Below are 56,342 nucleotides of genomic sequence, written 5' to 3'. Positions count from 1 at the left end.
CGCGCCTCGGCCGCGAGGTCGTCGACCGACTCGTCGAACCCCTCCTCGGCGGCGTGTACGCGGGCGACGCCTACCGCATCTCGCTGCGTCTCGCCGTCCCCCAGCTCTACGCCGCCGCCCGCACGCACACCTCCCTCACCGAGGCCGTCCGCGAGATCCAGGCCAAGGCGGCCGCCGCCGGGCAGACCGGCCCGGTGTTCATGGGAATCGACGGCGGAGTGGGCCGGCTGCCGCTCGCCGTCGCCGAGTCGGTGACGGCACGCGGGGGCGAGATCCTCACCGGAACACCGGTGACCGAGCTGCGCAGGACCGCGGCGGCCGGGCCCGGCAGCGGCGAGTCCGCGGGCGCGGCCTGGCGCGTCGTCGCGGGAGGCCGGGTCCTGCACGCCGACGCGGTCGTCCTCGCGCTGCCCGCCCCGGCCGCCGCCCCGCTGCTGCGGGCCGAGGCCCCCGCCGCGGCGGCCGAGCTGGCCGCCGTGGAGTACGCGTCGATGGCCCTGGTGACCCTCGCCTACCGCGGCGACGGCATCACCCTCCCCGAAGGAAGCGGGTTTCTGGTGCCGCCGGTCGACGGACACACCATCAAGGCGTCCACCTTCGCCTCCCGCAAATGGGGCTGGATCGCCGACCAGGATCCCGGTCTGCTGGTGCTGCGCACCTCCGTCGGGCGGTACGGCGAGACGGAGGTGCTCGGCCGGTCCGACGCCGACCTCGTCCAGGTGTCCCGGCACGACCTGCGGGAAGCGACCGGGCTCGACGCCGAGCCGGTGGAGACCCGGGTGACGCGCTGGGACGACGGACTGCCCCAGTACCCCGTCGGCCACCACGCGCGCGTGGCCCGTGTCCGCGAGCACGTCGCCAAGCTGCCGGGCCTCGCGGTCTGCGGCGCGGCGTACGACGGGGTCGGCATCCCGGCCTGCATCGCGTCCGCGTACGCCGCCGTCGACCGGATCGAGGGCGACGCCCGCGCCCTGGAGGCGCTGCGGGCCAACCCGGTGCAGAGCCTGCACCGCGGCGCGGGAGAATAGCCCCATGAGTGACGACGCCCCCACCACCGAGTCCGGCAGGGTCCCGAACAAGGGCAAGCTGGCCAAGGACCTCAACGAGGTCATCCGCTACACCCTGTGGTCCGTCTTCCGGCTGAAGGACGTGCTGCCCGAGGACCGCACCGGCTACGCCGACGAGGTCCAGGAGCTGTTCGACCAGCTCGCCGCGAAGGATGTCACCGTCCGCGGCACCTACGACGTGTCGGGGCTGCGGGCCGACGCCGACCTCATGATCTGGTGGCACGCCGAGACCAGCGACCAGCTCCAGGAGGCGTACAACCTCTTCCGGCGCACCCGGCTGGGCCGCGCCCTGGAGCCGGTCTGGTCGAACATGGCGCTGCACCGGCCCGCCGAGTTCAACCGCTCGCACGTCCCGGCGTTCCTCGCCGACGAGACGCCCCGCGACTACGTCAGCGTCTACCCCTTCGTGCGCTCCTACGACTGGTACCTGCTGGCCGACGAGGACCGCCGCCGGATGCTCGCCGACCACGGCAAGATGGCCCGCGGCTACCCCGACGTGCGCGCGAACACGGTCGCCTCGTTCTCGCTCGGCGACTACGAGTGGATCCTCGCCTTCGAGGCCGACGAGCTCTACCGCATCGTCGACCTCATGCGCCACCTGCGCGCCTCCGAGGCCCGGATGCACGTCCGCGAAGAGGTGCCGTTCTACACCGGCCGCCGCAAGGACGTCGCCGAACTGGTCGCGGGCCTCGCCTGACCGTCCCGGCAAAAAGAGGCGGGCGCCCCCTCCGGGGGACGCCCGCCTTCAGGTTTCGGGATCCCTGTCAGTGCGCCTCCCGCACGGTCTTCGCGGTCCCGGAGCGCGCGCCGCCCTTCGACGACGTCGTGCCCTTCGCCGGCTTCGCGCCCTGGGTGCCCCCGGCACGGCTGACCGGTGCCTGCGGCGTCGGCTCCTTGTGCGGTGCGCACGCCGCGCTCCGCTCGGGGAGCCGGCCCGCCAGCAGGTAGGCGTCCAGATAACCGTTGACGCACTTGTTGGGGCCACCGGCGATCCCATGGGTACCGGCGCCGTTCTCGGTCACCAGCACCGACCCCCACAGCCGCCGCTGCAACTCCTTGGCACCGTCGTACGGCGTCGCCGCGTCCCTCTCGGCGGCCAGGATCAGCGTCGGGGGCAGCTCCCCGGGCAGCGTCCGTACATCGAGCGGCTTCTGCCGCGGCGCGGACCAGTACGCGCACGGCAGATTCATCCACACGTTGTCCCAGGTCTCGAACGGCGCGACCCGCGCGAGACGGGTGTTGTCGCGGTCCCAGGTGCGCCAGTCGGTCGGCCACGGCGCGTCGTTGCACTCCACGGCCGTGTAGACCGCGTTGCCGTTCTCCTGCTCGGCGGCCGCCTCCGGATGCGGTCCGGCCACCTGGATCAGCGGCTTCGGGTCACCCAACAGATAGGCGGACAGCGCCAGCGCGCGCTGCGGCCAGTAGTCGTCGTAGTACCCGGCCTGCAGGAACGCTCCCTGCAACTGGGCGGGCCCCACCTTGCCGCCCGCGGGCGAGGCGGCCAGCCGCGCCCGCGCCTTCTCGTAGGAGCGCTGTACCTCCTCGGGCGTGCGGCCGAGTTTGTACACCTTGTCGTGCCGGGCCATCCACGCGCGGAAGTCCGCCCAGCGGACCTCGAACGCGGCCGACTGGTCGAGGTTGTTCTGGTACCAGACCTTCTCGGGAGCGGGGTTCACCGCCGAGTCGAAGACCATCCGGCGTACGTGCGAGGGGAACAGCGTCGCGTACAGGGAGCCGAAGTACGTTCCGTACGAGGCACCCATGAAGGTCAGCTTCCGCTCGCCGAGCGCGGCGCGCAGCACGTCCAGGTCACGGGCGTTGTTGAGCGAGGTGTAGTGGCGCAGGGCGGGACCGGAGCGCTGGGCGCAGCCGCGGGCGTACGCCTTCGCCTCCGCGATCCGTGCCTTCTTGTACGACTCCGAGGGGACCGTCGGGGACTGCGAGGGTGCCTTCGGCGGGCGCTTCGGGTCCCGGCAGGACAGCGGCGCGGAGCGGTCGACGCCGCGCGGGGCGTAGCCGACGAGGTCGTACGCGGCCCCGATCCGCTTCCACTCGGGGAGGAAGCCGATCAGCGGGAAGTACATGCCGGAGGCGCCGGGACCGCCGGGGTTGTAGACGAGGGCGCCCTGACGAGGCACCTTGTGCTTCGCGTTGTGCGGGTCCTTGCCGGTGGCCCTGACGCGGCTGACGGTCAGTCTGATCCGCTTGCCGTCGGGGAGGGCGTAGTCGAGGGGCACCGTGACCGTGCCGCACTTGAGGTTGGCCGGCAGATGCTCCTCCTTCGCGCATGTGCCGAAGCGGATGCCGGCGGCCGCGGCGCGCTGGGCGGCGACGGCGGTGCCGCGCGCCTCCGCGGAGCCGGCCGCGCCGGGCCAGGCCGGTGCGCCGCCCGCCGGAGCGGCGAGGAGGCCGGTCAGCAGCAAGGACCCTGCGGTTCCGTGGAGGACAGCAGCTCTCATCGCGAATCCCTTCAGCGCGCGGCAGCGACAAAAGGGATGCTTCGTTCGACGGTTGGGGAAGTAAAGCACCGGCCGCCGGTGTCGGCGCCAATGACCCCGATGCGCCCCCCTGGGGCGCCCTTCAGCCCCCTGGGGTCCAGCCGGCCCCCTGCCGCCAGGAGTCGTGGCCGGTGCCGCGGTCCCGGTGCGACAGGGCCGCCCGCAGTTGCGAATCGCCGATCGCGTGAATGCCGCGTACGGCGACGGACGTGAGGTACGTGCGGTCGTCGCCGGATGCGTCGGAGTGCCGGGCCAGGGTGCCGAGCAGCCGCTGCCCGGCCGGGGAGGCCCAGCGGGTGTAGGGGTGCACCTCGATCCGGGCGATGGCGAGACAGCTCACCGTCAGAATGAGCGGGAGCATGAACCAGACGGCCACCGGAACCTCGCTTCCGGGGGTCTGGGCCGGCAACAGCAGGGCCGCGGCGGCCAGCGCGAGGACCGCGGCCGCGGCGGCCCGGACCTGGCGGACGGCCTCCGCGACGGTGGTGCGGGCGCCGTCGGGGACGGCGAGGCCGGCCGCGACCAGATGGTCCGCGAGACGGCGTACCGAGTCGGCACCGGCGGTGGTCGCCCGCACCGGCGCTATCCGGGACTGGCCCTCCGGGCCGATGGCTCCGATGACCGAGCGCTCCATGTCGTCGCGCCCGCGCGGATCCACCACCGTCGCCCAGCCGGTGTGCGCGAGCAGCAGCCGATGCTGCCGGGCCATCGACACCAGGGTCAGATCGGCCACCCGGGCCGGGCCGCCGGACAGGAACGCCGCCTCGTACAGCGTGAGGTCGTGCCGGCGCGGGGCGTCCGCGTCGAGCGCCGCGGCGTGGACGGCGGCCAGGCACAGCCGGGTGCAGGAGATACCCGCAGCCGCCCAGGCCAGGAGCAGAAGAAGGACCCAGAACATGGCGTTTTTCTATGCGAAGGGCCGGGCGGGCGCCATGCCTTATTCACTATGTGGGACGGAGCCGTTGTGGGTATGTGACGTTCCGTTTGCCGGGCGGCACGGGACGTCCGAGGCTGTGCGGACCCGCGCCCTAGGAAGTCGACGTCGGGTTGGGGCGTGCGGCGGCCGGCGGGAGCGGGTAGCCCGACGACGGCGTCACCGGGACAGGCGACGACGGGGACCGGACCGGGCCGGGCGGCGCGGGGGAGTTGGTGAGCGGCGGCGGGCTCGCGGTCGCCGCGTCCTCGGCGAGCGCGTCGAAGTCGACGTAACCGGTCGCTTCCAGGACCTTGATGTGGTCGAGCACGGTGGTGTTCGCGTCGTCGGCGAGATCCCGTACGAGCGAGTTGCGGGTGTTCGCGCGGACCTGGGCCACCAGGGCGAAGACCTTGCCGTGCGCCTTGCGCAGGATGTTCGCGAAGTCCTGGTCGTACTCCGTGCCGTGCGCCGCGCTCAGCGTGGTCAGCCACTGACGCTGCTGCGGATTGGGCTGGTTGGGCAGCTCCAGGCTGAGCCGCGCGGCGACGTTGCGGACGCGGGCGTCGAGGAACGTGTGCCCCTCGATGAGGTGCTCGCCGGCCGTCCGTACGGCCTGGGTGGTGCCGCGCTCCTGCGCCTGCCGGCCCGCGGGCAGCTCCCAGAGCCCGGCCAGCCGGACCCTGGTGACGAAGTCCCGGTCCAGGGCCGAGAGCGGACCGAACGGGGTCGGCACGGTCTGCGCGTTCAGGGTGTCCAGGCCGGTGCCGGCGCGGTCCGCGTACGACCAGATCGGAAAGGCCAGCGCGATCAGGGTCGCCAGCAGACCGGCGATGATGAGCCCTGTTCCACTGACCGATCCGGTGCGGTTGTTGGGTCGCATGGTGCCTCCTGTTGCGGCACCGCACGCTATTGCGCTTCGGGTGCGGGTTGGCATGCTACTGCGGGCGCTACGCCAACTGCCGTACGCGAAGAATGGATTGAGCGGAGGGCGGAAGGCGCCGGTTGTGGTAGTTCGCGTGTAGGCCAAACCAGCCTGAAGACGCAGTAAACGGACGCACGCATCACCTTCACAGGGAGCGGTGTTACTCCGGGCACACTCCGCGGATGAGGTGTGTCGGCGTGCCGGGTCAAGGCGGCGCGCCGCCGACGACCGGTGGAGATCGGCCGGCGCGCGTGCTCAGCGGCCCAGCAGCGCCCTGCGGGTGGCGCGGGCCAGCCGGGCCACGGAACGCCCCGACAGCGGGGCCGGACCCGATCGCTCCAGCCACCAGTCGCGCAGCCGCCGCGTCTCCGCGCCCTCCGGGAGTCCCGCGAGCAGAAGATGTTCGGCGAAGTCCAGGGCGTCGCGCCGGTACCCGCCGGTCATCGGATGCCTCTGCGCGTACGCGAGGAACGCCGGCCGGTAGCCGTCCGCCAGGATCTCCGGCAGCTCCGGAGCCACCTTCGCCACGACGTCCGCCCGCTTGGCGGCGAGGGCGCGCGCCTGCACCCCGAGCCGAACCCGGTCGAAACCCTCGGGCACGGGAGTCCCCGCGACGAGCGCGGACAACAGGGCGGCCTGCGCCAACGCCAGCCGCTGCCGGGCGGCGTCTTCGCCGTCGGTGCCCGACCCCGTGCCGGAGCCCGCGCCGACCGTCGTGTCGAGCCCGGCTCCGGTGCCTCCCGGTGTCCGGGATGCCGCCGGGACGACCGTCGCGGTGACCGCCGGGGCGACGGCCGGAGTGACCGCCGGGGCAACGTCCGAGGTGACCGCCAGGGCGACCGCGGGGGTGGCCGGAGAGGTGTTCGCGGAGGTGTCCGTCGCCCGCGCCCTCCCTGTCGCGGCCTTCGCGTGTACCGCCCTCTCGACGCCCGCCGAGGAGGCGACCGGACCGCCCACCAGGACGGCCGCGCCCCGACCGGCCGCTCCGGTCGCGGTACCCGCGCTCTCCAGCGTCCGCCGGATCGCGGTCAGCTCCCGCTCCAGTTCGGCCGGTTCGGGGAAGTTGTCGTCCCGTTCGAGGAGGACCCCCGGCGGGGTCACCCGTGATGCCAGGTCGGCGAGGATGTCGAGAACGGGCCGCGGAACCGGATGGGCGTGACTGTCGTGCCAGACGCCGTCCCGTTCGAAGCCGCCGGCGACATGGACGTAGGCGATGGCCTCGACGGGCAGTTCGTCGAGCGCCTTGGCGGGATCCTCACCGCGGTTGACATGGTTCGTGTGGAGGTTGGCCACATCGATGAGCAGCCGGACGCCGGTGCGGTCGACCAGGTCGTACAGGAACTGCCCCTCGGTCATCTCCTCGCCGGGCCAGGAGATCAGCGCGGCGATGTTCTCCACCGCCAGGGGAACGGGAAGCGCGGTCTGCGCCGCGCGGACGTTCTCGCACAGGACGTCCAGTGCGTCCCGGGTGCGCGGAACCGGCAGCAGATGCCCGGCCTCCAGAAGCGGTGACGCGGTGAGCGGGCCGCCCGCCCGGACGAACGCGATGTGTTCGGTGACGAGCGGAGAACCCAGCGCCTCGGCGCGTTCGGCGAGCGCGACGAGCCGGGACTCGTCGGGCCGGTCGGCGCCGCCGAGACCCAGGGAGACCCCGTGCGGTACCACCGTGACACCCCGCTCGCGCAGCCGGAGCAGCGACTCGGGGACATGGCCGGGACACACGTTCTCCGCCACGGCCTCGACCCAGTCGATGCCGGGCATGCGCTCCACGGCCTCGGCGATCTCCGGCCGCCACCCGATTCCCGTACCCAGCCGCGTCAGCTGCCGCATGTCCCCTCCTCCATCACGGCCTCGACCGGGCCTGCTTGCGTGTCGTTCCCCCACGACGGCCCGTGTTCCGGCGTGACGGAGTCATGGCCCCGGGAGCGTGGGCCGAACCCACCGGGGCGGACGTTCAGAGCAACATTTGAGGTTCCGTGCCGGCTACCGCGGCACGTTGTCAGGGTCCGAGGGTTCCGGCCGGGCGGTGTTCACCTCGCCGGGCGGCAGCGCCGACGGGCTGGACGAGACGTCGACACCGCTGCCCGGCCGGACGGGCGGGGCTGAGGCCACCGGCACGCCGATGACCGGCGGCGGGGGGCCGGTGGGGCTGGCGGTCGACGCGGCGGCCGTGTCGTTGGCGATGGCGTCGAAGTCGACCTCTCCGGTCTTCTCCAGCACGGTGATGTGGTCGAGCACGGTCAGGTTGGCGTCGCTGGCCAGCTGCCGCACCAGTGTGTTGCGCGTGCTGTTGCGGACGGCGCCGATCGCCGGAAAGATCTTGCCGTGCGCGGCGCGCAGCAGATTCGCGAACTTCCTCTCGTACTCCTTGCCCGCCGCCGCGCTCAACTCCTGCAGCCAGCCCTGCTGTTGGGCGTTCGGCTGGTTCGGCAGCCCGACGTTGAGCTGGGCCGCGACGATCCGCACCCGCTTGTCGAGGTCGGTGTGCCCGACGATCAGATGGTCGCCCGCCTCCTTGATGGCCTTGGTGGGCGCCCGCTCGATGGCCTGCTGTCCGGCGGGCAGTTCCCACAGACCGGCCAGCCGCACCCGGACGATCAGATCGCGGTCCGAGGCGGACAGCGGCCCCCAGCGGGTGTTCACCGTCCCGGCGGCGAGGTTGGCCTGGCCCGTGCCCGAGCGGTCGGCGTACGACCACACGGGGAACGCGAGTGCTCCGAGGGTGGCGGCGAGCGCCACGATGACGAGCGCGCTGCCGTTGATACGCCGCAAGGGTGCCTCCCGGGCAGATCAATTGATCGTTGGATACCAACTCTTGGCCAGTGCTTGGTGGTACGTACGGGGAGGTTGTGCTGTTCAACCGTCGTGGCGGAGGAGTCGGGACCATCGGCGGGCGGGTGTGAACACGAGGCCGGGTCCTCTGAGCGCGGGGCCCGCCGGGCCGTGTCAGACGGCGAAGAGCAGAGCGGCGCTGACGAGGACGAGTACGGCGGTGGCGAAGTGGATTCCGAAGGCGACGGCCTTCGTGCCGCCGTGGCGCAGCACTATCAGGGTGTCGCCGAGCGGCACCAGGGCCACGGTCAGCATGAACCAGGCCCCGGCGGTGGCGCCGGCGAAGGCCAGCAGGGCCAGGCCCATGACGCCGAAGACGGTGTCGCGCAGTCCCTTGATCTCCAGATAGGCGGCGTCGCCGTCCGGCTTGGCCGGGACGCCGTAGCCGGTGGCGGCCGCCCGCGGCTGCGCCAGGAACCGCGCACCGATGAACAGGACGAGGAGGTCGAGCACGATGGCCAGACCGTAGGCCGTGGGAGTGAGCATGTCGGATTTCCTTGCTAGCAGCGCTAGTGACAAGGGCGAAGCTAGCATAGTGCCGACATGAATACTAGCGGCGCTAGAATCCTGTCATACCGATCCAGACACGCCGAGAGCGCGAACGCGCGGAGCGCGAGCAGCTGATCGTGACGGCCGCCCGTGAACTGGCCGAAAATGAGGGTTGGGGCGCGGTGACCACGCGTCGGCTGGCGGCCGAGATCGGGTACAGCCAGCCGGTGCTCTACAGCCACTTCAAGGGCAAGGACGCCATCATGGCGGCGGTCGCGGTGCGGGGTTTCGCCGAACTGGCGCAGGAGCTGCGCTCCGCGCGCTCGGCGGTGACCGACCCCCGTGCGGCCCTGGCCGCCGTGGGCGCGGCCTACACCGACTTCGCTGAGCGTCGGCCCGCGCTGTACGACGCGATGTTCACGCACGTCGTCGACCTGCCGTTCGCGACCCCCGAAGCGCCGCCCGCTCTGCGGGACGCCTTCGGTGGACTGCGGGAGGTGATCCTGCCGCTCGCCCGGGACGACGACCCGGGCATCCTCACCGAGACCTTCTGGGGCGGTCTGCACGGCCTTGTCACGCTGATGCGCGGCGGGCGCCTGTCCCGCGCGGGGCACGACCGGCGGCTGTCCCTGCTGATCGGCCATTTCGCGCCACCCGGTTGAACGAGGAGCGCGGGCCGGCGGGAGGGCCTTTCCCGTGTCCTTCGTTCGGGGACTGGTAACGCCAACTTCCGTTTCCCTAATATGTATTGTCGGTCGGGCCAGTCGGGTTGGCGCGACACGGATCTGGGGGAACGATGCAGCCTGGCGAGCAGCTGTCCACGTCGATCGATGCCACGGTGCCCACGGCCGCGCGCATGTACGACCACTACCTGGGCGGCAAGGACAACTACGCCGCCGACCGGGCGGCCTGTGAAGAGCTGGACAAGGTCGTTCCCAGCACGCGCGCGCTGGCGCTGAACAACCGGCGCTTCCTCCAGCGGGTGGTCAGGACGCTGGCGGACGGATACGGAATCAGGCAGTTCCTCGATCATGGATCCGGCCTGCCCACCCAGAACAACGTGCACCAGGTCGCCCAGGCGATCGACGAGACGTCCCGGGTGGTGTACGTCGACGTCGACCCGATGGTGCTGGTGCACGGCCGGGCCCTGCTGGACCAGAACGATCGTACGGCCGTCATCCATGCCGACCTGCGGGAGACCGAGGCGATCTTCTCCCACCCCGACAGCCAGCGGCTGATCGACCTCTCGGAGCCGGTGGCCGTGCTGTTCAACTCGGTGTTCCACTGCATCCCGGACAGCGACACCGACGGCCCCCTCGCCGTCATCGGCCGCGTCGCCGAACGGCTGGCGCCCGGCAGCTTCATGGTGATGTGCCAGTTGGTCAGCGAGGACCCCGAGGTCCGGAAGTTCGTCACCGACTTCATGGACACGGCGACGCAGGGCCACTGGGGTCGGGTGCGCCAGGAGAAGGATGTCGCGGAGTTCTTCGACGGCATGGACATCCTCGAACCCGGACTCGTCGAGGTGTCCACCTGGCGACCGGACACCGACGTCGTGCCGCGCCAGCTCACCCAGGAATGGATCGAGTTCGGCGGGGTCGGCCGCATCCGCTAGGGCCTGGGGCTCGGGGTCGGTCCGGCGGATCGTGCCCCCGCGTGCGCGGTGGGCGGCAGGATCCGCCGTGCGGGCCCTGTCGGTCCGTCATGACATCGCATGACCCGCGCGCGTCTTCACGGCGCGCCGCCATGCGCCGCCACCGGCGTGACCTCGTGTGACGCCCCGTCAGTGCGAAGCGCTGTAACGCTGGTCCAACGTGTCGCGCAGCAGCGCCAGGGACGCGCGCGGGCTGAGGGCCTCGTCGGCGAGCCGGTCCAGTACCACTCGGTACTCCTCCGTCTCGTCGCGGTCCTCCAGGAAGTTGGCGCTCCTGATGTGCTCCAGGTAGACGATGTCGGGCAGTTCGACGCCGCCGAAGCGCAGATACGTGACGGGGATGGCGGGTGCCGAGGCGTTCGTGACGTCCAACGGCACGATCTGCACGATCACATGGGGACGCTGGGCCATCTCGATGAGGTGCTCCAGCTGAGCGCGCATCACCTCGCGGCTGCCCAGGACGCGGAGCAGCACGGACTCGTCGACAACGGCCCACAGATGAGGGGCGTCCGCCCTGTTCAGCAGCTCCCGTCGGCGCATCCGCAGTTCCACCCGGCGCTGCACCTCGCCGGCCGGCGCGGTCGGCAGACCGCGTTCCACCACGGCCCGGGTGTAGTCGGGAGTCTGCAACAGGCCCGGAACATACTGGATCTCGAAGGTACGGATGGTGGTGGCCGCCTCCTGGAGCCCGACCAGCCGATCGAACCACTCGGGCATCAACCGCTTGTCGTAGCGCTGCCACCATCCCGGCTCACCGGCCCGCTTCAGGAGTCTGAGCAGGACCGACACCTCGTAGTCATCGGTCCCGTACAGCTCGAGCAGCGCGCGGACATCGCCCTCCGTGGGAGGTCTGCGGCCCTTGCCCGCCTCTATGCGCGACAGTTTCGCCGCGCTGAACCCCAGAGACCGCGCCGCCTGTTCCTGGGAGAGGCCCGCGTCCTCGCGGGCGCCGGCCAGCTGAACGCCGACCAGCATCTTCAGCAGAGTGGGGGCGGGCTCCGCCCGGCTCAGATACGGTTCGAGGCGGGAGACGCGGGGTGACTCGACGGACATCCTGACTCCCAATCGACCGGCAGAAGACAGCCAAAATTATCGCACTGCGCCTGACTCTGCCGCATGGGGAGACAGAAGTGGACAACTATCCTTCCACTTCAACGGAGTTCGGAGAATCAGGGGCCGTCTCACAGCAGGTGGTCGAACTCCCCCTCTTTCGCGCCTGCCAGGAACGCGGCCACTTCCGACGGGGTGTAGACGAGGGCCGGACCGTCGGGGTCGCGGGAGTTGCGTACCGCGATACCTCCGTCGCCCAGAGCGGCCACCTCGACGCAGTTGCCTTCGGCATTGCTGTGCCTGCTCTTGATCCAGCAGGCGCCCAGCGAGCTCGCCCGCACTCCGTTCGGCACTGATGGCACCAACGCACTCTCCTTGCTGACGTTCCACCACGTGTGCGCCCGCCCGGTCACGGGCACGGCCGGACCTCACGTGGCCCCTGCCTCCCTCCGTCTTCATGCAATTTCTCGTGCAATTGCACGAAGACGCTGTCAGCGTGGATAATAGCCGTGGCGTCAACCGCGTTACCAGCGCCATGTGCTGACGTCGCATCAAGGGCTCCCGCTGAGGGAGCGTGATCGTCCGGGACGGGCTGTCGGCCCGCCCGCGCACCTGACACTGTCCGACGCCTTCGGAGGGAGCGGAAATGGCAACACCACTCAGGAACCTGGAACGCGTGTCGTGGGACGAGATCAAGGACTCCAAGGGGTCGGCGGGAGCCATCCCGGTTCTGCTCAACACCGTTGCCTGGGGTGACGCGGCAACGGCCAGGGCCGCACTTCAGGACCTGAGGGAACGAATCTGCCAGTACGGATTCGTCGTGGAGCAGGCGACGGCCGCGACCGTCCCCTTCCTCTGGGAACTCGCCGAACTTCCGCAGGTCACCTGCCGTGTGCAGATAATCCAGCTCCTGAAGGACATCGCGGACGCCCGGCAGTGGGAGCGCACGGCCGCCGCCTATCCCAAGCTCCTCAACCGCCGCGAGAACTGGGTGGGTTGGGAGCGTGAAGCCCGCCAGGCCGTACGCGCCCACCGTGGCACTCTCCAGCACCTGCTCGCCGAGCCGGACACCGAACTCGTCCGGGTCACCACGGAACTCGCCTCCACGCTGGCCGACTGACGCCCCCGGCCCCGGAGGCCGGGCGCCCGTGCGCACCCGTACGACGTCGACCGCACCCCGGCGTGCGCCTGGGGTCGAGGCGAGCGCCTCGGTGCAGGCCCGAGGTCAGCCCGCCGAGTCCGGTGCCCGTTCCGGCAGGGCGCCGACGCGGTCGTGTCCCTCGACGGCGACCGTCAGTCCGGGCGCGATCTCCGTGAACCCCGCGTCACGCACCAACGGCAGTTCGGAGGTGGTGAGTTCACGCCACCGGGCCGGATCCGCGGTCCGCACGGAGAGGGCGAAGCCCGCGTCGCGCCAGGCGGTCCGCTCCTTCTCCGACAGCTCCCACCAGGCCAGTTGGGCGCCATGGCCGGTCTGCGCCATCGTCTTGCCGGCCGACATGTCGAGCTCCGGGTTGAGCCACAGCACGGGCGCCGCCGGATCGGCCGACGCAGGCGGCGCCGGATCGTCGAGGTCCGTACCGGACACCTGGAGCCGCGCCAGGTCCTTGGGCCAGCCGTCCAGCGGCACCGGCGGAAAGACCCGCACCTCCGCGGACCTGCCGGTCACCGTGATGCCGGGCAGCGCCTCGGCCCGCCGCCACTCCGCTCCGCGCGCCCGCCGTACGACCTTGCGGATCCGGGCGTCCTGCCAGTCCCGCATCGCCTGCGCCCACTCGCCGTCCCCGAGCGAACGCTCGTCGCTCAGGATGGTCAGCACGGCCCGCGCCGCGGTCTCCAGCGCGTCGGTGCGCGCCGGGGGAGCGGCCTTCTCGATGTGCACGACCAGCGGCAGCACGAACTGCCGTGCCTTGTCGCGCACGGTGGGCTCGATATGAAACGGGCTGTCATCGGTGGGGGTCGGGTCGCTGCTCACGCCCACCAGTCTGCCAGGCGGAAGATCCGTTCCGAACGGACGGTCCGGTACTCGTGGAGGCCCGCCCCGGTCGTTCTCGCGGGCCCGCCGGACCCACAACATGCGACCCCCGCCGCGCGCCCGCCCAGCGGTACCGTGCGCTGCCCGCTGCCCGCTGCCCGCTGCCCGCTGCCCGCTGCCCGCTGCCCGCTGCCCGCTGCCCGCTGCCCGCTGCCCGCTGCCCGCTGCCCGCTGCCCCGCACCACGCCGGTCAGCCCGAACACGCGGTGCGCTGTGCCTCCTGCCATGCGCAGACGGGGCACAGCGTGATCCCCTTGTGCGACTCCGGGTACTCGGTGGGCTCACGGCACAGCACGCATTCCGCGTAGGGCGGCCCGGCTTGCCCCGTCGCGTCGAGGGCCTGGAGGAACTCCCCGGCCGGCCCGTCCGCGCCGATCGCGCAGTAGTCGTCGCTCATGCCTCCAGCTTAGGAGCGGCGGGCGGCCGGGGAGTACGAGGAGCGAAGGGCCGGGGAGTACGAGGAGCGAAGGGCCGGGGAGTACGAGGGGGCGGAGGGCGGGGGAGCACGAGGAGCGGGTGAGCCGTGGGGATGCTCAGTGCCGCCCGTCCGCGGCGCCGATCAGCTCGGACACCTTCACGAACCGGAAGCCCCTGTGGCGCAGCTCGGGAATGATCGTCCGCAGCGCCCGTTCGGTCGCGGGCGACGCGCTGCGCGTGCAGTGCATGACGACGACGGACCCGGACCGCACACCGTCGAGGACCTGTTGTGCCACGGCGTCGGCGTCCGTCGCGAACGCGTCCCCGCTCACCACGTCCCACTGAACGGCGGTGACCCCGGCCGCGCTCAACGCCCGCAGCGACCGTTGGTCGTAACACCCGCCGGGGAAACGGAAGTAGGGCATCGCGTCCCGCACCCCCGCCTTCCTGAAGGCGGCGTACGCCCGGTCCACGTCCGCGCGCATCCTGTCCTCGGACATGGTCGGCAGCCCGTAGCAGTCGTCCGTGAAGGCGTAGTGGCTGTACGAATGGTTGGCGATCTCGAACAGCGGGTCCTGTCCGATGCCCTTGGCCTCCCGTGGGTACTCGTCGGCCCACCGGCCCGTCATGAAGACGGTCGCGGGCACCTTGAACTTCCTGAGCGTCGCGATCAGTTGTGGATTGTCGAAATGCTCACCGGCCGCCGCCCGCGCCCCCTGATCCGCGGTCATGTCCGCGTCGAACGTCAGCGCGACGGTCTTGTCCCGCGTGCGCGGCCCGTTCTTGAAGACGGGCGTCAGCCCGGCGGGACCGGGCGCGAGCGTGGGCGGTGGCGAGGCCGTGGTGGTGGCGGACGCGTGGTGTCCCCGGTGGGTGGCATCCGGACTCGCCGGGCCGCCGCACGCGGCGAGTGCTGCGCCGAGGGCTCCCACGGCGCAGGTCGCGGCGATGCTCCGTACAGAGAGAATCATCGTGTGACGATATGCAAATAAGTGTGATTATTCGGTCATTGTGGAGGGTGAGCCGTGCGTATGAGGCCGGAGTCACCCGCCTGGGGCTCTGTCCGGGGTCGCGCTCCGCGCGGTCGGTCGCACGGTCTGTCGCGCGGTCGGCGGGGCGGGGGCTTGGGGGTTCGCCCCCGCCGGGCGCGCTCAGTCGGCCTGCTCGGCCTACTAGGTCAGCTAGGCCTACTAGGTCTGCTGGGTCTGCTCGACCAGGTCGAGCAGACCGACGCTGCGGGATTCGATCTGCCGTCCGATGCGGTGCAGGACCTCGTCGGCCGGCCTGGGGTCGAGACGGCGGCCGTCGCGCAGGCGCAGGGCGATCAGGTCGGCGGCCGCCTCCCGGGGACCGATCACCGCCTGGTATAGAACCAGGCGGGCGGCGCGCACCCGGGCGCCGAGACTGCCCTGTTCCGGGGCGGCGAGTTCGGCCCGCAGGCCCCGGTCGCGGCAGCGGCGTACCAGCTGAAGGGCCCGCTCGTTCTCGGCTTCGGAGACGGGCAGGACCACCAGCTGGGTGGGGGCGAGCCAGGCGGGGAAGGCGCCGCCGTGCACCTCGATGAGATGCGCGACGGCCCGTTCCAGACTGCCGATCACACTGCGGTGCACCATGACCGGCCGGTGCTTCTCGCCGTCGGCGCCGATGTAGTGCAGATCGAAGCGTTCGGGCTGGTGGAAGTCGACCTGGACGGTGGAGAGGGTGGCCTCGCGGCCCGCCGGGTCGGTGATCTGGACGTCGATCTTGGGCCCGTAGAACGCGGCCTCGCCCTCGACGGCCTCGTACGCCACACCCGAACCGTCGAGTACCTCGCGCAGCAGCGCGGCCGATCTGCGCCACAGCTCCGGATCGGCGACGTACTTCCCGCCGGGGCCCGGCAGCGACAGTCGGTAGCGGGCCGCTCCGATGCCCATCGCCTCGTACGCGGCACGGATCAACCCGAGTGCGGCGGACGCCTCCTCGGCGACCTGGTCCGGGGTGCAGAAGATGTGCGCGTCATTGAGCTGGATGGCGCGCACCCGGGTCAGGCCGCCCAGCACGCCGGACAGCTCTGAGCGGTACATGGCACCCAATTCGGCCATGCGGAAGGGGAGTTCGCGGTAGCTGTGCGGGCGGGACCGGTAGATGAGCGCGTGGTGGGGGCACAGGCTCGGTCGCAACAGCATCTGCTCTCCGCCGAGTTCCATCGGCGGGAACATGTCGTCGCCGTAGTGGGACCAGTGCCCCGAGATCTCGTACAGCTCCTTCTTGCCCAACACCGGTGAGTACACGTGCCGATAGCCCGCCCGCCGCTCGGCGTCGCGGACGTACTCCTCCAGGGCGTGGCGCACGGCGGCGCCGTCCGGCAGCCAGTACGGCAGTCCGGCGCCCATCAGGGGGTCGGTGTCGAACAGGCCGAGTTCGCGGCCGAGTCGGCGGTGGTCGTTCATGGTGGTCTCCTCGCTTGCGGAGGGCGAGCGACCACACGGCGAAGCCCCGGGGCACTCGCCCCGGGGCTTCGACTCACGTCAGCGGTCAGCGCGCCGGGACACTCTCCGGCGTCGTCGTGTTCAGTGCGGCACGCTTCATGGCCCTCACGCTAGCAGCGGGCCCCCGGGCCGGGCACGGGGTTATCCCGCGGGATACGGGGCTATCCCGCGGGAGCCTCCGGCTCCGCGGGCTTCTCCGCTTTCCCGGACCCGTCCGGATCCCCGGCATCCTCCGGCCCGCTGGACTCGTCCGGATCCCCCGGCACCCCGGGTCCACTCAGGATTCCGAACGCGTCCGGGATTCCGAGCCCGTCCGTGTCCGCGAATGCCTCCGGAAGGCCGAGCGCCTCCGGCACTCCGTTGATCCGGTCCGGCGCGGCGGGAGGTTCGACCGGCTCGACCGCGGGCGGAACCTTGGGCTGCGGCGCACGCTGGGACTCCGACACCACCGGCGGCTGTCCCGACTGGGCCCGTTCCAGGAAGCGCAGCAGTTCCACCGGGAAGGGCAGGACGAGTGTGGAGTTCTTCTCGGCCGCGACGGCCACCACCGTCTGCAGCAGGCGCAGTTGGAGGGCGGCCGGCTGTTCCGACATCACCTCGGCGGCCTGTGCCAGCTTCTTGGACGCCTGCAACTCCGCGTCCGCGTTGATGATCCGGGCCCTGCGCTCACGGTCGGCCTCGGCCTGCCGGGCCATGGACCGTTTCATCGTCTCCGGCAGCGACACGTCCTTGATCTCGACCCGGTCGATCTGCACACCCCAGCCGATCGCCGGACTGTCGATCATCAACTCCATGCCCTGGTTGAGTAGTTCGCGGTTGGACAGCAAGTCGTCCAGGTCGCTCTTGCCGATGATCGAGCGCAGCGACGTCTGTGCCATCTGGGAGACCGCGAAGCGGTAGTCCTCGACCTTGATGACCGCGTCGGCCGCGTCCACCACCCTGAAGTAGACGACCGCGTCCACCCGGACCGTCACGTTGTCCCGGGTGATGCCCTCCTGGGCCGGCACGGACAGGGTCACGATCTGCATGTTGACCTTACGCAGCCGGTCCACGAAGGGCACGATCATGGTGAAGCCGGGCGGGCGGACGTCTCCCGCGAGCCTTCCGAGGCGGAGGACGACCCCGCGTTCGTACTGCTTGACGACCCTCGCACCGGCCGCGACATAGACCACACCGGCGGAAGCGCACACCGCGATCGCCGCGATGAGTTCCTGGATCACCACGACCCCCTTCCGGTCTGCCCGATTTGCCTGACATCTCCACTTTACGTCGCGGGGGCGGGGTCCTTGCCGGACCTCCCCGCAGGGAATGGGGTCGGTGGAGCGCCAGGAAGAGCGTTCGGCGGAGTGTCTGGAACGGGGCCCCGCGGAGGGCGGGCCGGGAAGGCGCCGCCCGCTCTTCGCGGGAAGGAGGGGCTAGGATCCTTGGCCGGCCACGAGTCCCTTGGCGTCGCGGGCGAGCGCGGTCAGCCGGGAGATCGCGCGGAAGTACTTCTTGCGGTAGCCGCCGTTCAGCATCTCCTCACTGAACAGCCGGTCGAAGGGCATTCCGGAGGCGAGGACCGGCACCTCGCGGTCGTACAGCCGGTCGGCGAGCACGACGAGCCGCAGCGCCGTCGACTGGTCCGGGACGGGCTGGACGTCGGTGAGGCAGACCGCCCTGATCCCGTCGGTCAGTGCGCCGTACCGGCTGGGGTGGACGCGCGCCAGGTGGTCCAGCAGATGCGGGAAGTCGTCCAGGGACGCGCCGGAGGTGGCGTACGCCGCCTTGGTGACCTGCTCGTCGGAGAATGGGGCGGGCGCCTCGGGCAGCCCGCGGTGGCGGTAGTCCTCACCGTCGATGCGCAGCGGGCGGAAACGCGCGGACAGTCCCTGGATCTCCCGCAGGAAGTCGGCGGAAGCGAACCGGCCCTCGCCGAGCTTGCCCGGAAGCGTGTTCGAAGTGGCCGCGAGTGCGACGCCCGCGTCGACCAGCTTGCCGAGCAGGGTGGAGACGAGGACGGTGTCGCCCGGGTCGTCGAGTTCGAACTCGTCGATGCACAGGAGGCGGTGCCCGGAGAGGGTCTGCACGGTCTTCTGGAAGCCGAGCGCGCCGACCAGGTTCGTCAGCTCCACGAAGGTGCCGAACGCCTTGAGCGAGGGCTCCGCCGGGGTCGCGTGCCACAGGGAGGCGAGGAGGTGGGTCTTGCCGACGCCGTAGCCGCCGTCCAGGTAGACGCCCCGCGGGCCGGCCGGGGTCTTCGGGGCCTTGCCGAAGCCGAACAGCCTCCGCTTGGGGGCGCCGATGGCGTGGGCCCCGCCGAGCCCCCCGGCGAAGCCTTCGAGGATGCCTACGGCCTCGGTCTGGCTCGGCTGGTTCGGGTCCGGGATGTACGTGGCGAAGCGGACCGAGTCGAAGCGCGGCGGCGGCACCATCTCGGCGACGAGCCGGTCGGCGGGGACGTGCGGCTCGCGGGCGCACAGGGACAGGGGGGCCGCTTCGGCTATCGGGTCGATCGCGGAGGCGGTGGAGGTGGACGACACGGTTCCCCACTCTATGCGCCGTGCCAGACTGCACGTCATGCGACGCCTGTTCCCTGTGACCTACGAAACAGCAGCCCAGGCCTCCGCCGAGGCCTCCGAGACGGATGTGGCGGAGCGCGAGTGGGAGCTCGGTGAGCTGGCGGAGGCGTACGCCTACCCCGAGGTCCAGGGGCCCTGGCTGCGGGCCAACATGGTGTCCACGCTCGACGGCGCCGCCCAGCACGACGGGCGCTCGCAGCCCATCTCCAACGCCACCGACATGCGGATCTTCGGCGTCCTCAGGGGACTCGCGGACGTCGTGGTCGTCGGAGCGGAAACCGTACGGCAGGAGGGGTACCGGCCGGCACGCGCGCGTGAGGCCTTCGCGGCGCTCCGGGAGGCCGCCGGACAGGGCCCCGCGCCCGCGATCGCGGTGGTCACGGCGAGTCTCGACCTGGACTTCTCGCTGCCTCTCTTCGCCTCGCCCCTGGTGCCGACGCTGGTGCTGACGGGCGCCGCGGCCGCCCCGGACCGGATCGCGGCGGCCGAGCGGGCGGGCGCGCGGGTGGTGATCGCCGGGGACGGCATGGGGATCGATCCCGCCCGCGCCGTACGGGCCCTGGGCGACCTCGGGTGCACCAGACTGCTGACCGAGGGCGGGCCCCGGCTGCTGGGCCAGCTGATCGCGGCCGGTGTGCTGGACGAGATGTGTCTGACGCTGGCCCCGATGCTCGCCGCGGGCGACGCGCAGCGGATCGCCGGAGGACCCCCGGTGCAGGTCCCACGGCAGTTCGAACTAGTGTCTCTGCTGGAAGAGGCCGGGTTCCTGTACGGCCGATACCGTCGGCCCTGACCGGCGGACGGAACAGTCGGTTCCGTTTATCTTTCGCTGGGCACACTAAATCGCGCAGTCCCCGTGCGGTCACGGGGCAGGATGGTTTCCGCAGGGGCCGGGACGGCCCACGGACGAGAAGGGCGCCTGTCGTGTTCACAAGCGTATTGATGATCGAGAAGGCCCTGACGTCCGCCGACGTTGAGTTCGTCACCACCTTGCACGGTGACGAGGCGGTCGCCTTCCACGTACTGCTCCAGCCCCGGGGCGACCAGGCGGACCGGCTGCTGCGGGCCATCGACGACGTCGCGCTCGGCGAGATCGACGAGGCGACGCGCGAGGGCAGTACGCCCGAGGGCGAGGCGGCCGCCAGCCAGGGCGAGCAGGCGCTGGAGGTGTCGCTGCTGGCCCTGCGCGCGTCCGGCAGCGCGGCCGAGGGACGGCTCATCGAGGACCACCCGCTCGACGCGCTGAAGAGCCTGGTCGACGAGGTGAAGGCCGATGAGGTCATCGTGCTGACCGACCCCCACTACGTGGAGGAGTTCTTCCACCGCGACTGGGCCTCCCGGGCCCGCCACAAGGTGGGCGTGCCGGTGCTGAAGCTGTTCTCGCACAGCAAGGTGTGAGCCCGCTCCGGATTCCGGGGCCCCGTGCGGGTGGTTCGTGTGCCGCGGTGCCGAGCCCCCGGGCGCGAGTGGCGTACCCCTGAGTCCCGGCCGGGGGTACGCCCCGGGTGGTCGGGGCGCGTCAGCCGGTGTCCCTTGTGAGGCGCCGTCCGCCGCACCCAATAGGCTGGGTCCGGGTTCTCCTCGGGAGAGCGCACCCACCTTCGTACCGGATCTTGGGGAGATACACGCATGGCACCCGGCCTTCCTACCGCGATGGACCGACCGCACTTCATCGGCATCGGCGGCGCCGGGATGTCGGGCATCGCGAAGATCCTCGCGCAGCGCGGAGCGGTGGTGGCGGGCAGCGACGCGAAGGAGTCCGCCACGGCGGAGGCGTTGCGCGCGCTGGGCGCCACGGTGCACATCGGGCACGCGGCCGACCACCTCGCCCCCGACGCCACCTGCGTCGTGGTCTCCTCCGCGATCCGCGCGGACAACCCGGAGCTCGCCCGCGCGGCCGAGCTCGGTATCCCGGTGGTCCACCGCTCGGACGCCCTCGCCCGCCTGATGGACGGCCTGCGCCCGATCGCGGTCGCGGGCACCCACGGCAAGACGACCACCACGTCGATGCTGGCCGTGTCCCTGTCGTCGCTCGGCCTCTCCCCGTCGTACGCCATCGGCGGCGACCTCGACGCCCCCGGTTCGAACGCCCTGCACGGCGAGGGCGAGATCTTCGTCGCCGAGGCCGACGAATCGGACCGCAGCTTCCACAAGTACGCGCCCGAGGTCGCGATCATCCTCAACGTCGAGCTCGACCACCACGCCAACTACGCGTCCATGGAAGAGATCTACGAGTCCTTCGAGACGTTCGTGGACCGCGTCGCCGAGGGCGGCACGCTGGTGATCTCGGCGGACCACGAGGGCGCCCGCGAGCTGACCCGCCGCGTCACCGGCCGTGACGTGCGCGTGGTGACGTACGGCGACGCCGCCGACGCGGACGTCCGGGTGCTCTCCGTGGTCCCGCAGGGCCTGAAGAGCGAGGTGACGGTCCTGCTGGACGGCGCCGAGCTGACCTTCGCGGTCTCGGTCCCCGGCCGCCACTACGCGCACAACGCGGTGGCCGCGCTGGCCGCGGGTGTCGCCCTGGGCATCCCGGCCGCCGAGCTGGCCCCCGCGCTCGCCTCCTACACCGGAGTGAAGCGCCGCCTCCAGCTGAAGGGCGAGGCGGCCGGCGTCCAGGTCATCGACTCCTACGCGCACCACCCGACCGAGATGACCGCCGACCTGGAGGCCATGCGGGCCGGCGCCTCGGGCCGCATCCTCGTGGTCTTCCAGCCCCACCTGTTCTCCCGCACCCAGGAGCTGGGCAAGGAGATGGGCGAGGCCCTGTCGCTGGCTGACGCCTCGGTCGTCCTGGACATCTATCCGGCCCGCGAGGACCCGATCCCCGGTGTCACCAGCGAGCTGATCCTCCGGGCGGCACGGGCCGCGGGCGCCGAGGTGACCCCGGTCCACGACAAGGCCGAGGTGCCGTCCGTCGTCGCGGGAATGACGAAGCCCGGTGATCTCGTTCTCACCATGGGCGCGGGCGACGTGACGGATCTCGGACCGGAGATCCTCGCCCGGCTGTCCGAATGACCGTGGCCCCCAGTGGGCGGGCCTCCTTGAGCGTGAGGGGTTGAGCTTCATGTCGTACGACATCGAAAAGCCGGACGAGCAGTGGCGCGCGGAGCTGACCCCGGCCGAGTACGCGGTGCTGCGCAAGGCGGGCACCGAGCCCGCCTTCACCGGTGAGTACACCGACACCAAGACGACGGGTGTCTATTCGTGTCGCGCCTGCGGCGCCGAACTCTTCACCTCCACGGAGAAGTTCGAGTCGCATTGCGGCTGGCCGTCCTTCTACGACCCGAAGGACTCCGACGCCGTCGAGCTGATCCAGGACCGCTCGCACGGCATGACGCGCACCGAGGTGCGCTGCGCCCGCTGCGGATCGCACCTCGGCCATGTCTTCGAGGGCGAGGGGTACGCGACCCCGACGGACCAGCGGTACTGCATCAACTCGATCTCGTTGCGGTTGGCTCCGGACGAGGGCTGAGCCGGTCCGCTTTCCGGTGCCGGAACCACTTTCCGGTGCCGGAACCATCTGTTCTGCCGGTAGGCGCTCCCGGACGGTTCCACGCAGGTGTGGGTCGGCTGCGCGCCCACCGGCGCTGCGACGACCCGGCGTCCGGCGTCGGCAATCACGAATCATGCTGTGGACAGCGCCGCTTCTCCGTCCTCGCCCGCCGGCTTCCGTGCTTCGCCCGCCGAGCCTGAGCCGCGCGCCGGGGCAGCGTTCATGAGACCTGCCTCAGGTGCCGGGTGAGTTTCTGGAGTGTCTTCCAGGTCCGGGGCTCGGATCCGTCGCCGAGTGGGTAGTGGACGGCGGGTTCGGCCGGGGGGCCGAGCCGGGTGGGGGTGAGGCCGAGGGATGGGTGGAGGGCCTGGGCGAGGCCGATGTCCCGGACCGCTTCGGAGCCCAGTGTGAAGGAGACGGGGATGGGCGGGGTCTCGAATTGCGGGGCGGTCGTCAGGTCGCGGCGGGCCGTCCGGAGTGAGGTGAGCATGCTGGTGAGGCCGTTCTTCGCGGCGAGGGTCTCGGCTAGCGGCTCGATCGAGGAGAGTGGCGGGGTCTCGTCCTTGCCGTAGCCGAGGGTGAGGGTGATGTCCTCCTCGACTCCTGCCGGGGTGCGGGTGATGCGGACGGTGGCGATGGCCGGCCGGTCGGGGTGGCCGACGGCCACAAGCCAGGTCGGCCGGGGTGCGCGGGCGCGGGCCAGGTCAGTCAACTGGCGGCTGGACCAGGGGAGATTGACGGGTTCGGCGGTGCTCCATCCGGCGGGCGGGGTGCCGGTCAGGGTGTGCCAGGCGGTCTCCAGCGCGCGGCCGAGGATCAGGTCTTCGTCGGCGGGGTGGCGGGTGCGCAGGGAGAGGATCAACTGGCGTTCGCCGGTGTCGCCGTTGGACGCGAAGGCCTTTGCGACCGAGGCCGAGCCGTTCTCGTCGATGACCGGGGTGAAGGTGCCGCCCTTCCAGTGGAGTACGACGCCGGACAGGCCGTCGTAGTAGCCGTGGTCGGGGTCCTGGACGACCCAGCGGTTGGGGTGGCCGTGCAGGGCGGTGCGGGTGGCCAGAGTGAGGCGGGTGGTCGGTGGGGTGACGATCTGCAGGGCACGGTCGTCGGCGGTCGCTGCGCGCAGGGCGTCGGTGAGCCAGCTGGTCATGGTGACGAGGGGGCGGTCCTGGATGACCACGGCGGCCTTGGCGGTGAGGACGTCCACTGCCGGGACCGAGGCGGCGGGGACGGGGACCGCAGCGATGTCCGCGGTGAGCGGAACGACGTCGGTGGAGGCCGCTTCCGGGGGCCAGACGGTGCCGCCCAGGACGACGGCGAGGCGTCCGGCGAAGGAGCCCGCCAGTTGGCCGCCTTCCGCGACGCCGGTGGAGGCGCGGGCCTCGGTCCACCACACCGGGCTTTCCGGGAGGTCCGTGTCGGTGCCGAGGAGGCGGGCGGTTTCGCCGGGGACCTGGACCAGGACGGGCGCCTCCACGGAGACGAGGGGGCGGCCGTCCGGGGCGCAGAGCTGGATGACGGCACCGTCGGCCAGGGTGTTCACGCCGAGGTCGGGGCCGCCGGCGTAGAGGCCCGCGAGGAGCGTGCGCAGGTCCGGCATCCGCGGGGTGAGGGCGATGACGTCCTTGGTCACGGAGCGGATCCCGGCCCTTCGTCTGCTTCGTCGGTCAGGGCGGTCTGGATGAGCTGGTGGTGGCGGCCCCGGCGGACGAGGGTGCCGCGGCCGGACGGTTGCGGGGAGGCGTACAGGCCGGGGAAGAGCTGGCCTTCGGTGCGGTCGCCGGTCATGAGGAGGGCAGTGGTGCCCGTCTCGCGCAGGGTGGTCAGCAGCGGCTCGTACAGAGCGCGGGATGATCCGGCGGTGCGGCGGGCGATGACGAAGTGAAGGCCGATGTCCTGGGCGGAGGAGATGTACGGCAGGAAGGGGGCCAGGGGCTGCTGGCCGGCGGTGGTGAGGATGTCGTAGTCGTCGACCAGGATCACAATGCGTGGTCCGTTGAACGAGGGCTCCGTTCCGACCGCGTCGGGGTCCGCTGTCTCGGGCAGACGCTTTTCCAGCTCGGTGGCGATGCCGGTGGCCAGCGCGGCGGCCAGCTTCGCGTTGTGGGCGTAGCCGCCGCGGTACGGCTCCGGAACGACGCCGCGCAGGCCGCGCCGCGGGTCGAAGACACCGAATACCAGTTCCTCGTCTCCGTACCGGTCGATGAGTTGACCGGCTATCAGTGTCAGCAGGTTGGTCTTTCCGCACTCGTTGTCGCCCAGGATCAGCAGGTGCTGATCGCTCCCGAAGAGGTCCAGGAGAACCGGCGCGAGTGCTTCCTGGTCCACGCCGATGGGAACCGTCCCGGGTGCGGCGGCAGGCGACGGGAGTTTCGCCATGGGGAGCCGCGTCGGAAGCACCCGCACGGGGGCGGCGACGTCACCGTGCCAGCCCGCGCGGATCGTGCGGGCGGTCCGTTCCAGGGCGGAGGCGAGGTCGCCCGAGCCGGGGCGGCCGTCGATGCGGGGTAGCGCGACCTGCGCGAACAGTTTTCCGTCGGTCAGCACCCGGCCCGGCACATCGGGTGCCAGCGTCTCGGACAGTTTGCGGTCGATGGACGAGTCGGCCGGATCGTTGAGCCTCAGTTCGACCCGGGTGCCGAACATCGACTGGGTGGCGATGCGGACGTCGTTCCAGCGCAGCATTCCGGCGACGATGTGGATGCCGTAGCCGCCGCCGCGCTTGAGGAGATCGGCGACGGCGTCGTCGAGTTCGGCGAACTCGTCGCGCAGCGCGCCGAACCCGTCGACGAGCAGGACGATGTCGGTCGAGCCGAGCTGCGACAGCTCGCCCTGGGCGCGCAGGTGGCGTAGCTGGTCGACGGAGTCGATGGCGTGCGTGCGGAAGACTTCCTCACGCTCGGCGAGCATGGTGCGGACCTCGGCGACGGTCCGGGCGGCTCGTTCGTGGTCGGCGCGCCCGGCGATACCGCCGACGTGCGGCAGACCGGCCAGCGCGGACAGGCCGCCACCGACCAGGTCGAGGCCGTAGACGGCGACGTCGTACGGGGTGTGGGTGAGCGACAGGGAGAGGGCGAGGGTGCGCAACAGGGTGGTCTTGCCGGACTGTGGGCCGCCGATGACGGCCGTGTGGCCGCCGGCGACGGTCAGGTCCAGCAGCCAGGGCTGCTGCCACTGCTTGGCCGGGTCGTCCAGGGTGCCCAGCGGCACGCGCATCGCGCCGTCGCGGTGCGCGAGACGGAGGCCGTTCGCGTCGGCTTCGAGGGGACCGGCCGCCGTGTCGAGGGTGACGGCGTCGGGCAGCGGAGGCAGCCAGATCCGGCGTACCGGCGGTGCGGCGGCGGCGAGTTGGCCGACGATGACCGACATCACCGTCGGCCCGGTCTCGCGTTCTGTGGCGGCGGGCTCCTCCGCGGCATCCGCAGGGGATGCGCCGAGCGTGCTGTACATCGGATACGGCGACGCAAGCGGCTCGCCGTCCCGTTCATCGGGCAGGGCCGGGCCGCGGTAGGCGCCGGAGACGTAGCCCGCCTTGAAGCGTTCGTAGGTGGATGTGTCGACCTTCAGATAGCCGAAGCCCGGCAGCGGCGGCAGATGGAAGGCGTCAGTGGTGTCCAGTACGGTGCGCGACTCGTCGGCGGAGAAGGTGCGCAGGCCCAGGCGGTACGACAGATACGTGTCCAGACCCTTGAGCTTGCCGCCTTCGATGCGCTGGCTGGACAGCAGCAGGTGGACGCCGATGGAGCGGCCGATGCGGCCGATGGACAGGAACAGGTCGATGAAGTCCGGCTTGGCGGTGAGGAGTTCGCCGAACTCGTCGATGACGACGAACAAGTGCGGAAGGGGCTCCAGGTCTGGGCGTCGGGTGGCGCGCAGAGCGGTGTAGTGGCCGATGTCGGCGATGTTGCCCGCGTCCCTGAGTACCTGCTGACGGCGCTTGACCTCACCGGCGAGGCTGCTGTGGACGCGTTCGACGAGTCCCGCCTGGTTCTCCAGATTGGTGATCACGCCGGCCACGTGCGGGAGTTCGGTGAACGGAGCGAAGGTGGCGCCGCCCTTGTAGTCGACCAGGACGAGGGCAAGGTCCTCGGGGGAGTGGGTGGTGGTGAGTGCGAGGACGAGGGTGCGCAGCAGTTCACTCTTGCCGGAACCGGTCGCGCCCACGCACAGTCCGTGCGGACCCATCCCGAGCTCGGAGGACTCCTTCAGGTCCAGCAACACCGCCCTGTGACGGTCTGTCAGGCCGATGGGGACGCGCAGGAACGCTCGTTCACTGCGGGGCGCCCACAGTTTTTCGATGTCGAGTGCCGCAGGGTCGTCGATGCCCAGCAGGCCGGGGAAGTCCACCGGCCCGGAGACGGGGGCGCCCTCGGCCGCGGACTCCACCGACAACCTGAGCGGGGCCAGCATCCGGGCCAGGCCCTCCGCGCCCGCGACGCTCACGGCATCCGACGAGCCGTGTGCCACCGTCGACGTCTCGCGCAGGTCCTCCACGGTGATCCGGTCGCCTTCGACGGTGACACGGACCGACACCTGATCCGGCTCGTGCACCTGCTGCTCCAAGAGGTGCAGCACGGTCACGCCCATGTCAGGAAGATCAACCGCCGTGTCGGGGAGGGGTAGTTCGGCAGCCGTCCCGCCGTGCTCGTCGCTGACGATCAGCAGCCGACCGGCCAGCCGTAGCGCGCCGCGGTCCGACAGCCCGCGCCGGACCTCCGCCGCGTACGAGGCGCGCCGACTAAGATCATCGCGGCACTGTGCCGCCAGCTGGGTGAGACTCGGCGCGATCCGGCGGGCGGCGACCGGACCGTCGTGCTCTCCTGCGTCGAGCACGTGGGGCAGCCACTTGGCCCACTCCCACGCGGCCAGCCGGTCGCCGGGTATGCCGAGCGCGACGGCCACGTCGTCCGGGGCGTGCGTGACCGCGGTCTGGATCAACAACGCGCGGGCAACTCGCAGCACACCCTCGCGGTCCCCGACAACGCTGACGTTGCCCGCCCGGTCCAGGGGCACGGTGAGCGGGAAGTCCGTTGCCACACCGAACCGGTTCTGCAGGGAGCGGGCCTCGTTGAGCATGAACGGGTCCGGCGGGGTCAATACTCCGCCCGCGCTGTTCTGCCCGACCCTCAGCTCCTGCACCGGTACGTCGCCGGTGCCCACCCGCACCCGCAGGAAGTCCGCGTCCTGGCGGCGCCGCTCCCACAACCGCGCGGGATCGCGTACGAGGTCGTACAGAGCCTCGGGCGGCGGATTGAGCAACTGCGACTGCCGACGCCGCTCCCGCTCACCGGTACCGAGCTCGTCGCGCAACTCCTCCAGATAGTCGAGATACCGCTCGCGCTGGGTCCGCCGGGTGCGTTGTGCCTTGCCTCGCTGCGACAGGAACAGCGCCACCGCGCCCAGCAACGCGACGACCAGCACGAGCGCGCCGAGGGCGGCGAACTGGCTGTTGCGGATGATCGTCATCATCACGACCGAGCTGATGACCCCGGCCATCGGCAGCAGCGCGGTCGCCGCGTTGCCGATCTTGCCCTCGGGCAGGTTCGGCGGCGGCTCGATGGTGCGCGCCTCGGCGGGGGAGAGCGCACGCGTGGAGCGCGCGGGCCGGTGGACGAGGTGCTGTGTCACGGACGGGCCTTTTCTCGAACGGGTCCTGAAGCCTGGCTCGTGCTCATCGCGCCCTCACCGACCGATGCATCGCCTCCGCCGCGAGGCGGACGGCGGCGTGACGGGTGGCCCGGCCCAGCATGGCGGTGTGGATGGGGCCTCCCTGGGCCAGATGCCGGTCGTAGGGGAGGAGCACGACGGGCACGCCCGCCTCCCGCAGGTGTGTGGCGGCCGCGTTCTCGTCGAGCGTGGCGTCGGGGGAGCTCGCGGACAGCGCCACCACGGTGCCGGCCAGCGCGGAGTGCGGCAGCTGGGCCAGCCAATCCAGCACCTGCCGGGTGCCGTTGACGCCCTCAGCGGTCATCGGGGCGACCACCACCCGGGCATGCGCGGTGTCCATCGCCGTACGGGCCACCTCGCCGGGCAGCGTCTCGCAGTCCACCACCGTCACCGCGAAGTAGCGCCGCAGCGCCAGCGTGACCGTGCGGTAGGTACGTACGTCCATCGGCGCGCCGACGCGTCCCTGGCTCGCGGGCAGCAACCAGCCTCCGTCTGTCACCGGAACCAAGTAGCCCGTGACATCGGTGAGTTGCATCGCGGGAGTGAGAATCTGCGCGAGGTCCGTACACGACCAGCGCACCGATTCCGCGCCCATCCGCACCGGCAGCGTACCGAGTGCGGCGTCCGCTTCCAGGGTGAGCACCGGATCGTGCCGGTAGTGGTTGAAGGTGCGCCCCAGCAGGGCGGAGACGGTCGACTTGCCCACCCCGCCACGGATCGAAGTCACCGCAATGACACGTCCGGTGGTGACCGGCTGCTGCAACTCCCGTGCTATTCGCGTCTCTTCGGCGACGTCCTGGGAGGCAGGCGTGGTGAGGTCACGGAGCGTGCGTCCGGTCCGGCGGGTCACGGAATCGCCGTGCCGGGGTCGCCCCAGGGCGTGCGCCAGACGGGGGTCGACGGTCGGCACGGACTCCGGGGCGTGCAGGGGAAGGCGGGGATCACGGGGTGCTCGGACGGCGGGTTCCGAATGTGGAACGGGGGTGGCGTGCCGAGGGAAACCCGGGGAGGCAGCCGGACCCGCGTCTTCGCGTGGTTCAGGGTCTGAGTGCATCGGTCGGGGCCCCGCGCCGGGCGCGGTGGACTCAGGGGTGAGTGCGGCCGCTTCTTCCGTTGTGACGTGCTGCCCCAACTGCCGCAGCACGTCGCTCTGCCAGTCCCCTCGCTCACTCATGACGTCCCCTTAGGCGAAGGTGTCGAGCAGACGCCCGTACACACCGAACGCCCCGATGACGAGCGGGAACAGGGCGATGATTCCCACCGACTCGAGCACGTCGCCGAAGCGCCGCAGCCGCACCCGCACATGCTCCGCGGGCTGCACCGCCAACACGATCAGGGGCAGGACGGCCAGCGTGACGAGCACGGCCAACGACCCCACGGCGTCGGAGTGCTTCTGCCACACCACGATGAGCCGGACGGCGAGAACGGCACCGGCCCCGAACAATGCCACGACCTCGGCGACGAGCGGGAAGGCGCGTGCGCGCAGTGCCAGAACGACCGTGACGAGCACGGCGAGCAACACGGTCCACGTCGAAGGTGCCCGCAGTACGAGAAGCCCCGCCGCCATGGCCGAGACGGCCAGGGCGATCGTGGCGAGAGCCAGACCACGATGAGTGGCGGTCAGGGCGGTGCCCACCTGATATCGGCTCACGGACGTGCCGCTGGAGCGCCGGTCGTCCAGCCCGGACAGACCGGACGCCATGAGCGCGAGGCGCGGAAGCACGCCGAGGGCGACAACCGAGACGACGCTCAGCAACGCGCCCGCCCGGGCCTGCTCCACCGGCGTAGCCGCGCCCGACTGGAGAGCCACCGCCATCTGCCAGCAGAGGACACAACCGACCACTGCGACGGCACCGACGAGCCCACCGCGGCCCAGCGGCGTGAAGCGGCCGAGCAGGAGCAGCGTTGCGACGAAGGCACCCCCCACGGCGGCCAACCGCACCGCGCCGGACCAGGCATGGGCATCGGCCAGCGTCCATACGCCGAGCGCACCGAGGGCTCCCCCGGTGACGAGGAGTGTGGCGGCCAGGCCACGTTGCGCGGCCCGCCCGAAGAGGGCCCCCGCGAGCGCGGACAGTGCGGCGATGGTCAGCAGAGCGCTGCCTACGACCGACAGCGCGAACTCTGTGCGGGCCAGGAACCCGGCGACGACGGCCCAGCCGACCGTGGCCCCTCCCGCGATGACGCGCCGGTACGCAGGGCTCCACCGCCATGCGCGTACGTTCAGATCGTCAGCGGCCTCATCGGTGACGTCGTGCACCACGGGTGCCGCGGGAGCGTCCTCCAGCCGCACGAGCCGCAGGACGGCGCCGTCCGGGATTCCGGCCGATTCCAGCGTGCTGTCGTGCGCGAGCGCCGAGCCCTCCGCGGTGACGAGATGCCGCAACTCGGGCCGGGCCGAAACCCGATCGTCCAGCAGCCGCATCACTTCGGGCAGGAGCAGCCCAACTGGTTCCTGGGAGGGGAGGACGAGATCGACACGCCGCTTCTCGCCGATCAGAGTGACCCGGCTCAAAGCGGTCCGGTTCGGCGTCGTACGGCTCAGGGACCCCGCAGATATCACGCGTTCGAACCTATCATCGAGTTTATCGGGTGGAAGGCGACGAAGGCGCCGCGGAAGGTGAGGCAGGCGAGGAAGCGGGCACAGACGTGCCGTACGGGCTCTTCCCGATGACCCGGTGCGAAACGAACGACCAGCCCACGCACCCGGCACACAACACCGCCGCGACCACGATCCCGGCGAACGCCTTTCCCAACCGCTCGTCCACCGAACGCCGTTGGCGTTGCGAACCGAACAGGACGGCATCCCGGAGCCGCCGGCGCCGAACCGACACCGACTCCAGCAATTGGCTGTCGTAGTCCTGGGCTGCCACAGGTATGCGTTGTCCGTTTCAGTTCTCAGAGTGAGGTCTCGGATGTCAGGTGGCGTACTCGCCCACCCAGTTGCGCTGCAGAAGGGCTTTGGGCAGGTACTCGGACTCGACCTCGATGGGGAAGTCGTTGTCGTAGGCCATGCAGGCGATGGCGAGTGGGCCGAGAGCGACCAGGCCGTCGCTGCTCAGGGATCGTGCTTCGTCGCCGGTCCAGTACTGCTTGTGCCAGGTGAGGGCTTGGACCAGTGACCTGTTGAACTCATCGGTCTCTTGACGGTTGTAGAGCTGGAAGAGCTCGAGTGGCGGATACAGGAGCATCAGCATGGTGTCCCTGTCGGCGGCCTGGGCCAATTCGGGGTCTGTGCCTTTGACCGCAGCGACCAGTTTGTCCCAGGTGTTGGCAGCCTGGCCGTGCCAGTAACTCTGCAGAGCCTCCACCCAGTCGTAGGTGTACTCGTCGAACAGAGCGCCGGACGCACGAAGGAACGACACAGGTACTTGCATCAGCCGGTCGAGGCGCTCATTCTCACGGCAGATCACCGCCAGGTAGACCGAGGTGATCCAGGCTCCCGCGTGCGTATAGGACGTCGGGCCGGTCGCCGGGAGGTTCTTCACCTGTCCGGTGCTTCCGATACGGCAGGGGACGGGGCCTTCGGCTGCCGTGGCCGAGTCGAACAAGGCGGAGCCGACCTGCATGGCCGTGACCCACGCCTCCCATGTTTCGAAATTACCCGCGTACGGATCCGTCAAGCAGTACGACTCGGCCACCGTCAGGGAACTGCCCAGGGCCCGGGAACGGGACATCTCCGACTCTTCGAGCCGATTGAGCATGCGACCGAGACTCTCGACGCGCGCGGCATTGCCCTCCGCCGCAACGCTCTCTACGGGGAAGCCGTGGCGGGAAACGCTCGTGGCCACTGGATCTCTCCTCTAGTAAATCTTGAAATGCTCCAGCACGGCACCAGCGTACGAGGTGCCCGCGTGGTCGTTCGCCTTCGCCAGGACGTACTGCAGCTTGCCCTTCTCCAGGGCCTCGGACAGGTCGTCCGCGATCCTGACGTCCTCTGGGCCTCGTTTCCACATCTCCTCGAGGATCGTTTCCACGTACAGCTTGGTGCCCTGCTTGACGCGCATGCCTCTGGCCGCATCGCCAGCCCCGTTGCGCCAGTCGAGTTCCCCCTTGGGTGCCTTCGCCTCGACTATCAGGTAATCGCCATTATTGCCGAGCTTGTACACCTGGTCGAACATGTTGGAGCCGTTTGCTGTCTTCGGGAGTTCGACCCACTCGGCGTTGGGGAACTCGTGTGGAGTGACGTGTAGTTCGGCAGCCTTCTCGCCGAGTTTCTCCGATATCTTGCTGTTGTTCGGCAGGTCGCCGAGCTGTTGGTGATAGGCGTTCTGGGCTTCTTCCAAGGCCTTCTTCGCCGCAGCGGACGGACTGTCCTCGAATGCTTTTTCCGCCCTGGTGAGGTCCATGGACACCTTGCGGTTCTTCGTCGCCTCGTCGAGATCCGAGCGATGTGCGGGGTCGACGGAGTTCGGGCTGAGTTGCGTCCGGCCGTGCCTGATCTCGGATGGCCCGCTCGGCAGGTCATGCGCGGCGACCCACTTGCCTCCAGCGTTCTTGGCCAGTTGGGGGAGCTCGACCCCATCCACCAACTTTGTGGTGCCGTCCGCATTCAACAGGTGCCTACGGCGACCCAATTTGTCGTAGTGCTCCTCGAACCACGTCCGGTCCGGGTCGTTGGCCTTCCTGATGTGCTCGTCCTGGATCTGCTTCCGCTCTGCGGCGGTCAGCTCCCGCTCTCCGCCGTGGCCGCCGTTTCCGGTGCCCTCGTTCGTATGGTGCGCAGGCGGGACGGCCCCGTCGCCTGCGTGGTCCGCGCCGCCCACGGCGTCGTCGCCCGCCCGGCCGACGTCGTGGCCACCGCTTCCATGGCCTTCAGATCCCGTGCCGACATGGCCGTTGCCGACCGGCCCCACACCGGACCTCGGGGTCCCGGGGCCGACGGGGTGCGAGGTCCCGGTCCTGCCGGATGCTTCCCCGACGTGAGTCGTGGCTCCGGGGGTGCGTGAGGCAGCGCCGACCCCGGCGGGCTCCCGCTGTTGCGCGGGTGCCTCCTCCGGGGTGGCCCGCGTCTCCGCGGCGGCTTCCTGACGCGGCGTGTCCCCGACGACGTTGCCGTGCTTGTCGACGGGGATGAACTTGCCGTCCTCGATGAGGACTTTGGAGCCGTCGCCGAGTTCGATGACGCTGTGGAGGCGCTGGGAGTCCGCCGACGCACCCATGCCGGTGCGGATTCCGGCGGTGAGCTCGGAGAGCTTGGGCAGTGTGCCGATGGCCTTGCCGGTCGCTTTGAGGCCGACGGCGACCGGGTCGATGTATTCGCCGATTCTGGCGGCGACGCCGGCGCCCTTGGCAACCGCGCCGATTTCGCCCCCCTTGGCTGCGACGGCCAGGGGGCCGGCGCCGAGGGTCAGACCGTTGAAGACCACCGTTGCCGCGGCGCGGGCAGGGTTTTCGCTCCACATGTCCCAGGCGACCATGGATTTGGCGAAGTCCCTGGCGGCCTTCTTCTGCCGGACCTCCGTGGCGCTCTCCTTGTCCGGGCCGATCGCCCAGTCCATGAGCGCGTCGTACGGTGCCACGGTGTACTGGCCGATCCCACCGACGACATCCCCGAGATGCCCCCAGGCGTCCCCGGCCGCGTCCGTACCGTTCCAGCCGACCAGGGTGCCCAGTCCCTTGATGCCGCCCCAGACGTTGTCGATGACGATGCCGTCCCAGAAGAAGCTCTTGGCCCAGTAACCGACCTCCCACGCGTGGTGGGACTCGCTTTCCGGGGCGCCCCAGGGCGTCTTCTTGGCGTGCTTGAGGACGTCGAGGTCGTAGCCGTACATCACCGTCTTCTTGTCGACGGTGTGGTGGCCGTCGTCGACCACGAACTCCGGCCCGCCGACGAGGGCCGAGATCTTGGTGGCGGCCCGGCGCTCGGCCTCCCGGAATGCGCTCTCTGCGGCGGCGACACCGTCCATGAGCTCCTGGTGACGGTGGATCTTGTCACCGTCGTACGTCCAGTCGTCGTCGCCCTCGACGCTGTCCACGAATGCGAAGGCATCCGTCTTGAGCCGGGCGAGTTTCTGGGCGAGCGGACGGGCCTCGACGGAGTACGTGTCCAGCGCGTCCGCGACCGTCTCCAGTTTGGCGGCGAAGGCATCCGCCTTGTCCATCACCGGTCGAGTGGTGGCGAACAGGTCGTCGGCCTCCGGCGCGGTGTAGAACGCCTCCAGCATCTGGAACCGTGAGTGCACGTCCATGCCGCCGTCGCGGATCCCGATGGCGTCGCCGCGCAACCCGGAGGTGTCCTTGTCCAGTTGGTCGAAGTGGCCGGTGAACTGGGGTATGGCCGACGGCTCGATCACTTGGCGCCGCCCTCATCGCCCTTGCCGCCCTGACCCGGCAGATCGACCTTCGGTGCGCCGAGCGCCTTGTGCTCGGCCTGGGCGGCCATCTCGAGATCCCCGGCAAGGTAGTACGCGGTAGCCTCTCGCGCTCCGTTGACCGACTTCGCCGCCCGCGCGCCGAGAAACAGCACGTCACCGGCGGTCTTCTCGACGAAGATGGCCAGCGCAGCGCCGATCGCCCCGGTCGGCGCTGCTCCGCAGTAGGGACCGCTGATGGTGCCGGCGGAACCGGCCGCGCTCTCCACATCCGTGCCGTACGCCTTGACGTTTTTGGCCACGTCGTCCATCGCGTCCGCGACCAGCGAGGTCACGAACTCGACTCCGGACGACGAGATGTCCCACCCCGACATGCCAAACCCCCGTGGAAACGTTCCTGTCTGCTACGGCTCCGGCCGTCAGCCGATGTTGTCGACGGCTGCCCGTGCCTTGGCCATGGTCGACTGGGCGGTGCCGTCGTTCTGCTCGAGCGTGGTGCGTACGAGGCGGATGATGTCGCGGACCTCGTTCGCGGCGCGGTTCCAGCGGATTTCCTTGCCGTGGTACTCGTCGGCGACACCGTCGGCGGTGAAGTCGGCCATCGCGGCCTGCACCGCGCGGTCGCGGTCTCCGAGGACGCGCTCCAGCTCGCCGATGACGCCCTGCAGGCTCCCCTGCACCTCGGTGGAGGCGCCGGTGTCGTACGAGCGCCGGTCCTGGTTCTGCCCCATGGTCGAGTTCCCCCTGTGTCTGCTCAACGAGCGCCGAAGCGGGCGGCGTCGAAATTGGACTGGCCCATGTTCTGATGGGCGTTGTCCTCCTGCTCCAGGTCGCCGGAGCCGAACGCGGTGTCCATACCGCCCTGGCCGCCAAGAATCGCGCCCAGCGACCCGTTCAACGCGTTCGTGATCTCGTCCGTGTGCGCCTTGAAAGAGTCGAACGCGGCCTTGCCCGCTCCGTTGAACTTTCCCTCCAGCGGCTCCGCCGCCTGGACGAGCCACTGGATCAGCGTGCCCAGGTCCTCCGTCGAACCGACCGTGCTCTTGCCGAGATCCGCCAGGGTCGACGACCCCATGTCGAACTTCATTCACCCGCCCCCGTGTCGATCGTCCTTGCATGTCATGACAGTTCAATTGTTCGATAGTTATGACGTCCTCGTGCGCGGGACGGTTCCCGCGCGCCACGCACGCCTCTCGGTGCGTCGAACGTCCTCTCGCGTTGCGAGTTGCAGACGCAATCGACTAGAGCGCGAAGTGGCCTGATCTGCCCATGAGTTGTCTCACCGCACGCCTGATCCATCTGACGGGTGGCCGCTCAACGGTGTGCGGACGGGAGACCTCGCTTTACGGTGGCGACTCGATCAGACGCGGGCGACCGGCTTCGCGGACGCCATGGCGTGCAGCGCCGCGCTCTGCAGCGTGGTGATGCGCTGGATCACGCAGATGACGACGATCCCCGCGGTCACCATGAGCGCCTCGGACAGTACGAGGAGGGGCAGCGAGGTCGGGGCGGACATCTGGGCCATCGTCAGAACCAGTGCGTGCGCTACCCATGCGCCCCACCAGACGTTCACCAGGACATCGTCGCGTCCCGGCTTCACGGCGGCCCCGCCGCTCCGCGCGCCACCGTTCGTCGCCCGCCCGGCGCTCGCCTGGAGCACGTCGAGGACGAGTTGGCGCGGGAGCACCAGGTTGACGATCGGTACGAGCCAGACGACGGCGGCCCAGACACCGGTCGCGGGGGCGGCGCCCCGGGTGATGGCTCGCGCGTTGCGCCGGGCGCGGCCGAACCACATGAGGAAGAGCACGGCGGTCGCCGTCATCACATACACGAACACCATCGACGTGAGTCCCGACCCGTGCGAGGGCGTGTCCATGGCGTGCAGGTGGCGAGCTCTGACGGCCACGGCGCGGAACACGTCCGTGACGGTTGTCACGGCTATCGCGCCCTGGGCGCAGCGGGCGAGGAGCCAGGGGTCTCCGGCGGTGGGGCCGATCATGGTGAGGACCTGCTGTCTGGGGCGGCACGCACCGTGGCGGCGCGGCGGGGGCGTTGGTCGCTTGGATCATAGGGCCGGTTTCGGGATCCGCCTCGGCGTTGATCATCCGCTCGCGGGCGGTTCGACAAGCCTCGTTCCAACGGCGCCCCGGACCCGTCCCGCACCCCCGGTTCACAGCACCTTGCGGTGGACCAGGGCGGAGAGGACGAGAGTGCCCGGGAGCAGCGGGATCCAGACCGTCAGGACGCGGTAGCCGATGACGGTGGCCGTCGACAGGCCCATCGGGGCGCCCAGCGCGACCATGGTGAATACCAGGGCCGCGTCCACCGGGCCGATACCGCCCGGCGCGGGTACGGCACCGACGGCGGTACTGGCGATCAACAGCGCGAACACCACCTGCGCCCACGACAGCGGCAGCCCGAGCGAGAAACCGACCGACGCGATCACGCTCCCCTGGAGCACCGGGGTGGCGGCCGACCCGCCCCAGAGGGCGAGTACGCGGCTGGGCCGGGTGTGCAGGATCCGTACATCGGTCAGCGCGGTGCGAAGGAAGTCGACGGCCGGGCGGCGCAGCGGGCGGACGACCGCCAGGAGCAGGGAGGCGGTCGCGAGGCCGAGCGTCACGCTTCCCGCTGCCAGGAGCAGCGTCCAGCGGTCCGGGGCCAGTCCGCCGCGTCGGAGGGTGTCCTCGAAGGCCACCAGGAAGAGGATGAGCACCGGCATCTTCGCCACCGGCTTGACCAGCGAGTACAGGGCGAGCGAGGCGGTCGCGCGAGCCAGCGGTATGCCTCGGCCCTGCAGGAAGCGCAGAGTGACCGCGTGGGCGCCGATGCTCGCCGGCAGCACGTGGTTGGCGGCGCCGGCGGCGAACTGCGACGCCAGCAGCAAGCCGGGCGGCAGCCTTTCCGGCAGGGCGCCCTGCCGGACGCACGCGGCGGCCACCCAGCCCAGCAGGGTGAAGAGGACCCCGGCGAGCAGCCACCAGGGATCGGCGTCACCCAGCCGAGTGACCCCGTCGCGCAACGCACGCCAGTCCATCGCCGCCCACGTTCCGATCAGCAGCAGGGGGAGCAGCGCCAGTACCAGGCGGGTGAGTCGCGTGAGGGAGGTGAGACGGGTGGTGGAGGGGAGGGTGGAGCAAGGTGAATCGCTGGGTGCGGGTGCGGGTGCGGGTGCGGGTGCGGGTGCGGGTGCGGAGAGGGAGACGGGGACCGGGAAGGGGACGGATGTCGGTGTGGGGGCGGGGAGGCCGTCGAGCGGGGGCAGGGACACGGCGCACGTCGTCCTTCCGCGTCACGCCCGCGTACGGACGGACGGATCCAAGGCGATGCAACGGGGACGGGGGAAACGTTCCCGTTCGGTGTGACGCCACGGTGTCCGGGAGGGGAAGGGGGACCAGCATGTGCGCGAAACGGCCGGAGGCGCCCCACCCTGACGGCGGAAGGACGCCCGTCCGGGCTCCCCGGGATGGCCGGGACGGCCGAAGACGGCCGGGGAGCCCGAACGGGTGGTGGGGCCGTGGGGTCACAGGCGGTCGAGGATGCTCCGCAGTCGCTTCACCTCGGCGGACTGGCCGGTGACGATGTCGCCGGCCATCTTCTTCGCATCGGTGTTCTTCCCGCCGCTGCGCTCGGTCTTCGCCATGGTGATCGCGCCGTTGTGATGGTCGATCATCATCCGGGCGAACATCGTGTCGAACGCCCGGCCCTTCAAGGCCTTGAGCCGCGTCATGTCCTTGTCGGACATCACGCCGTCGCCGCCCATGTCCATCCCGCCCATCCCGTCCGTTCCGGCCGTGGAGCCCCCGTCGGTGGGCTTGTTCCAGGACTTCAGCCAGCCCGTCATGGTGTTGATCTCAGGGTCCTGGGCCTTCTCGATCCTGCCGGCCAGGTCCTTGATCCCGGCGTCGGAGGCGCGGCCGTCGGCCAGCTCGGCCATCTCCACCGCCTGTCGGTGGTGCGGGATCATCATCTGCGCGAACGTGACGTCCGCGTCGTTGAAGCCACCGGACCCGGCTGCCCCGGCGGTGGCCGTCGCCGAGCTCTTGCCGCTGGCGTGACGCATACCGCTCATGCCTTCGTCGTCGCCGTCACTGCCACAGGCGGCCAGCAGCAGGGCTCCCACGGCCACGACCCCGACGGCAACCAGACGGTGGCGGGAGGGCGCGCGGCGGGTGGGCATCGGACGGGCGGGCAGGTCGTGCCGGCTGCGCGGGGCGTGCGGGGCGCGCGTGAGGGCGGTCCGCCGGAAAGCGGTCATGGTCGATTCACCTCGTGTGTCGGTCGTTCTACGGCTGTTTCGGCGTACGCGTCGTCGCGGGGCCGCGCGTGTGAGCGCGCCCGCGAAGGCGTTCGGCCTACAGCCGCAGGACCGACAACCGGGTCAGGTCGGGGCCGCGTGGTGGCGGGTTCGGCCGCAGGGAGACCGGGGCGTCGGCGAGGAGGTCCGCCCACCGGTCCGGCCGGCGCCTGAGCGCTGTCCTCAGGAGCGCGGCGAGCACCCACACACCGAGCAGCACCGCCATGCACAGCGACATCATGTCTATCGCCATGGCGGGCCCGTGGGGGCAGGACGGGTGCCCGCAGTCCTCGGCGTGGCCGCGTTCCCGCGACGCGGGGGCTCCCATCGGGTCATGACCGGCGGACGGCACCCGGGAGGCGTGCGACGCGGCGTCCGTCCCATGTCCGGACGATCCGTCGGGATGCCCCAGGGTGTGCATCACGAACACGCCGAGCGCGAGCACCACGATCAGCAGCAAGTGCCCGAAGGCCCCCGCGACCCGCTCGTGTCGGCTCACCCGCACCCGGTCCGCTCCGTTCGCCCGTTGATCACTCCGGTCCCGTCCCGTCCGACAGTACCGAACACGGCGACCGCCATGGCGAAGGGGGTGCCGTCGTGGCGTCCGGAGTTGACGACGCGTCATGACCGGGTCGTACGAAGATGTCGTGATCCGGCGCGCCCTGGCTGGGCCGTACGAACGACCACGCCGTGAACCGGAGTGCGGCAACCGGCCGTACGGCCATGGGCGTGAACCGGTCCGTCAGGATTCGGCCGTACGCCCCGGGTGTGAAGCCGTGGGCCGCCGCCGGGGATTCGGCGAGTCGCCGTCCGTGACACCCGCGCACAGCCGATGCTGACGTGACGCGCGGCCCCGGACTCCCCGGCCGGGGGCGCGCTCCCACCGCCGCTCCCGTGCCGCCCCGGAACCTACGGAGAACCATGGACGCCGACAGCAATCACCCCGCGGACGACGGCGACGAGGACGCCTCGGGCACGGGCAGCGGTGACGCCACGCGCGCCGGCGGCCGTGGCGGTTCGGATCCCGGCCGGGGTGACCCTGCCGGTGCCCCCGCCCAGGCGCGTGCCGCCGCGCTCCTGCGCCGTCCGAAGCTGTGGCTGGTGCCCACCGTGCTGACGGGGCTGCTCGCGCTGCTGCTGTCGTTGCTCTACATGGGCGGCATCGTCAGCCCGAACCGGCATCTGCACGACCTGCCGATCGGCCTGGTCAACGAGGACACCGGCAAACCGCCTCCGGGGCAGCGGCAGAACGTGGGCACTCAGGTCACCGCGGCCGTCGCCGCGAGCGACACCTCCGGCACGGCCGACTGGCGCAGACTCACCAGCGCGCAGGCCCAGGACGAACTCTCCTCCGGCAAGATCTACGGCGCCCTCGTCGTCCCCAAGGACTTCACCGACTCCCTGACCGCGCTGACCACCGCGAACGCCAGGGTCCGGCCCACCATGACAGTGCTGACCAACCCCGGTATGGGCAGCCTCGGTTCGTCCCTCGCCGGCCGGATCACCACGGCGGCCGCCCAGCAGGCCTCCGCATCCATCGGCAAGGAGCTGACGGCGTCGCCCGTGACCGCGCAGGCGGACGCCACCACGCGGCTGCTCCTGGCCGACCCAGTCCAGGTCGTCACCCGGGTCGGTCACCCCATCGGCGAACACAGCGGTCTCGGGCTGAGCGCGTTCTACTACACGCTGCTCCTGGTGCTGGCCGGGTTCCTCGGCGGCAACCTCATCAGTACCGGCGTCGACACGGCTCTCGGCTATGCCGACAACGAGATCGGCCCCTGGCACACCCGCCACCCGACCGTGCCGATCAGCCGCACCCAGACCCTGCTCCTGAAGATGGTCATGACCGCCGGGATCACCGTGCTCACGGCCTCCCTGGTCATGCTGGCCACCGTCGCGATCCTCGGCATGGACGCCACCCACCTGCCGTTGCTGTGGGTCTACTCCTACTGTGCGAGCCTCGCCGTGGGACTGGGCGTCCAGGCGATCAACGCGGCCTTCGGCGGGATCGGGCAGCTCGTGTCCATGTTCGTGTTCATCGTGCTGGGCCTGCCGTCCTCGGGCGCCACCGTGCCGCTGCAGGCAGTCCCCGGCTTCTACCGCTTCCTGTCGGTCTTCGAGCCCATGCGCCAGCTCAGTGACGGGGTGCGCGCCATCCTCTTCTTCGACGCGCGGGCCGACGCCGGCCTGGCCCGCGCCTGGCTCATGATCGGCGTCGGCTCCGTGCTGGCCCTCCTCTTCGGCTTCGCGATGACCCGCTACTACGACCGCAAGGGCCTGTACCGCCTGACCCCCCAGCCCGCCACGCAGCCCGCCACCAACCCCGCAGCAGGATCGGCCTGACCGGCCCCCCTGAGCCCCGAACCGATGGAGCACGGCCTCAGGGCATGTGCCGGAGCAGTGCGGCGACCGCCGGCGGGGTGTCGCCGCGGGGGTGGACCAGCATGATCTTCCAGTGGGGCGCGTGCCGGGCGAAGGCGTGGGTGCTGAGGTCGGGGAACTGTTCGGCGATCGAGGTGGGCAGGACGCAGACGCCCAGGTCGTTCCGGACGAGTTCCGCCGCGGAGACGATGTCGTTCACCTCGAAGGTCGTCTCCCGTTCCACGGCGGCGGCACGGAACGCCCGGTCCACGGCGAGGCGGACAGCCCAGCCCGGGGTGAAGTCCACCAGCGGCAGCCGGGCGGTCTCGGCGAGCGTGACCGTGCCGCCCGGACCGGTTCCGGTGACCGCCCGCCGCGGGGCGGACACCAGCACCATCTCCTCGTACGACAGCAGCCGGGTCACCAGACCGCGCTGCTGCCGGCGGTCGAGGGCGACCACGGCCAGGTCGACGGTGCCCTCGCGCAGCGCGTGCCGGATGTCGGTCACGGACGCCTGTCGCAACCGCACCACCACGCCCGGGTGCTCGGCGCGCAGCGCGGCCAGCGGCCGGTGGAGGTCGGCCCAGGCGCCCTGCGTCATGCCGATCGTGATCCTGCCCCGCAGCTGTCCCCGGACCAGGTCGACGGTCGCCCGCGCCTGTTCCGCCGCCCGCAGCGCGGCGCGCGCCGCCGGGACGAAGACCTCGCCCGCCGGGGTCAGGAACACCCGGTGCGTGGTGCGGTCGAACAGGGGGGTGCCCAGCTCCCGTTCCAGCGCGAGGACCGTGCTCGACACGGCGGACTGCACCACGTGCAGCCGTTGGGCCGCCGCGGTGAAACCGCCCTCCTCGGCCACCGCGACGACGACCTCCATCTGCCGCAGATCCATCTCCACTCCCGAAGCAGCAGCCCGTCTCCGACCGAGATCCCGTCCTCCGTCGATTGTCCCAGGCCATGGGCGCCGGAGGGGGCTCCGTCGAGGTGCCGACGGGGACGGGCGGATGGGCGCCCGACGGGGGACAGGTGATGGTGGGCCCAGGGGGTACGGGTGGGCGGTGGGCCGACGGGGGACAGGCGGACCTACGGGCGAGGGAGGTCCGGGGGAGTGCACGGTCACGTCCCGCGGACGCCGTTGCGCATCTCCCGTGGGCTCACCCCGTAGCGCTGCCGGAACGCGGTGCTCAGGGCGCTCGCCGACGAGAACCCCGAGGCGTAGGCCAGATCGGTGATGGTCAGGTGTTCGCAGTCGCCGCACTGGAGGCGCTCACGCACCAGGCGCAGACGCTCCTCGCGGATCAGGTCGCGGGGGGTGGTGCCCGCGTGCTGCAGGGCCAGTTGGATCTGGCGCAGCGACCAGCCGAGGGCGCGGGCCATGGACGTACCGGTGAGGCCGGGGTCGGCGGCGTTCTCGCGGACGTGGCGGCGGACCACCGTCTCCACGTCGGACAGGTGGCGGGCGCCGTCGGGGCGGTCGTCGCCGGTGGCGAGCATGCACAGCAGCTCGACCACACGGTCGGACACCGCATTGAACTGGGAGTCGGTGAGATCGTCGCGCTCGGCGTACAGACCGTCGAGCATCGAGCGGACGACGCGGCCGAGGCCCCTGCTCAGGTCGAGGCCGGTGGCCAGCGGCGACTTGCGGTTCAGCGGGCCGTCCACCTCTCGGGCCGGGATCGTGAGGACGAACGCCTGGGCGGAGGCGTCCTGGAGGCACTGGAAGGGCGACCCGAAGGAGACGAGCGTGGCCGTTCCCGGGGTCAGCCGTGCCTCGTGGCCGTCCTGGCGCAGGACGATCTCCCCGCTCAGCGGCAGCAGTAACCGGTAGTCCGCGTCGGGGTCCTCGCGGATCTGCCGCGCGGTCCTGCTGTACTCGATCTCGTCCGACCGGAACCTGACGAGCTGATACGCCTCCGTGCGCTGCCGCACCGTCTCACCGCGGAAGTTGTCGGCATGGCCGTACCGGTAGCCCATCCGGGACTGGTACGACCCGATGTGCTCGCTCCAGAAGTCGGCCCGCTCCCACGGTTGCACCGCACCCGTCGACCGGGTCTCCACCAGGTAGTTTCCCGCAGGCAACGACACCATCAACTCCCGCGTGGGTGAGGGTAGTTACGCGGTGTCAGCCTAGTGCACACAGCCGGTGCGCATGACGGCAACTTCCTTGCGCGCCGGGGCAAGCGCGGACGCCGCCGCGCGGCTACCGTCATGCGCCGCGCCAACTCGCGCCCCACCCCTCACTTTTCTTGCTTTCGCCCCAACAATGCGTCTCTGCATATGAGGACTTGAGGACCATGACCGAACGGATACCGGAGGCCGCGTCCTGGTGCCTGGCCGTCGGCCTGCTCGCCGTCACCGTGCTGCTGCTGCGCCAGCGCGGGATCAGCGCGCGGCAGCGCCGACGGGCCGCAGTGCTCGCGGAGGACCTGCGGGTCCGCGACGAGGAGCTGCGCCACTTGGCGGAGGTCCGCCTGCCCGCCCTGGAGGACGCCCCTCACCAGCACGTTCCCACGGGTGTCCCGGCCGCGGGCCTGCTCGACGCCCGGCTGGCCGGCACGGGCTTCGCGAAGCACCTCGACAGTGTCCTCGAACGTTTCTCGGAAGCGGTGGGGCACGCGCAGGCGCGCGCCGATCAGTCCGCGAAGTCCGCGCTCAAGGCGTCGATGCGTTCGATCCAGGCACTCGCCAATGAGCAGCAGGTGTCCATCGCGGAGATGCAGGACCGGCACGACCACCCCGACGTCCTGCGCGATCTTCTCGAAATCGACCACACCAACGCCCAGTTCGGCCGGCGCGCCCAGGCGATCGCCGTCCTGTGCGGCTCCTGGCCCGGACGGCAGCGCAGCACCTCCGCGCTGATCGATGTGGTGCGCGGCGCGACGTCCCGTGTCCGCGACTACCGGCGCGTCCGGGTCAACGGACAGGTCGACATCGCCGTCGAGAGCCGCGTGGTCGAACCGGTGGTCCTCGCCGTCGCCGAACTGCTGGACAACGCGGCGCGCCACTCGCAGCCCGACACGACCGTCGAGGTCACCGTCCAGTCGGCGCACAACGGCGCCTGCGTGGTCATCGACGACGCCGGTGTCGGTATGGACGGCCAGGCGACCGAACGGGCCGCCGCGCTGTTGACCGGCCGCGACCAGGTGGACGTGACCCGGCTCGACGATCCGCCGCAGTTCGGCTTCGCCGTCATCGGCGTACTCGCGGCACGGTACGGGTTCAGCGCCTCGGTGGACACGCGGTCCCCGTACGGCGGTGTCCGCGCCGTGGTGTTCCTTCCGGCGGCGCTGCTCACGCATCTGGCCCCGACGGTGGAGGCGCCGCCGCGGGCCGAGCCCCCGCGGACGACCGGGCGGCCGGCGGGACAGGTGGGTCCGGGGGCTGCTGCGTCCGTGGCGCCGGTGCGTCCCACGCGTCGGGAGGCCGAGCCCATGGAGACGACGACGGCCGGTGGCCTGCCGAAGCGGCGGCGCCGGGGCCCGCAGCAGGCGGCCCCCGCCGAACAGCCCGTACCCGCCGAGGACGTCAGCGCTCGGTCGGCCGAGGAGAACGCCCGGCGCATGGGCGCGTTCGCCCGCGGCACCCGCTTCGGCCGCGCGGAGCGGGACACCACCGGAACACCGGCCGCCCCGCCACCGCCCGCCGCCCCCGCAGGCCCGGAAGCCTTCGCGCCGACGAACGGCTCCGTGACGTCGTACGAAACACCCCACGAGATCGAAGGGAGCACACAGGGATGACCGCGCCCATGACCAACGAGCTGGGGTGGATGCTCGACGAGGTGCTGAAGGTGCCGGAAGCGCGGCACGCGATCCTGCTGTCCGCCGACGGCATGCTCCGCGCCCACTCCGCGGACATCGGCCGGGACGACGCCGAACGACTGGCCGCGGGCCTGTCCGGTGTGCAGTCGATCAGCCGCAGCACCGCCGAGTTCTGCGGCAGTCCGGACACACCGTGGCGGCAGACCCTGATCGAGTTCGCACACGGCTACGTCTTTCTCGTCGCCGCGGGCGAGGGCACCCATCTCGCGGTGTCCACGACCGAGGACGTCGACATGGAGGCGGTCACCTACCGCATGCACAAGATGGTCGACCGGCTCGGCAAGGAGCTGACCAGCCCGGCCCGGCAGGACACCGGCAGTCCGGCATGACGCCGCCCGGACGTCGTCCCGGGGAGCGGCTGGTGCGGTCGTACGTCGTCACGGGCGGCCGCTCGCATCCGTCGCGCAACACCCTCGACCTCGTCACGCTGCTGATCGCCGCCGGCCAGCCGCTCACCGGACTGAGCCCAGAGAAGCGGCGGCTGATGGAGCTGTGCCGGCCGGGGGCGCTGTCGCTGGCCGAGGTGGCGGGCCATCTGGAGCTGCCCGTCAGCGTCACCAAGGTGCTGGTCGCCGACCTGATGGACAGCGGCCACCTCGTCACCCGCACGCCGATCCCCGCCGCCGGGCCGCCGACCGACACCAGCATCCTCCAGGAGGTGCTCGATGGACTCCGCTCCCGCCTCTGAAACCAAGTACCTGTCCGAGGGAGTGCGGACCGCCGTGAAACTGCTGGTCGTGGGCCACTTCGCGGTCGGCAAGACCACCTTCGTCGGCGCACTGTCCGAGATACGGCCGCTGCGCACCGAGGAGGTCATGACCCAAGCCGGCGCGCTCGTCGACGACTTGGCGGGTACGCGGGACAAGACCACCACCACGGTCGCCCTCGACTTCGGCCGCCTCACCCTCAACGACAGCTTGGTGCTGTACCTGTTCGGCGCCCCGGGGCAGCGGCGTTTCACCCGGCTCTGGCAGGACCTGACGCGCGGAGCGCTCGGCGCACTCGTTCTCGCCGACACCCGGCGCCTGGACCAGTCCTTCGAAGTCATGGGCGTACTCGAGGAGTTGGATCTCCCGTACGCCGTCGCCCTGAACGACTTCGACGACGGGCCGGGGCACAGCCTCGACGAAGTGCGCGAGGCCCTCGACCTGCTGCCCGACACCCCGCTGCTGCGCTGCGACGCCCGCGACCGGGTCTCCGCCACCGAGACACTGATCGCCCTCGTCGCCCATCTGCTGGCCAGCACCGGCGAACTGGAGAACGCGTGAACGCCGTACCGCCCCCCGGCTGCCCGGCCCACCAGTCCCTGTACGGACCGGAGTTCGCCGCCGATCCCGCCACGGTCTACCGGCGGCTGCGGGAGGCCGGACCGACCGCGCCCGTGGAACTCGCGCCCGGCGTCCGGGCCACCCTGGTCACCGGGTACGAAGCCGCCCTGCACGTGCTGCGCAGCCCGGAGACCTTCTCCAAGGACCCGCGGCACTGGAAGGACCTGGCGGACGGTACCGTCCCGATGGACAGCCCGGTCGTCCCGATGATGATGTACCGGCCCAATGCCCTGTTCACCGACGGCGAGGAGCACAGCCGGCTCCGGGGCGCCATCACCGACAGTCTCGCCCGCGTCGAGTCCAGCACCCTGCGCGGCTATGCCGAGCGCAGCGCCGACACGCTCATCGACCGGTTCGCGCCGCTCGGCACGGCGGATCTGCTCGGCGAGTACGCGCAGGTCCTGCCGCTGCTCGTCTTCAACCATCTCTTCGGCTGCCCCGTCGGCCACGGCGTCCGGCTGGTCGAGGGCATGTCCGGGATGTTCGACGGGGTGGACGCCGAGAAGGCGAACGAGTTGCTCACCACCACCCTGTTCGACCTGGTCGCGCTGAAGCGGCGGCAGCCCGCGCCGGACATGACGTCCTGGCTGATGGAGCACCCGGCCGCGCTGACCGATGAGGAGATGATCCACACTCTTGTCGTGCTGATGGGCGCGGGCACCGAACCGCAGCAGAACCTGATCGCGAACAGTCTGCGTCTGCTGCTGTCCGACGACCGCTTCGCGGGTGACCTGTCCGGCGGCACCCTGCCGGTCGAGGACGCCCTCGACGAGGTGCTCTGGACCGACCCGCCGATCGCCAACTACGCCGTGCACTACCCGCGGCACGACGTCTTGTACGAGGGCGCGCTGCTGCGCGGGGGTGATCCGCTGGTGGTGAGCCTCGCCGCCGCGAACACGGATCCGACGCTGACGAACCGTCGGCGAACCGGCAACCGCGCCCACTTGGCGTGGAGTGCGGGCCCGCACACGTGCCCAGCCCAGGGTCCGGCGCGGCTCATCGCGGCCGTCGCGGTCGAGAAACTCCTCGACCGGATCCCCGACGTCGAACTGACGGTTCCCGTGCAGGAGTTGCAATGGCGTCCCGGCCCGTTCCACCGCGCTCTCGCGGCGCTGCCGGTGAGCTTCCCGCCCGCCCCGGCCGTCGGACGATCCGAGGACGGACGGCCCGAGGACGGACGGTCCAGGGATGGACGGTCCAGGGATGGACGGTCCGGGGACGGACGCCCTGAGGGCGCGTGGCACACATCGGCCGCGCCCTTCCCAGCGCCCGCAGCGGAGCCCCCGGCCACCGCGCCCGGCCGCCCGAGGAGCGGCTGGGCGCGGTCGGCGGCTTGGTGGCGCGGGGAGTGACCTGACCCCGGGCGTCCGGAGACCCGGACGGCCCGGAGACCCGGACGCCCGGAAATGCGAACGCCGGAGGATCAGCGAGGTTCCGGACACCCAGAGGTTCCGGACACCCGTGATCCGGCGCCACGAAAATCCGGACGTCAGAGGATCGGGGTCAGAGGATCCGGCTTCTAGGAAATGCGGACCGGAAGGGCGCGGTGGCCGTTGGAGATGAAGGAGTCCACCGACCTCAACTCCTCCTCCGGGACCGCGAGTCGCAGGCCGGGGAAGCGGTCGAACAGAGCCGGGAGCGCGATCAGGGCCTCCAGGCGGCCCAGTGGGGCCCCCAGGCAGCGGTGCACACCGTGGCCGAAGGCGAGGTGTTCCTTGTCGGCGCGGGTGACGTCGAACTGATCGGCGTCCTTCCCGTGGCGCTCGGCATCACGTCCGGCGGCGGCGTACGCCGCGAGGATCGCCTCGCCCTTGGTGATCACGGTCCCCTCGGGGCCGCCGAGCTCCGACAGGACGATGTCCTCCACGGCGTACCGCAGCGGCAGGCTCGCGACCGGCGCGTCCGCGCGCAGGGTCTCCTCGACCACGTCGTCCCAGCCGGCGCGGCCCTCGCGGACGTGCGCGAGTTGTTCGGGACGGGTGAGCAGGGCGTGCACGGCGTTGTCGATGAGGTTGACGGTCGTCTCGTGACCGGCGCTGACCATGAGCACCAGGGTGTCCAGCAGCTCCTGTTCGCTGAGCGCGGTGTCGTCCTGATCGTCGCGGGCCGCGATGAGCCCGGAGGTCAGGTCGTCGCCGGGCGACTCCCGCTTGGCGGCGACGAGTTCGGTAAGGACGACGCACAACCGCTCGTAGGCTGCCGTCATTTCACCCGGGTCGGCGGAGGTGTCGAAGACGCGATCGACCAGCTTCCGCAACTCGGGGCCCCGCTCCTCGGGCAGTCCGAACAGATCGCTGATCACCTGGATCGGCAGCGGGTAGCAGAATTCCTCGCGCAGGTCGACGACCTGGAAGCCGCGCCCGGCCGCTTCCACGCGGTCCAGCAGCTGCCGGGTGATCTCCTCGATGCGCGGCTGGAGTGCGGCCGTCCGGCGGGCGGTGAACGCCTTGGAGACCAGAGCGCGCAGGCGCCTGTGTTCACCGCCGTACGCGGTGAACATGTTCTGCACGGCCACCCAGGCGAACAGCGGCCACTGAGGCGTGATCGCGCCGCTCGCCATCAGGGGCCAGTGCTGCCGGGCGTCCTTGGACACCCGGGGATCGGTGAGCAGCCGCTTCAGCAGCTCCGGACCGCTCACCGCCCAGGCCTGGACGCCACCGGGAAGCTCCACCCGGGCCAGCGGTCCGCTCTCGCGGATCCGGGCGGCCTCCTCGTGGATGTCGCGTCCGGTCGCGTCGATCACTAAAGGACGTGGATTTTCCATCAGGAGCCTCCCGGCAGTCGAACCTCGATTCGGCATACGCCGCGCCACGCTACGCGAGGACAGGGGTCCGTCGAGATGCGTCCGGCACCGGATGCGTACCGTGTCAACTTCCCTGCGCGTACAGGCAAGTCGGACTCTGTCGGCCTACAAAAGAGCCGGACTTTCGGCCGCGCGTACAGGAGAGTCGGACTTCCCCGCGCGTACAGCAAAGTCGGTGAGCGGTCCGGTTCCGTGCCGGGCCGCCCGCCTCAGACGGGCTCGCGACGCAGTAGGCGCTTGCGCGGCTTCTGGTCGGGGAGCCAGCCGAACGTGAGGCAGCTGCCGACGGCTCCGAGGAGCAGACCGACGAAGAAGCCGCCGAGGTTGGACGTGAGCCAGGTGCCCAGGGACAGCAGGATGCCCAGCAGGGAGTAGAACAGGCGCTGGGCCGGGTTGAAGAGGATCAGCAGGCCGCACAGCAGCATCATGGTGGGGAGCAGATAGCCCGCCAGGCCCTGCATCCCGATGTGCAGGACGACCTTCAGCGACGCCTTCTCGGTGAGTAGGATCTCCGCCCCCGCCAGGGTGAGCAGCAGCCCGCCCCAGAAGGGGCGGTGCGCACGCCACTGCCGGAACGCGGCCCTCAGGTCCCGGGAGTCGTCCGTCCGCGCGTCGGCGCTCATCAGCAACCCTGGTCGCTGAAGCGGAGCCTGAGGCCGGGGAGCTTGAACACCGCCGCCGTCGTCGCGTAGTTGGTCTGGCGCAGGTTCGCGATGCGCACGGTGTCGGCCTGCTGACTGAACACGCCCTTGGGCCCCTGGACCCCGGCCTTGTCGAGAGTGCTGGCGTCGTTGCCGATCTCGATGTTGTTGAAGGAGGCGTCACCGGACAGTTCCGTGGAGTCGGTGGCCAGGTTGGTCGCCTGCACCTTGTTCGTCCCGCTGCCCGCCGTGATGAGCAGGTTCGTGCCGCCCAGGTCGACGCTCTGGCACAGGTGGTCGAGGGTCGCGTTCTTGATCGCCGAGGTGACGATGAGGACCTGGCCACCCGTGTCGCCGGCGTTCGGGCTGTCCTCCGCCATGTTGTCGAGGCCGCCGAACTGCTCGAAGCCGGTGCCGTTCAGTTCGGTCGCGGTGACCGTGAACGGCATGCCGGAGATGGCGAACTGGACGCCCAGGGCGCCCTGGGCCGTGAGGATCATCAACCCCGCGGCGACCGCGGTGGCCGGCACCGCCATCACGGCGGCGCGACGCAGACGGACCCGCCCGCGTCTGTCCTGCCCGTCGGCGGCTGAACCGCTTTCCGGGGTCTCGGGCGTGGAACTGTTGGACGCCGTGGCGTCCGGGGACGAGGCCATGTCTGCTCCCTGGGCACGTTCGATACGGGTCTCGATGCGGGTTGGGCTCCAGTGGCGCGTTGTCCTGGCGCGGACAGCGGCTGCGGCGCACGCCTCCTCGCGCCTCCCGGCGGTTGCAAGGGCTTTCTCGTTACGCAGCAGTAGCCGTCGAGGAAGTTACCGGGGGTTACATGTACGGGTCAAGGCGCGTGTGGGAAAACCGTGCCAGTTGTGTCCCACCTGTGAACACGCGTCGACGGAAGAGCCTCGCTGACCTTCAACTTCCTTACTGCGCCTTGACGTTGACCATCCATCAGGTCTACAACTCTCCCTGTTTCCCGGATCCGTGGCGCCGGATCCGTCGGTCGACGCGCCCGTCACCTCCCGGACCCCGTTCTGCGCGGGGCGGTCATGGCGTGTTCCGGAGCGGCCCTGGCGCGTACGCCGAAACGGCGCGCCCCTGGGCCATTCCCCGTTCCCGTGGCACCGGCGCGGTCGCCTTCCCCCCGAGGGCCGTGCCGGTCGCCCGGCTGTCGCTGCCGGCCCGTGGCGTACGGAGAAGGCGTCACGGACCGGCAGCGGTCTCTCCTCGCACCAGTCCCGCACACGCGCTCAGGCGTCTCAACGCGCCCTCGTGCGTGGGCCGTTCCACCCCGCACACCCGCGCCACCTTCTCGACCCGCACCCCCGCGCCCCGGCGCGGTCAGGCACCCACACCCCCATCGGAGAAGAGGCACCCCCCATGCGTACTCGATCCCTGCTCGCCCTCGTCGGCGTCGTCGCGGCCCTGTCGGCGTCCGCGGTCCTCCCCGCCTCCGCGGACGACGTCCCGGTGCTCACCACCGGCAGCGCCGCGGGAACCCCCGTCGCCGTCGGCGACGTCCTCGCCGCCTCGCTGGCGAGCGGCACCACGGCCACGCTCTACTCCAGCGCCACCGGCACGAGCGGTGTCTCGTGTTCCGCGTCGACCTTCACCGCGACCGCCGCAGACAACCCGGCGTCCCCCGGCACGGCCACCGAGTCGCTCACCGGGCACACCTTCGACAGCGGCTCGTGCAGCAGCAACGTCGTCGGCGTCCTCGGTGTCACCGGCATCACGGTCGACAATCTGCCGTACAGCACCGCGGTGGGCTCCGACGGAAGCGTCACGGTCACCCCGGCGGCCGGCTCCACCATCCAGACCACGGTCAAGCTGCGCTCCCTGCTGGGCACGCTGACCTGCGTCTACCGGGCGGCGAGCCTGTCCGGCACGGCGAGCAACACCGACAACAGCATCACCTTCACCAGCCAGCAGTTCACCAAGTTCTCCGGCTCGTCCCTGTGCTTCAGCAGTGGCTACTTCACCGCGAAGTACGCCCCCGTGACCGACACCAGCCAGCCGGACAGTCCGGTGGTCTACGTCAACTGACACCCACCGGGAGCGAATTCACTGCCGGCGTCGCAGAGCGACAGTGATGCCGGCAGTGAGCAGCAGCGCCGCCGCCGCTCCCCCGGCGACCAGGGGGAGGGCGGGGCCGCCGCCCGAGGTGCTGTCGGCGGCGGGCGTCAGATGATCGGGACCCGCCTCCCCGGTGGATGAACTGACCGCCGAGGAAGACGAGCCGGCGGCCGGGGTCGACGGTGTGCGGCTGGGCGGCGAGGTCTCCAATTTGGTCGACGGAGAGGCGTCCGCGGTGCTCCTGCCACCGGAAGTGCTCCCGGCGCTCCCCGAAGTCCCGGCGCCCCGAGCCGACTTCGACGCTCCGCTCGGGCCGGAGAACACCACGTCCGAGCACGAGTAGTACGTGTCCGTCGTGCTGGAGTTCTGCCAGATGGTGAACAGCATCTGGCGGCCGGTGCGGTCGGACGGCAGCGTGGCCTTGATGCGATAGGCGCCGTCGACCATCGCCGGGTCGGTGGCCGTGGCGAACGGCTTCTCCGGCAGGTCGGACCACTTCAGGGGGTGCGTCGCGCTGTAACCCTGCTTGGTCAGATAGAGCTTGAAGGTCCCCGTGTGCGCGATCGTCGAACTGTATTTGAGGGTGAGGGCCGCGCCGGCGGTCAGACGCGTCGACGGAAAGTCGGCGCGGGCCAGGTCGAGGCCCTTGTAGGCGGGCAGGCCCCCGCTGCACAGCTTCCCGTCCGGGATCACCGAGCGGTCCCGGCCGTTGACGTCGGCCACCCGCAGGTTGTCCCACGCGGTGAAGGGCGCGCCGTTCGCGGCGATCGCCGCCCGGCAGGCCGACGTCCGGATCAGACTGCCGCCCTCGGGCGAGCACGCGACCACCCGGCTGACGGGGGACGTCGGCGCGCCGTGCGCCGACGCGGTCCCCGCGGCCCACGTCGTGAGCAGCAGCGGAGCCGCCAGGGCGACAGCGGCCGCGGTGGCGGTGCGGTAGGCGGTCATCCGGAAGGTCTCCTCGGTGCGTGGGCGAAGCGGCGTGCCGCCGTGCTCGGCCGGGACGCAGACCTCGCACGGGGCACCGTGAGATACGGGGCCGGAGCGCCGGATGTTCAGATCCGCAATCCGTGCGAAACGGGACCACCCCACCGAACTGCGGGCGGGCAAGGGCCGAACGGCGGCCGGATCGAGGGTTTTCCCGCTATCCCTCCCGCGCGCGGCCTGCCTATCGTTCAGCGCGACCGCCGACGGCAGCTGAGCACACCGTGTCCAGGACAGGGCCGCACAGGACACCGAGGCGGTCGACAGCTCGAAGCCGACCGACCTAGGCCGACCGCTGGGCTCTACGGGGGGAGGGGCCGCCCGGCGCGCAGCGCGTCGGACGGCCCCTTCTGTTCAGCCGGTACGGTGAGCCGCATGCCCGATCCCGCAGCCGCCCGCTCCGCCGCCGATCCCGACGACGCTCCGGTGGTCGTGAGCTCGGTGCTGGGCTCGTTCCCCCGGAGCGTGCTGGCCGAGCGGCATCCCGCGCTCATCCGGAAGGTGCGGGACGCCTTCCCGTACGGCCCCGAGCAGCGCCACGCGCTCGACGCCCTGCTCCGGAACTGCACCGAGGGGGTCGTCGAACCGCTCGCGGCGCCGGCCGCGGACCGCGGGCAGTGGGATGCCTGGGGCGGCCGCGAGTACTACGGCCGGTCCTGGTTCGACGTGCCCTTCCTCTGGTCCGAGAGCTATTTCTACCGCCAACTCCTTGAATCCGTCGGCTACTTCGCGCCGGGCCCCTGGCAGGGCATCGACCCCTTCCGCCCCTTCAAGCTCGCCGAACTGGACACTCCGGAGGCCGAGGAGGAACTCGCCGCGCTGGACGATCTCGCGCGGCGGTCGGCCGAGGAGCAGGAACAGGCGCTGCTGTACGGCTCCCTGTGGGGCAACCGCGCGGACCTCGGATTCAAACTGGCCGGCGCCGAGGACGGGACGGCGGCCGAGTCCCAGCTCGTGGCGAACGACGGAGAAGTCCTGCGATCGCTCTTCGGCGGCGGCACCCTCTGTCTCGTCGCGGACAACGCGGGCCGGGAACTCATCCCCGATCTGCTCCTCGCCGACCACCTGCTCCGGCACGGCCGGGTCGAGCGGACCGTCCTGCATGTGAAGCCGTACCCGTACTACGTGTCCGACGCCATGGCACCGGACGTGCTCGACGCCCTGCGCCGCCTGACCGCCGCAAAGGGAGCGGCCGGCGAGGCCGGGAACCGTCTCTGGGCCGCCCTGTCCGAGGGCCGTCTCACCGTCCGGGCCCACCCCTTCGCCTGCGCCCCGCTGCCGTACGCCGACCTGCCCGACGACCTCCGCCAGGAGTTCGCCGCGGCCGACGTGACCCTGCTGAAGGGCGACCTGAACTACCGCCGTCTCATCGGCGACCGGCTGTACCCGGCCACCACCCCGTTCGCGGTCGCCACCGCATATTTTCCCGGTTCGGTCGCGGCGCTGCGGACCCTCAAGTCCGATGTCGTCGTCGGACTGACCTCCACCGTCGAGGTGGCCCTCGACGCCGCCGAGGGCCACCGCTGGCGAACCGGCGGCACCCACGCGCTGATCCAGGCGAGGCGCTGACGGCCCAGCGCGTCCGGCTCCTCCGGCTTCTCCGGCCAGGCCACGGGGTCGTGGTCGCGGCGGCCCCGATCCGACGGAGGCGCCGTCGTGCGTGGCTTTCGCCCCGGTTCACGCGATGGTGTGATCATGTCCTGGCCTGCGGATGTCCGTGCGGGGCCATGGGTAGGGCCCGGCCATGACGCAGCCGTTCGAACTCCCGCACTTCTACATGCCGTACACCGCCCGGCTGAACCCGCACCTGGACGAAGCGCGGGCCCACTCGGTCGAGTGGGCCCGCGGAATGGGCATGCTCGAAGGCTCGGGCATCTGGGAGCAGTCCGACCTCGACGCCCACGACTACGGCCTGTTGTGCGCGTACACCCATCCGGACTGCGACGGACCGGCCCTCTCGCTCATCACCGACTGGTACGTGTGGGTGTTCTTCTTCGACGACCACTTCCTGGAGACCTTCAAGCGCACCCAGGACCGCGCCGGCGGCAAGGCCTATCTGGACCGGCTGCCCCTCTTCATGCCGCTCGACCTGTCGACTCCCGTGCCCGAGCCGGAGAATCCCGTCGAGGCGGGACTCGCCGACCTGTGGGCGCGCACGGTGCCCTCGATGTCCACCGAGTGGCGCAGGCGGTTCGCCGTCTCCACGGAGCATCTGCTCAACGAGTCGATGTGGGAGCTGTCCAACATCAACGAAGGGCGGATCTCCAACCCCGTCGAGTACATCGAGATGCGCCGCAAGGTGGGCGGCGCCCCCTGGTCGGCCGGGCTCGTCGAGTACGCGACCGCCGAAGTGCCCCCGTCCGTCGCCGAGTCGAGGCCGCTGCGCGTCCTGATGGAGACGTTCTCCGACGGTGTCCATCTGCGCAACGACCTGTTCTCCTACCAGCGCGAGGTCGAGGACGAGGGCGAACTCAGCAACGGAATCCTCGTCCTGGAGACGTTCTTCGGCTGCACGACACAGGAGGCCGCCGAGACCGTCAACGACATCCTCACCTCACGGCTCCACCAGTTCGAGCACACGGCGCTCACCGAGGTGCCCGCACTGGCTGTGGAAAAGGGGCTCACCCCTGCGGAGGTCGGCGCCGTCGCCGCGTACGCACAGGGTCTCCAGGACTGGCAGTCCGGCGGCCACGAATGGCACATGCGCTCCAGCCGCTATATGAACGAGGGCGCCGTCGAGGAAGCGCGGCCCCTCGGCATGAGCGGGTTCGGCACCTCCGCCGCCGACGTCGGGGCGCTGCTCTCCGCGGCCGGCGCCGAGCGGCTGCGCGCGTACACCCACGTCCCGTTCCAGAAGGTCGGCCCCTCCCAACTCCCCGACTTCCACATGCCGTTCGAGGTCACCCTCAGCCCGCACCTCGCGGGCTCCCGCGACCGCCTCGTCACCTGGATGCACGCCACGGGCATGCTCCAGGAGGGCGTCTGGGACGAGGACAAACTCACCGCCTACGACCTGCCGCTCTGCGCCGCCGGCATCCACCCCGACGCGACACCCGAGGCCCTCGACCTCAGCTCGCAGTGGCTGGCCTGGGGCACCTACGGCGACGACTACTACCCGCTGCTCTTCGGCAACCGCCGCGATCTCGCCGCCGCCAAGCTGACCACCGCGCGCCTCTCCGCCTGCATGCCCGTCGACGGCGAGGAGGTCCCCGTCCCGGTGAACGGCATGGAACGCGGACTGATCGACCTGTGGCGGCGCACCACCGCGGAGATGACCCCGGACGCCCGGAGCACCCTGCGCGCGGCCGTGGACGTGATGACGGAGAGCTGGCTGTGGGAGCTGTCCAACCAGATCCAGAACCGCATCCCGGACCCCGTCGACTACCTGGAGATGCGCCGGGCCACCTTCGGCTCCGAACTCACCATGGGCCTGTGCCGCCTCGGCCACGGCCCCGCCGTCCCGCCGGAGGTCTACCGCAGCGGCCCCGTCCGCTCGCTGGAGAACGCGGCCATGGACTACGCGATGCTGCTGAACGACGTCTTCTCGTACCAGAAGGAGATCGAGTACGAGGGAGAGGTCCACAACGGCATCCTCGTCGTGCAGAACTTCTTCGGCTGCGACTATCCCACGGCGCTCGGCATCATCCATGACCTGAT

51 protein-coding genes and 1 pseudogene (2 of these 52 cut by a window edge) are annotated in these 56,342 nt (G+C 70.9%); 18 read left to right on the top strand and 34 right to left on the bottom strand.

Annotated features, from left to right (window positions below; genetic code table 11):
• Both hemG and hemQ read left to right on the top strand, forming a co-directional pair.
• Positions 1-1,028: the 3' portion of a protoporphyrinogen oxidase gene (gene hemG / locus ACZ4N5_RS13445; RefSeq protein ID WP_467757234.1), read on the top strand. The gene continues 463 nt to the left of window position 1, outside the view; the window shows 1,028 of its 1,491 coding nt (coding positions 464-1,491); its start codon lies beyond the left edge, outside the window; the stop codon is at positions 1,026-1,028.
• Between the two features lie 4 nt (positions 1,029-1,032).
• Entirely contained in the window at positions 1,033-1,764 is a 732-nt protein-coding gene (hemQ, locus tag ACZ4N5_RS13440; protein WP_467757233.1) for a hydrogen peroxide-dependent heme synthase, read from the top strand.
• Positions 1,765-1,831: 67 nt separating this feature from the next.
• On the opposite strand, the gene ACZ4N5_RS13435 is transcribed toward hemQ, so the two are convergent.
• The 6 genes from ACZ4N5_RS13435 to ACZ4N5_RS13410 all read right to left on the bottom strand — a co-directional run bounded on the left by ACZ4N5_RS13435 (position 1,832) and on the right by ACZ4N5_RS13410 (position 8,721).
• Complete coding sequence (locus tag ACZ4N5_RS13435; protein ID WP_467757232.1) at positions 1,832-3,526, bottom strand: alpha/beta hydrolase; 1,695 nt, start codon at positions 3,524-3,526, stop codon at positions 1,832-1,834.
• Between the two features lie 121 nt (positions 3,527-3,647).
• Positions 3,648-4,463, bottom strand: coding sequence for a TIGR04222 domain-containing membrane protein (locus tag ACZ4N5_RS13430; protein WP_467757231.1), 816 nt, complete (start codon positions 4,461-4,463; stop codon positions 3,648-3,650).
• A gap of 130 nt (positions 4,464-4,593) precedes the next feature.
• Positions 4,594-5,361 (bottom strand): DUF4142 domain-containing protein, encoded by a 768-nt coding sequence (locus ACZ4N5_RS13425; RefSeq protein ID WP_467757230.1) that lies wholly within the window; start codon positions 5,359-5,361, stop codon positions 4,594-4,596.
• 297 nt (positions 5,362-5,658) lie between these two features.
• Entirely contained in the window at positions 5,659-7,233 is a 1,575-nt protein-coding gene (locus ACZ4N5_RS13420; RefSeq protein WP_467757229.1) for an MbnB/TglH/ChrH family RiPP precursor modification enzyme, read from the bottom strand.
• Between the two features lie 153 nt (positions 7,234-7,386).
• Entirely contained in the window at positions 7,387-8,175 is a 789-nt protein-coding gene (locus ACZ4N5_RS13415) for a DUF4142 domain-containing protein (RefSeq protein WP_467757228.1), read from the bottom strand.
• 174 nt (positions 8,176-8,349) lie between these two features.
• The gene (locus ACZ4N5_RS13410) at positions 8,350-8,721 is read right to left on the bottom strand and encodes a DUF4267 domain-containing protein (RefSeq protein ID WP_467757227.1); all 372 of its coding nucleotides are present in this window, start codon (positions 8,719-8,721) and stop codon (positions 8,350-8,352) included.
• 86 nt (positions 8,722-8,807) lie between these two features.
• On the opposite strand from ACZ4N5_RS13410, the gene ACZ4N5_RS13405 reads away from it, so the two are divergent.
• Together ACZ4N5_RS13405 and ACZ4N5_RS13400 are read left to right on the top strand one after the other, a co-directional pair.
• Positions 8,808-9,386, top strand: coding sequence for a TetR/AcrR family transcriptional regulator (locus ACZ4N5_RS13405; protein WP_467757422.1), 579 nt, complete (start codon positions 8,808-8,810; stop codon positions 9,384-9,386).
• A gap of 134 nt (positions 9,387-9,520) precedes the next feature.
• Positions 9,521-10,339: an SAM-dependent methyltransferase gene (locus ACZ4N5_RS13400; RefSeq protein ID WP_467757226.1), complete on the top strand. Its 819-nt coding sequence runs from the start codon at positions 9,521-9,523 to the stop codon at positions 10,337-10,339.
• Between the two features lie 168 nt (positions 10,340-10,507).
• Here ACZ4N5_RS13400 and ACZ4N5_RS13395 read toward each other — a convergent pair whose 3' ends face one another.
• Both ACZ4N5_RS13395 and ACZ4N5_RS13390 read right to left on the bottom strand, forming a co-directional pair.
• A complete protein-coding gene (locus ACZ4N5_RS13395; protein WP_467757225.1) occupies positions 10,508-11,431 on the bottom strand; it encodes a helix-turn-helix domain-containing protein in 924 nt (307 codons plus the stop codon).
• 128 nt (positions 11,432-11,559) lie between these two features.
• Positions 11,560-11,790, bottom strand: coding sequence for a DUF397 domain-containing protein (locus ACZ4N5_RS13390; RefSeq protein ID WP_467757224.1), 231 nt, complete (start codon positions 11,788-11,790; stop codon positions 11,560-11,562).
• 284 nt (positions 11,791-12,074) lie between these two features.
• On the opposite strand from ACZ4N5_RS13390, the gene ACZ4N5_RS13385 reads away from it, so the two are divergent.
• The gene (locus ACZ4N5_RS13385) at positions 12,075-12,548 is read left to right on the top strand and encodes a hypothetical protein (RefSeq protein ID WP_467757223.1); all 474 of its coding nucleotides are present in this window, start codon (positions 12,075-12,077) and stop codon (positions 12,546-12,548) included.
• A 105-nt stretch (positions 12,549-12,653) separates the two neighbouring features.
• Here ACZ4N5_RS13385 and ACZ4N5_RS13380 read toward each other — a convergent pair whose 3' ends face one another.
• The 6 genes and pseudogenes from ACZ4N5_RS13380 to zapE all read right to left on the bottom strand — a co-directional run bounded on the left by ACZ4N5_RS13380 (position 12,654) and on the right by zapE (position 18,909).
• Positions 12,654-13,403, bottom strand: a complete 750-nt coding sequence (locus ACZ4N5_RS13380) for a peptidyl-tRNA hydrolase (protein ID WP_467757222.1) — start codon at positions 13,401-13,403, stop codon at positions 12,654-12,656.
• A 250-nt stretch (positions 13,404-13,653) separates the two neighbouring features.
• Positions 13,654-13,860, bottom strand: coding sequence for a hypothetical protein (locus ACZ4N5_RS13375; protein WP_467757221.1), 207 nt, complete (start codon positions 13,858-13,860; stop codon positions 13,654-13,656).
• Between the two features lie 136 nt (positions 13,861-13,996).
• Positions 13,997-14,851, bottom strand: coding sequence for a polysaccharide deacetylase family protein (locus ACZ4N5_RS13370; protein WP_467757220.1), 855 nt, complete (start codon positions 14,849-14,851; stop codon positions 13,997-13,999).
• Between the two features lie 219 nt (positions 14,852-15,070).
• Positions 15,071-16,321 (bottom strand): annotated as a pseudogene (gene thrS / locus ACZ4N5_RS13365) (threonine--tRNA ligase); the annotation flags it as partial.
• A gap of 188 nt (positions 16,322-16,509) precedes the next feature.
• Positions 16,510-17,568 (bottom strand): slipin family protein, encoded by a 1,059-nt coding sequence (locus ACZ4N5_RS13360; RefSeq protein ID WP_467757219.1) that lies wholly within the window; start codon positions 17,566-17,568, stop codon positions 16,510-16,512.
• A gap of 195 nt (positions 17,569-17,763) precedes the next feature.
• A complete protein-coding gene (gene zapE, locus ACZ4N5_RS13355) occupies positions 17,764-18,909 on the bottom strand; it encodes a cell division protein ZapE (protein WP_467757218.1) in 1,146 nt (381 codons plus the stop codon).
• Here zapE and ACZ4N5_RS13350 point away from each other — a divergent pair.
• The 4 genes from ACZ4N5_RS13350 (at position 18,908) to msrB (ending at position 22,384) form a co-directional block, all read left to right on the top strand.
• Positions 18,908-19,702, top strand: coding sequence for a pyrimidine reductase family protein (locus tag ACZ4N5_RS13350; RefSeq protein WP_467757217.1), 795 nt, complete (start codon positions 18,908-18,910; stop codon positions 19,700-19,702). The two genes, zapE and ACZ4N5_RS13350, sit on opposite strands and share 2 nt — an antisense overlap.
• Before the next feature lie 131 nt (positions 19,703-19,833).
• The gene (locus tag ACZ4N5_RS13345) at positions 19,834-20,307 is read left to right on the top strand and encodes an indole-3-glycerol phosphate synthase (protein WP_467757216.1); all 474 of its coding nucleotides are present in this window, start codon (positions 19,834-19,836) and stop codon (positions 20,305-20,307) included.
• 231 nt (positions 20,308-20,538) lie between these two features.
• Positions 20,539-21,927, top strand: a complete 1,389-nt coding sequence (murC, locus tag ACZ4N5_RS13340) for a UDP-N-acetylmuramate--L-alanine ligase (RefSeq protein WP_467757215.1) — start codon at positions 20,539-20,541, stop codon at positions 21,925-21,927.
• A 49-nt stretch (positions 21,928-21,976) separates the two neighbouring features.
• Positions 21,977-22,384, top strand: a complete 408-nt coding sequence (msrB, locus tag ACZ4N5_RS13335) for a peptide-methionine (R)-S-oxide reductase MsrB (RefSeq protein ID WP_467757214.1) — start codon at positions 21,977-21,979, stop codon at positions 22,382-22,384.
• Between the two features lie 241 nt (positions 22,385-22,625).
• On the opposite strand, the gene ACZ4N5_RS13330 is transcribed toward msrB, so the two are convergent.
• The 14 genes from ACZ4N5_RS13330 to ACZ4N5_RS13265 form a co-directional block, all read right to left on the bottom strand.
• On the bottom strand, positions 22,626-24,035 hold the full coding sequence (locus ACZ4N5_RS13330; RefSeq protein ID WP_467757213.1) for a DUF6177 family protein: 1,410 nt from the start codon (positions 24,033-24,035) through the stop codon (positions 22,626-22,628).
• Positions 24,032-28,030: a type VII secretion protein EccCa gene (eccCa, locus tag ACZ4N5_RS13325; RefSeq protein ID WP_467757212.1), complete on the bottom strand. Its 3,999-nt coding sequence runs from the start codon at positions 28,028-28,030 to the stop codon at positions 24,032-24,034. Before eccCa ends, ACZ4N5_RS13330 begins: the two co-directional genes overlap by 4 nt.
• 43 nt (positions 28,031-28,073) lie before the next feature.
• The gene (locus ACZ4N5_RS13320) at positions 28,074-28,919 is read right to left on the bottom strand and encodes a type VII secretion protein (protein WP_467757211.1); all 846 of its coding nucleotides are present in this window, start codon (positions 28,917-28,919) and stop codon (positions 28,074-28,076) included.
• Positions 28,920-29,252: 333 nt separating this feature from the next.
• The gene (eccD, locus tag ACZ4N5_RS13315; RefSeq protein ID WP_467757210.1) at positions 29,253-30,632 is read right to left on the bottom strand and encodes a type VII secretion integral membrane protein EccD; all 1,380 of its coding nucleotides are present in this window, start codon (positions 30,630-30,632) and stop codon (positions 29,253-29,255) included.
• 22 nt (positions 30,633-30,654) lie between these two features.
• The gene (locus ACZ4N5_RS13310) at positions 30,655-30,942 is read right to left on the bottom strand and encodes a hypothetical protein (protein ID WP_467757209.1); all 288 of its coding nucleotides are present in this window, start codon (positions 30,940-30,942) and stop codon (positions 30,655-30,657) included.
• Between the two features lie 45 nt (positions 30,943-30,987).
• A complete protein-coding gene (locus ACZ4N5_RS13305) occupies positions 30,988-31,860 on the bottom strand; it encodes an immunity 49 family protein (RefSeq protein ID WP_467757208.1) in 873 nt (290 codons plus the stop codon).
• 12 nt (positions 31,861-31,872) lie between these two features.
• Positions 31,873-34,365, bottom strand: coding sequence for a hypothetical protein (locus ACZ4N5_RS13300; RefSeq protein WP_467757207.1), 2,493 nt, complete (start codon positions 34,363-34,365; stop codon positions 31,873-31,875).
• Complete coding sequence (locus ACZ4N5_RS13295) at positions 34,362-34,757, bottom strand: DUF6507 family protein (protein WP_467757206.1); 396 nt, start codon at positions 34,755-34,757, stop codon at positions 34,362-34,364. Before ACZ4N5_RS13295 ends, ACZ4N5_RS13300 begins: the two co-directional genes overlap by 4 nt.
• A gap of 45 nt (positions 34,758-34,802) precedes the next feature.
• On the bottom strand, positions 34,803-35,114 hold the full coding sequence (locus tag ACZ4N5_RS13290) for a pore-forming ESAT-6 family protein (RefSeq protein ID WP_467757205.1): 312 nt from the start codon (positions 35,112-35,114) through the stop codon (positions 34,803-34,805).
• A 23-nt stretch (positions 35,115-35,137) separates the two neighbouring features.
• Positions 35,138-35,470, bottom strand: a complete 333-nt coding sequence (locus ACZ4N5_RS13285; protein ID WP_467757204.1) for a hypothetical protein — start codon at positions 35,468-35,470, stop codon at positions 35,138-35,140.
• 273 nt (positions 35,471-35,743) lie between these two features.
• A complete protein-coding gene (locus ACZ4N5_RS13280; protein WP_467757203.1) occupies positions 35,744-36,382 on the bottom strand; it encodes a DUF4328 domain-containing protein in 639 nt (212 codons plus the stop codon).
• A 171-nt stretch (positions 36,383-36,553) separates the two neighbouring features.
• Positions 36,554-37,654 carry a lysylphosphatidylglycerol synthase transmembrane domain-containing protein gene (locus ACZ4N5_RS13275; protein WP_467757202.1) on the bottom strand — a complete coding sequence of 367 codons (1,101 nt, stop codon included), beginning with the start codon at positions 37,652-37,654 and terminating at the stop codon, positions 36,554-36,556.
• Positions 37,655-37,906: 252 nt separating this feature from the next.
• Complete coding sequence (locus ACZ4N5_RS13270; protein WP_467757421.1) at positions 37,907-38,563, bottom strand: DUF305 domain-containing protein; 657 nt, start codon at positions 38,561-38,563, stop codon at positions 37,907-37,909.
• Positions 38,564-38,738: 175 nt separating this feature from the next.
• On the bottom strand, positions 38,739-39,179 hold the full coding sequence (locus ACZ4N5_RS13265; RefSeq protein ID WP_467757201.1) for a DUF6153 family protein: 441 nt from the start codon (positions 39,177-39,179) through the stop codon (positions 38,739-38,741).
• Positions 39,180-39,601: 422 nt separating this feature from the next.
• Here ACZ4N5_RS13265 and ACZ4N5_RS13260 point away from each other — a divergent pair, with 422 nt between their 5' ends.
• The gene (locus ACZ4N5_RS13260) at positions 39,602-41,023 is read left to right on the top strand and encodes a YhgE/Pip domain-containing protein (protein ID WP_467757200.1); all 1,422 of its coding nucleotides are present in this window, start codon (positions 39,602-39,604) and stop codon (positions 41,021-41,023) included.
• Positions 41,024-41,060: 37 nt separating this feature from the next.
• Here the strand turns inward: ACZ4N5_RS13260 and ACZ4N5_RS13255 are convergent, their stop codons facing one another.
• Entirely contained in the window at positions 41,061-41,930 is an 870-nt protein-coding gene (locus ACZ4N5_RS13255; protein WP_467757199.1) for a LysR family transcriptional regulator, read from the bottom strand.
• A 224-nt stretch (positions 41,931-42,154) separates the two neighbouring features.
• Complete coding sequence (locus tag ACZ4N5_RS13250) at positions 42,155-43,126, bottom strand: AraC-like ligand-binding domain-containing protein (protein ID WP_467757198.1); 972 nt, start codon at positions 43,124-43,126, stop codon at positions 42,155-42,157.
• Positions 43,127-43,332: 206 nt separating this feature from the next.
• Between ACZ4N5_RS13250 and ACZ4N5_RS13245 the strand changes: the two genes are divergently transcribed.
• Genes ACZ4N5_RS13245 through ACZ4N5_RS13225 form a run of 5 tightly spaced genes read left to right on the top strand, consistent with a single transcriptional unit; the run spans position 43,333 to position 47,536 of the window.
• Complete coding sequence (locus tag ACZ4N5_RS13245; protein WP_467757197.1) at positions 43,333-44,775, top strand: ATP-binding protein; 1,443 nt, start codon at positions 43,333-43,335, stop codon at positions 44,773-44,775.
• Positions 44,772-45,185, top strand: coding sequence for a roadblock/LC7 domain-containing protein (locus ACZ4N5_RS13240; RefSeq protein WP_355840032.1), 414 nt, complete (start codon positions 44,772-44,774; stop codon positions 45,183-45,185). The genes ACZ4N5_RS13245 and ACZ4N5_RS13240 overlap by 4 nt, the downstream gene beginning before the upstream one ends.
• A complete protein-coding gene (locus ACZ4N5_RS13235) occupies positions 45,182-45,544 on the top strand; it encodes a DUF742 domain-containing protein (RefSeq protein ID WP_467757196.1) in 363 nt (120 codons plus the stop codon). Before ACZ4N5_RS13240 ends, ACZ4N5_RS13235 begins: the two co-directional genes overlap by 4 nt.
• The gene (locus ACZ4N5_RS13230; RefSeq protein WP_467757195.1) at positions 45,522-46,124 is read left to right on the top strand and encodes a GTP-binding protein; all 603 of its coding nucleotides are present in this window, start codon (positions 45,522-45,524) and stop codon (positions 46,122-46,124) included. The genes ACZ4N5_RS13235 and ACZ4N5_RS13230 overlap by 23 nt, the downstream gene beginning before the upstream one ends.
• Entirely contained in the window at positions 46,121-47,536 is a 1,416-nt protein-coding gene (locus ACZ4N5_RS13225) for a cytochrome P450 (RefSeq protein ID WP_467757194.1), read from the top strand. Before ACZ4N5_RS13230 ends, ACZ4N5_RS13225 begins: the two co-directional genes overlap by 4 nt.
• A gap of 167 nt (positions 47,537-47,703) precedes the next feature.
• Here the strand turns inward: ACZ4N5_RS13225 and ACZ4N5_RS13220 are convergent, their stop codons facing one another.
• The 3 genes from ACZ4N5_RS13220 to ACZ4N5_RS13210 form a co-directional block, all read right to left on the bottom strand.
• Positions 47,704-48,948, bottom strand: a complete 1,245-nt coding sequence (locus ACZ4N5_RS13220) for a cytochrome P450 family protein (RefSeq protein WP_467757193.1) — start codon at positions 48,946-48,948, stop codon at positions 47,704-47,706.
• 248 nt (positions 48,949-49,196) lie between these two features.
• Positions 49,197-49,610 (bottom strand): DUF6114 domain-containing protein, encoded by a 414-nt coding sequence (locus tag ACZ4N5_RS13215; protein WP_467757192.1) that lies wholly within the window; start codon positions 49,608-49,610, stop codon positions 49,197-49,199.
• On the bottom strand, positions 49,610-50,284 hold the full coding sequence (locus tag ACZ4N5_RS13210; protein WP_467757191.1) for a DUF6230 family protein: 675 nt from the start codon (positions 50,282-50,284) through the stop codon (positions 49,610-49,612). The genes ACZ4N5_RS13215 and ACZ4N5_RS13210 overlap by 1 nt, the downstream gene beginning before the upstream one ends.
• A 721-nt stretch (positions 50,285-51,005) precedes the next feature.
• On the opposite strand from ACZ4N5_RS13210, the gene ACZ4N5_RS13205 reads away from it, so the two are divergent.
• Complete coding sequence (locus ACZ4N5_RS13205) at positions 51,006-51,671, top strand: Tat pathway signal sequence domain protein (protein ID WP_467757190.1); 666 nt, start codon at positions 51,006-51,008, stop codon at positions 51,669-51,671.
• Between the two features lie 18 nt (positions 51,672-51,689).
• Here the strand turns inward: ACZ4N5_RS13205 and ACZ4N5_RS13200 are convergent, their stop codons facing one another.
• On the bottom strand, positions 51,690-52,649 hold the full coding sequence (locus tag ACZ4N5_RS13200) for a lytic polysaccharide monooxygenase auxiliary activity family 9 protein (RefSeq protein ID WP_467757189.1): 960 nt from the start codon (positions 52,647-52,649) through the stop codon (positions 51,690-51,692).
• Between the two features lie 411 nt (positions 52,650-53,060).
• Between ACZ4N5_RS13200 and ACZ4N5_RS13195 the strand changes: the two genes are divergently transcribed.
• Together ACZ4N5_RS13195 and cyc2 are read left to right on the top strand one after the other, a co-directional pair.
• Positions 53,061-54,254 carry a damage-control phosphatase ARMT1 family protein gene (locus ACZ4N5_RS13195; protein ID WP_467757188.1) on the top strand — a complete coding sequence of 398 codons (1,194 nt, stop codon included), beginning with the start codon at positions 53,061-53,063 and terminating at the stop codon, positions 54,252-54,254.
• Positions 54,255-54,429: 175 nt separating this feature from the next.
• Positions 54,430-56,342 carry the 5' portion of a germacradienol/geosmin synthase Cyc2 gene (gene cyc2, locus ACZ4N5_RS13190; RefSeq protein ID WP_467757187.1) on the top strand. 265 nt of this gene lie beyond the right edge of the window, so 1,913 of the gene's 2,178 nt are visible here — the first part of the coding sequence; it begins with the start codon at positions 54,430-54,432; its stop codon lies off the right edge, out of view.

Source organism: Streptomyces sp. NPDC026500, from assembly GCF_055567635.1.
The sequence above is the reverse complement of the archived record's forward strand: the minus strand, read 5'-3'. Positions and strand labels throughout refer to the sequence as shown.

What these genes read in the sequence shown, in the direction of transcription:
- hemQ (WP_467757233.1), top strand. Translation starts at nt 1,033, where the DNA reads ATGAGTGACGACGCCCCCACCACCGAGTCCGGCAGGGTCCCGAACAAG.
- ACZ4N5_RS13435 (WP_467757232.1), bottom strand. Translation starts at nt 3,526, where the DNA reads ATGAGAGCTGCTGTCCTCCACGGAACCGCAGGGTCCTTGCTGCTGACC.
- ACZ4N5_RS13430 (WP_467757231.1), bottom strand. Translation starts at nt 4,463, where the DNA reads ATGTTCTGGGTCCTTCTTCTGCTCCTGGCCTGGGCGGCTGCGGGTATC.
- ACZ4N5_RS13425 (WP_467757230.1), bottom strand. Translation starts at nt 5,361, where the DNA reads ATGCGACCCAACAACCGCACCGGATCGGTCAGTGGAACAGGGCTCATC.
- ACZ4N5_RS13420 (WP_467757229.1), bottom strand. Translation starts at nt 7,233, where the DNA reads ATGCGGCAGCTGACGCGGCTGGGTACGGGAATCGGGTGGCGGCCGGAG.
- ACZ4N5_RS13410 (WP_467757227.1), bottom strand. Translation starts at nt 8,721, where the DNA reads ATGCTCACTCCCACGGCCTACGGTCTGGCCATCGTGCTCGACCTCCTC.
- ACZ4N5_RS13400 (WP_467757226.1), top strand. Translation starts at nt 9,521, where the DNA reads ATGCAGCCTGGCGAGCAGCTGTCCACGTCGATCGATGCCACGGTGCCC.
- ACZ4N5_RS13395 (WP_467757225.1), bottom strand. Translation starts at nt 11,431, where the DNA reads ATGTCCGTCGAGTCACCCCGCGTCTCCCGCCTCGAACCGTATCTGAGC.
- ACZ4N5_RS13385 (WP_467757223.1), top strand. Translation starts at nt 12,075, where the DNA reads ATGGCAACACCACTCAGGAACCTGGAACGCGTGTCGTGGGACGAGATC.
- ACZ4N5_RS13375 (WP_467757221.1), bottom strand. Translation starts at nt 13,860, where the DNA reads ATGAGCGACGACTACTGCGCGATCGGCGCGGACGGGCCGGCCGGGGAG.
- ACZ4N5_RS13370 (WP_467757220.1), bottom strand. Translation starts at nt 14,851, where the DNA reads ATGATTCTCTCTGTACGGAGCATCGCCGCGACCTGCGCCGTGGGAGCC.
- ACZ4N5_RS13350 (WP_467757217.1), top strand. Translation starts at nt 18,908, where the DNA reads ATGCGACGCCTGTTCCCTGTGACCTACGAAACAGCAGCCCAGGCCTCC.
- zapE (WP_467757218.1), bottom strand. Translation starts at nt 18,909, where the DNA reads ATGACGTGCAGTCTGGCACGGCGCATAGAGTGGGGAACCGTGTCGTCC.
- murC (WP_467757215.1), top strand. Translation starts at nt 20,539, where the DNA reads ATGGCACCCGGCCTTCCTACCGCGATGGACCGACCGCACTTCATCGGC.
- msrB (WP_467757214.1), top strand. Translation starts at nt 21,977, where the DNA reads ATGTCGTACGACATCGAAAAGCCGGACGAGCAGTGGCGCGCGGAGCTG.
- ACZ4N5_RS13295 (WP_467757206.1), bottom strand. Translation starts at nt 34,757, where the DNA reads ATGTCGGGGTGGGACATCTCGTCGTCCGGAGTCGAGTTCGTGACCTCG.
- ACZ4N5_RS13290 (WP_467757205.1), bottom strand. Translation starts at nt 35,114, where the DNA reads ATGGGGCAGAACCAGGACCGGCGCTCGTACGACACCGGCGCCTCCACC.
- ACZ4N5_RS13285 (WP_467757204.1), bottom strand. Translation starts at nt 35,470, where the DNA reads ATGAAGTTCGACATGGGGTCGTCGACCCTGGCGGATCTCGGCAAGAGC.
- ACZ4N5_RS13280 (WP_467757203.1), bottom strand. Translation starts at nt 36,382, where the DNA reads ATGATCGGCCCCACCGCCGGAGACCCCTGGCTCCTCGCCCGCTGCGCC.
- ACZ4N5_RS13270 (WP_467757421.1), bottom strand. Translation starts at nt 38,563, where the DNA reads ATGCCCACCCGCCGCGCGCCCTCCCGCCACCGTCTGGTTGCCGTCGGG.
- ACZ4N5_RS13260 (WP_467757200.1), top strand. Translation starts at nt 39,602, where the DNA reads ATGGACGCCGACAGCAATCACCCCGCGGACGACGGCGACGAGGACGCC.
- ACZ4N5_RS13255 (WP_467757199.1), bottom strand. Translation starts at nt 41,930, where the DNA reads ATGGATCTGCGGCAGATGGAGGTCGTCGTCGCGGTGGCCGAGGAGGGC.
- ACZ4N5_RS13250 (WP_467757198.1), bottom strand. Translation starts at nt 43,126, where the DNA reads ATGGTGTCGTTGCCTGCGGGAAACTACCTGGTGGAGACCCGGTCGACG.
- ACZ4N5_RS13245 (WP_467757197.1), top strand. Translation starts at nt 43,333, where the DNA reads ATGACCGAACGGATACCGGAGGCCGCGTCCTGGTGCCTGGCCGTCGGC.
- ACZ4N5_RS13240 (WP_355840032.1), top strand. Translation starts at nt 44,772, where the DNA reads ATGACCGCGCCCATGACCAACGAGCTGGGGTGGATGCTCGACGAGGTG.
- ACZ4N5_RS13235 (WP_467757196.1), top strand. Translation starts at nt 45,182, where the DNA reads ATGACGCCGCCCGGACGTCGTCCCGGGGAGCGGCTGGTGCGGTCGTAC.
- ACZ4N5_RS13230 (WP_467757195.1), top strand. Translation starts at nt 45,522, where the DNA reads ATGGACTCCGCTCCCGCCTCTGAAACCAAGTACCTGTCCGAGGGAGTG.
- ACZ4N5_RS13220 (WP_467757193.1), bottom strand. Translation starts at nt 48,948, where the DNA reads ATGGAAAATCCACGTCCTTTAGTGATCGACGCGACCGGACGCGACATC.
- ACZ4N5_RS13215 (WP_467757192.1), bottom strand. Translation starts at nt 49,610, where the DNA reads ATGAGCGCCGACGCGCGGACGGACGACTCCCGGGACCTGAGGGCCGCG.
- ACZ4N5_RS13210 (WP_467757191.1), bottom strand. Translation starts at nt 50,284, where the DNA reads ATGGCCTCGTCCCCGGACGCCACGGCGTCCAACAGTTCCACGCCCGAG.
- ACZ4N5_RS13205 (WP_467757190.1), top strand. Translation starts at nt 51,006, where the DNA reads ATGCGTACTCGATCCCTGCTCGCCCTCGTCGGCGTCGTCGCGGCCCTG.
- ACZ4N5_RS13200 (WP_467757189.1), bottom strand. Translation starts at nt 52,649, where the DNA reads ATGACCGCCTACCGCACCGCCACCGCGGCCGCTGTCGCCCTGGCGGCT.
- ACZ4N5_RS13195 (WP_467757188.1), top strand. Translation starts at nt 53,061, where the DNA reads ATGCCCGATCCCGCAGCCGCCCGCTCCGCCGCCGATCCCGACGACGCT.